Below are 41,114 nucleotides of genomic sequence, written 5' to 3'. Positions count from 1 at the left end.
CCCCGCCCCCCCGCCGCTCGAGCAGCACCCACGTCACGCACAGCACGACGGCGGCGGCGAACAGGCCGAGCGTGCGCTCGTCGGTCCACCCCCACGAGTTGCCCTGGCTGATCCCCAGCAGCAGCCCGACCAGCCAGCCGGCCAGCAGCAGCGCGCCGGCGATGTCGGGCCGGCCGCCGCGTCGCTCGCCCGCCTCGACGGTGAACCGCACGACCAGCACCATGGCCAGCCCGGCCATGCCGGCCGAGATCCAGAACACCGGGTGGTGGCTGGTGGTGTGGTCGGCGATGACGCCGGTGACCAGCATGCCCGCGCTGCCGCCGACGCCCATGGTGGCGCTGACGATGCCGATGGCCGACATCACCCGCTCGCGCGGGAAGGTGTCGCGGATGATGCCGATGGCCAGCGGGATGACCGCCGCGGCCGCGCCCTGCAGGGCCCGCCCGGCGATCAGCACGCCGAGGGAGTCGGACAGCGCGCACACCGCCGAGCCGGCCACGAGCAGGCCCATGGTGACGGTGATCATCCGCTTCTTGCCGTACATGTCGCCGAACCGCGACAACAGCGGGGTCGCGACCGCGCCGGCCAGCAGCGTCGCCGTGAACACCCACGAGACGGCGGTGACGGACGTGTCGAAGGTCTGCTGCAGCCGGGGGAGCAGCGGCAGCACCAGCGTCTGCTGGAGCGAGACCACGAGACCGGCCGCGCCCAGCGCCAGCAGCGTGAGCCCCGGGGTCGCGGTGCGGCGGGCCCCGGGGCGCTCGGCGGTGAGGGTGGCGACAGCGTCGGTCATGCGGGCTCCTGCCGTACCGGGGCGGGCGTGTCCTGGGCACGGCGGCGGCGACGTGCTCCGTCAGACTACCCGATTGGTTGCCTGCTGCAACCATATATTCCGGCGGTCAGGGCGACGCGAGCAGCCGGAATCCGATGCCGTCGACGGAGGCCGCGGTGGCCGAGAGCACGGCGACGCCGGTGTCGGCCGCGCGGTCGAGGCCGATCCACGACCGGAACCCGCCGGACGCGCCGTTGTGCCAGGTGACCTCGCGGCCGCGCAGCGTGGTGATGACCCAGCCGGCGCCGATGCGGGTGCCGCCGGCGAACCTCGCGACCGGCTCCAGCGCGGCCGCGCCGGGCGCCGTCCCGTCCAGCAGCGCCTCGAGCAGCCGGGCGAGGTCGCCGATCGACGCGCGCACCCCGCCGGCCGGGCCGAGCGCCGCGTTGGCCCACGGCTCGCGCGGCGCGCCCCGGCGGCTGCGTCCGTCCAGTGCCGTGGGCCGCAGTTCGGACGCGTCGGCCGGCACGTACAGGCCGGTCAGCTCCAGCGGGCCGGCCAGCCGCCGGTCGAGCAGGGTCGCGTACGTCGTGCCGGTTGCGGCGGCGAGGCCGTGCCCGAGCAGCTCGAAGCCGAGGTTGGAGTAGCGCGGCTTGGCGGTGCGGCGGACGCGGACCCCGCGGGCCTGCTCGAGCAGCTCGTCCAGGCTCTCGACGTACGGGTTCGTCCCGTGCCGCCACAGCTGGAGGGTGCGCCGCCACGGCTGGGCGGCGGACGGCAGCCGGGGGAGTCCGGCGCGGTGCGTGCTGAGCGCGTTCAGCCGGGCCCGGGCGACCGGCGCGCCGTCCAGTGGGAGCAGCTCGCCGAGCGTGGTGTCCGGCCGGACCTCGCCGCGCTCCAGGGCGTCGGCGTAGAGCAGGCCGGTCAGTGCCTTCGACACCGACGCGAGCTCGAAGTCCGAGCCGAGACCCGCGCCGTTGGCGGCCGTGCGGATATCGGCTGGGGTGACGACGGCGACCGCCGCGACCGGGTGCCGTGGGCCGAGTTCCTCGGCCAGCCGGAGTCCGAGCCGGGCGTCGCCGTCCACGCGTGGAATCATGCCGTCAACCTAGGTTGACGGCGCCGTGGTTGTCAACCAAGGATGACAGAACGCTACGGGACGGTGAGCAGGTAGTCGTCCGCGTCGTCGTCCCAGCGCAGCTCGATGGTGCCGGTCGTGGCGGCGGCCCGGACGAACTGCAGGAAACTGCGGAACCCGAGCGCCTGCTCGCTGAACCCGGGCCGGGCCCGGCGGAGCTGGTCCTTGAGCCCGGACAGCGCCGCCCGGCCGTGCTTCGCCGTCAGCTCCTGGACCACCGAGCGGAGCAGGTCGAACGCGTCCTGCTGTCCGTCCAGCGCCGGGAGCAGGACCTCGGGGTCGCCCTTGGTGGGGCCGTCGGCCAGCTCGACGACGTGCCGCTCGGCCAGGTGGCGCAGCAGTTCGCCGAAGGCGCGGAAGCCGTGGTCGGCCTCGTTGAAGGTCGGGTCCTTGCGCAGCAGGGTGCGCTTGAGCGTCGACGCCGTCACCGGCCCGCCGGTGCGCTGCAGGCCGGCCACGCTCTGCGCGACGACGACGGCGAGGTCGTCGAGGTCGCGTGGGGGCTCCTCGGCGGGCTCCGGCTCCTGGACCGGGGTGGGTTCGGCGGCCGGCTCCGCCGCGGGCCGGCGGCGTCGGGCGGCGCCGCGGGCCGGCCCCGGCTCCACCCCTTCGAGGTCGTCGTAGTAGAGGAACTCGTCGCACGCCGGCGGCAGCAACGCCGACGTCGAGGCCCGGATGCCGACGCCGATGACGCGCTTGTTCAGCTCGCGCAGCTTGTAGACCAGCGGGGTGAAGTCGCTGTCGCCGGTGCACACCACGAAGGTGGACACGTAGCCGCGGACGAACGCCAGCTCGATCGCGTCGACGGACAACTTGATGTCGGCGGCGTTCTTGCGGGAGGCGCCCATGCGCTGCGGCATCTCGATCAGCTCGACGTGCGAGCGGGTGAGCATGCGCCGGTCCTCGTCGAAGTAGGACCAGTCGGCGTACGCCCGCCGCACGACCACCCGGCCGCGCTCGGCCAGGGCGTCGGCGATCGGGCGCATGTCGAAGGCCAGCCCGCCGAGGTCCTCACGGGCGCCGATGGCGAGATTCTCGTAGTCGAGGAACAGGGCGATGCGATCTTCGTCGTCCACACCGGCAGGTTACGCCCTGCTGCGCTGCGGAGAAGCGGATCTGAAGACGCTGTGAAGATGCCGCTCCGTAGCGTCGGCCGCGACAGCGAACACAGGAGGAACGATGCTGAGGAAGATCACCACCAGCCTGCTCGCCGCGGGCGCGCTGGGTGCCGCCGCTCTCGCGGGCGGCGCACCCGCCGCCGCCACGACGCAGACCGCGCCGGCGCCGTCGCCGGGACCCATCACCGCGAAGGCGTGGCACCACTCCGACTACTACTCGAATGCGAGTGCGTGCTTCTTCACGATGGCGCTGATCCGTGCGGGCGGCACCTACACCATGCCGGGCACCGGGCCGTGCTACCACTCGGCTCAGGGCTACTACTTCCACTACTGGAAGTGACGCCCTAGCGAGCCGGCGCCGCGGAACGTCTCGCGGTACGAGCGCGGCGTGGTGCCGGCGTAGGTCAGGAAGTGCCGGCGCATCGACTCCGTCGACCCGAATCCCGCGTCGTAGGCGATCTGCGTCACCGTCAGCTGGGAGTCCTCGAGCAGGGCGCGGACCCGCTCGACCCGCCGCCGGGCGATCCAGGCGGCCATGCTGTCGCCGGTCTCCTCGCGGAACCGCCGCTCGAGCGTGCGAGGGCTCATGTGCGCCTGGGCCGCGACGTCGCGGAGGCTGAGCGGCTCGGCGAGGTGCTCGTCGAGCCAGGCGAGGACGGGGGTGAGCGGCCCGGACGGGCGCGGCCCCGCCTTGGCGTACTGGGCCTGGCCGCCGGCGCGGTGTGGCGGGCTGACCAGCACGCGGGAGACGTCGTTCGCGTACGACTGGCCGTGGTCCTGGCCGAGGACGTACAGGCACAGGTCGGCCGACGCGAGCATGCCGCCCGACGACAGGACCTGCCCGTCGTCGACGTACAGGGCGTGCTCGACCAGCTCGGTCTCCGGGAACGCCGCGCGGAACTCGTCGGCCAGCGCCCAGTGCGTGGTGACGCGGTGTCCGTCCAGCACACCGGCCTGCCCGAGCACGAACGCGCCGGCGCACAGCGAGACCAGGCGCGCGCCATCATGGGCGGCCCGGGCCACGGCGGCGAGGACGGCCGGATCCTGCGGCGCCCACGGCGCCTCCAGCCCGGGGACGACGACGGTGTCGGCGCCGGTGATCCAGTCGACCGGCTTGAGGTCGCTCATGGTGAACCCGAGCGACGTCGGGGTCGGGGCCAGGCCGCAGACGCCGATCTCGTACGGCGCCTCCGGTTCGTCGCGGATCTTCGCGAACACCGACGGCCGGCGGCCGAACGCCTGCACGGCCACGGCGAGGTCGAGGACGAACGTCCCGCCGAGGACGAGCATGGCCACCCGGTGTCGGCCCACTCCTACCCCCCGTGGCCGGAATCGTGGGAACTCTGGCGTTCAGCGTAGCGCCTGGCCAGCGGGTTTCCCACGATGATCGGGTGATGGAACCGGACACCATCGTGCTCGTGCACGGCTTCTGGGTGACGCCCCGGAGCTGGGAACACTGGATCACCCACTACGAGGCCAAGGGGTACACGGTCATCGCGCCGGGCTACCCGGGCTTCGAGGTCGAGGTCGAGGCGCTGCGCGCGAACCCGCAGATCATCGTCGACGTCACCGTCCCCGCGATCATCGAGAAGCTGGAGGGGATCGTCCGCGAGCTGGACCGTCCGCCGATCATCATGGGCCACTCCGCCGGCGGCGCGTTCACCCAGATCCTGCTCGACCACGGCTTCGGCGCGGCCGGCGTCGCCCTGAACTCCGCGCCGACCGAGGGCGTGCGGGTCGTGCCGTTCTCGCAGGTCAAGTCGACGTTCCCGGTGCTGAAGAGCCCGGCCAACCGGCACAAGGCCGTCGGGCTGACGGCGGAGCAGTGGCGCTACGCGTTCGCCAACACGTTCACCGAGGAGGAGTCGGCCGCGCTGTACGAGCGGTACCACGTCCCGGCCAACGGCGGCATCCTGTGGGGGAGCGTCCTGGCCAACTTCGAGCCCGGCCCGCAGGAGACCTGGGTCGATTACAAGAACGACGGCCGCGCGCCGCTGCTGTTCGTCTCCGGCGGCGAGGACCACCTCATGCCGCCGGCGATCCAGCAGTCGAACCACAAGCACTACAAGTCCGACACGGTCACCGAGATCCGCGAGTACGAGGGCTACGCGCACCTGCTGCCCGCCCAGCAGGGCTGGGAGCAGATCGCCGACGACGTCCTGGCCTGGGCCGTCGAGCACGCGCGCTGACCCTCGCCCCATGATCATCGGCGATCGACCACGCCATGATGTGGTCGATCGCCGATGATCATGGGGGAGGATGGGGCGATGGAGTACACGCGGCTGGGCGGCTCGGGCCTGAAGGTGAGCCGCATCGCGCTCGGCTGCATGAGCTTCGGCGACCCGTCCCGCGGCTACGGCGACTGGGCCCTCGACGACGACGCGGCCGAGCCGATCTTCCGGCAGGCCGTCGACCTCGGCATCACGTTCTGGGACACCGCCAACGTGTACGGCTTCGGGTCGTCCGAGGAGATCGTCGGCCGGGCCGTCCGCCGCTACACCCGCCGCGAGGACGTCGTCCTGGCCACGAAGGTGTTCTTCCCCATGCACGACGGCCCGGGCGGGTCGGGGTTGTCGCGCAAGGCGATCATGGAGCAGATCGACGCGTCGCTGCGCCGGCTCGGCACCGACTATGTGGACCTCTACCAGATCCACCGCCTCGACCCTGACACGCCGGCCGACGAGACGATGGAGGCCCTGCACGACGTCGTCAAGGCGGGCAAGGCGCGCTACCTCGGCGCGTCGTCGATGTGGGCGTGGCAGTTCGCGAAGTTGCAGTACACCGCCGACCTCGGCGGCTGGACCCGGTTCGTGTCCATGCAGAACCAGTACAACCTCATGCAGCGCGAGGACGAGCGCGAGTTGTTCGGCCTGCTCGCCGACCAGGACGTCGGCAGCATCCCGTGGAGCCCGCTGGCCAGGGGGCGGCTGGCCCGGCCGTGGAGCGAGCGGACCGTGCGCGGCGACACCGACGAACTCCTGCGCGAGCGCTACACCGAGGCCGACGACAAGCCGATCGCCGACGCCGTCCAGCAGGTGGCCGCGGCGCGCGGCGTGCCGATGGCGCAGGTGGCGCTGGCGTGGGTGCTGCGCAACCCGGTCGTCAGCGCGCCCATCGTCGGGCCGACGAAGCCGCACCACCTGCCCGACGCGGTGGCGGCCATGAGCCTCGGGCTCACCGACGACGACGTGGCCGCGCTGGAGGCGCCGTACACGCCGCGCCGGCCGACCGGCTTCGCCTGACGCGAGGGTTCCCTGAGTACAGCGTTTACTGTACTGTCCGTCGCATGACCACGGTGACGGCGTCGCACACCGACGCACTGGCGCGGCTCGGCTACGCGCTGTCCGACGGCACGAGGGCGCGCATCCTGCTGGCGCTGCGCACCGCGCCGTCCTTCCCGTCCGATCTGGCCTCCGAACTGGGCGTCTCCAAGCAGGTGATGTCGAATCAACTGGCCTGCCTGCGCGGCTGCGGGCTGGTCCAGGCCGAGCCGGAGGGCCGGCGCACGCGGTACCGGCTGGCCGACGCGCACCTGGCCCGGGCGCTGGGCGAGCTGCTGTCACTGGTGCTGGTCGTCGATCCGGGCTGCTGCGGCCCGGACGGGTGCTCGTGCCGATGAGCGCGGAGACGACGCTGACGCGGCGCGACGTGCTGCGCCGGCGGGTGCGGCTGATCGTCGCGATGACCATCGGCTACAACGTGGTCGAGGCGGTCATCGCGATCTCGGCCGGCACGGCGGCGTCGTCGGCCGCGCTGATCGGGTTCGGCCTGGACTCCGTCGTCGAGGTGGTGTCGGCCGCCGCCATCGCCTGGCAGTTCGCCGGCCGCGACCACGAGGCGCGCGAGCGGACCGCGCTGCGCGTCGTCGCCTTCTCGTTCTTCGCCCTGGCGGCGTACGTGACGTTGGAGGCGGTCCGCGCGCTGGCCGGCGCCGAGGAACCGGACCACAGCACCGTCGGCATCGTGCTCGCGGCGGTGAGCCTGGCGGTCATGCCGGCGCTGTCGTTCGCCGAACGGCGCACCGGGCGCGAGCTGGGCTCGGCCGCCGTCGTCGCCGACTCCAAGCAGACGCTGATCTGCAGCTACCTGTCGGCGGTGCTGCTGGCCGGGCTGGTGCTGAACTCCGCGCTCGGCTGGTGGTGGGCCGACCCGCTGGCCGCGCTGGTCATCGCCGGGTTCGCCGTCCGCGAAGGGGCCGAGGCATGGCGCGGCGACGCCTGCGCGACGTCGGCCGGTGCGCTGCTGCGCGACCCCGAGACCGACGGCTGCGGCCCCGACTGCGACTGCTGCTAGCCGGGCCGGACGCCCAGCACTTCGGCGGGCGGGCGGCCGGTGAGCGTGGCGACGTCGTCGGTGACGGCGGCCCAGCGGCCCAGGCGGATGGACTCCAGCATCGTCGCGTAGGCGTGCGCCCACCAGGATGTCTCGCCGCTGTCCAGCAGCGCCGCCACGTAAGCGCTCGCCGGGACGTCGACGTAGCCGGCGCCGGGCGCGTACGCCGCGACGACGTCGGCGACCGGCAACGAGGCCGGGCCCGTGAGGTCATGGTGCGTGTTCGACGGCGTCCGCACCGCCAGCGCGGCCAGGGCCCGCCCGACGTCGGCCCGCGCGACCAGCGACACCCGCGCGTCGCCGGCCGGCAGCCACACTTCGTCGCCGTGCCGGGCGCCGCGGACCAGCGCGGCGAAGAACTCCGCGAACACCGACGCGCGGGCCAGCGAGTAGCCGCAACCGGCGGCCGCCAGCAGCTCCTCGGTGTGCCCGTTGGTGACGGCGTAGCAGAACGGCGACCCGGCGTCGGCGTCCAACCCGCTCAGCGCGACGACGTGCCCGACCCCGGCGTCCACGGCCGCCCGCACGACGTTCGCGTGGTGCAGCATGACGGTGGCCGCGTGGCCGTCGCTGGACACGAACACCAGCGTGTCGACGCCGGTCAGCGCCGTCCGCAACGACGAGGGGTCGGCATAGTCCGCGACGGCGACGGTGACGCCATGCGGCGGGTCGTACGCGCCGGGCCGGCGCACCAGCGCCACCACCTCGTGCTCGGGCGCCAGCAGCGCGGCCACCTGGCCGCCCAGCCGTCCGCCGGCCCCCGTCACCGCGATCCGCACGCCGCGAGCCTACGGCGTGCCGCCCGCGGTCAGGACGCGGCGCCGAACACCGGCCGCCCGGGCGCGACCTCCTCGTCGTCGGGGACGCCGATGTTCTGGCAGGCGGTGAGCAGCCAGCGGCCGTCCTCCTTGGCCATGATCCACAGCGGCGACCCGACATCCAGCCCGTCGGGCGTCGTGTAGACCTGGCGCAGCTTCACGGCGGCGACGTCGGGGCGGATGAACAGCACGTGCTCCAGCTCGAACCGCATCGACATGCCCCTCATGCCGCCGGGGAGCACCTGCCGGGTGAACGCGGCGATCTCGTCCAGGCCGTAGAGCCGCTTCCCGCCGCCGGTGGTCCAGATGGCGTCGGTGCGGAACAGCGCCAGGAACTCGTCGGGCAACTCGTTGTTCTGCGCGTGCTCGACGACGTCGACGACGCGGCGGATGGCGTCCAGCTCGGCCTCGGCGGCCACGGCCTCGATCTCTGTTGTCATGCCTCCAAGCCTGCTACCTCAACCATAGTTGAGGTCAAGGGCGGCATCACCCGGATCGGGTGGGGCCGGGCCGGGCCGGGGGCGCGACGATCCAGACGGGGGGTGGTCCGGATGACCGAAACGGCGCTGCCGATCATGTCCAGCAAACGGCTGGGGGAGTTACTCGCGTTGTTCAAGGACGCCGATACCGTCGAGCTGAAGCTGAGCGTGCCGGACGTCGACCAACGTTCCGCCGTCACGGCGCTGGGCATGGACCCGCTGGACGCTCAGATCCGGCAGGTGGTGTTCTTCGACACGCCGGACCTCGCGCTGGACCGCGCCGGCGTGGTGGTCCGGGCCCGGCGGGTGCAACGCCGGCCCGGCGACGCGGTGGTGAAGCTGCGCCCGGTGGAGCCGAAAAAGCTGTCGCCGGCGCTGCGGCGGTCGCCGGACTTCGGGGTGGAGGTCGACGCGATGCCGGGCGGCTCGTTCGTGGCGTCCGGACGGCTCAAGGCGCCGGTCGACAACACTCACGTCAGCGACGTGCTGGCCGGGCGGCGGCCGATCCGCAAGTTGTTCACCAAGCAGCAGCGCGACCTGTTCGCGGCGCACGCGCCCGAAGGGGTGGAGCTGGACGACCTGAGCCCGCTCGGGCCGATCCCGATCATGAAGCTCAAGTTCACGCCCGGCGACTACGGCCGCCGGCTGGTCGCCGAGCTGTGGTTGTACCCGGACGGCGGCCGCATCCTCGAACTGTCCACCAAGTGCCTGCCGGGTGAGGCGCTCAACGTGGCCGCGGAGTCGCGGGCCTTCCTCGGCGAGCGCGGCATCGACCTCGGTGGCGTGCAGCAGACGAAGACCCGGACGGCGCTGACGTACTTCTCCGAGCAGCTCACGTCAGGACGGTGAGTCCTCTTCCGGGGCGGCGATGACGGCGGCCGCGGCCGCGGCGCTGACGGCGTGCCGCGCGATGTTGCGGTAGCCCTCGAGCCCGGCCTGCAGCCGCTCGATCATCCGGTCCTCGGCGACGGCGATGATGGCGGACGTGCCGGGCTCGAGGCTGTCGCCGATGGAGCGCAGGTCCGAGTCCTGGAAGCCCTTGTCGCGCACCTTGCCCCAGATGCCGCCGCCGGCCGCGCCGACCGCGGCGGACACGAGCAGGCTCGGCGGGAAGATCAGGCCGACGAGACCGCCTGCGACGGCGCCGCGCTTGGCCCACGTCTTGCCGCTGGGGTCGGTGGTCTCCTGGAACGTCACCTTGCCGTCGGCGCGGCGGACCACGACGGCGGCGTCGATGAGGTCGATGGAGCCCTCGCGGGCCATCGCGCGGAAGTCCTTCAAGGCCTGGCCGGCCTCGTCCTCGGTGCCGAACGCGGCCACGAAGACCTCGACGTTGCTGTCACTCATGATGGGGTCCCTCCCGTATGGGTCTGCTGGCAGGACTGCGCGTCGTCGAACGCCTGCCGGAGTGTGTCGTCGGCCGATGACAGGTAGCCGGCGACGGTGTCGCCGAGCGCGCTGAGCGCCTGCCCGGCCTGGGTGAGCGCGGCCTGCGCGTCGGACAGCGCGCCGGTGATGTCCTCGCCGGTGGTCGCGCCGGACAGGCTCTGGATCGCCTCGCCGGCCGAGTCCAGCCCGGCCCGGACGTCGTCGGCCTCGTCGCCGAGCTCCTGCTGCGCGTTCTCGACCGCCTGGTCGGCGCCCTCCGGGGTGTCGGCGACGGCGTCGGCGAGGTTCTGCGCGCTGGCCTGGACGGCGTCGACCCGGTCGGAGATCTCGTTGCTGAGCTGGTCCAGCGCCTCAGGCGTCAGCGAGTCGACGTTCAGGCCGTCGGTCAGGCCGCGGAGGTCGGCGGACAACTCGTTCCACGCCGAGCAGACGCCGTCGGCCCACCCCTCCTCCGGCGACTCGTCGCTGCTGCAGCCGGCCACCAGCACGATCGCGGCGGCGAGGGCGAGCACGCGGGGTCGCATCGGAGCTCACCCGGTCAGCAATCGCGCCTTGGCCGCGGCGAACTCCTCGTCGGTGAGCACGCCCTGCGCCTTGAGGTCGGCGAGCCGGGCCAGTTGGTCGGCGAGCGAGTCCTCGGCGGGCGCCTCCGGCGCCGGGGCCGGGGCCGGGGCCGGAGGGGCGGGCTGGGGCGCGGGCTGCGCCATCGCCTGCTGCTCGTACTCCTGTTGCTGCCAGCGGCCGGCCTGGCGGCGCGACACCCGGTTCGACACCGCGGTCGCCGTGCCCGCCACGACCGCGGTCCGGGCCATCCCTCGCAGCAGTCCCATCGCGTCCGCCCCCTCAGCCGATGTCGAGGCCGCGCAGCGCGCGGGCCGCCGTCTCGGCCGGGACGCGGGCCTGGTCGGTGACCTCGCCGCCGGCCGCGCGGACCGCGTTCACGAACGGGATCGCCCAGGTGTTCTCGACGACGAGGACGGCGACGGAGTTGCCCGGCGGCAGGCTCTCCGCGACCTCCTCCACGTCCTCGGCATCCAGCAGGCCGCCACCGAGCTGACCGTCCAGGTCGGCGAAGGCGGGTTCCAGGTCGGGCCCGAGCCCGGCCAGCTCGATCGAGCCGACGGTGCCGTCGGCGTCGCGATACACGAACATCAGGTCGACGATCCGGACCAGTCCGTTCACGACGAGATCGCGCATCGCCGGCACGATCTCGCCCTTGAACTGATTGCCCGGGAAGCGCAGCATCAGGATGTCGACCGGTCCCACGTCCACGGTGTCCATGCGGCCCAGCCTTCGCCGCCGCGGCGGCGACCGCCTCACCCGTCGCGGGTGAGGCGACGTCGCGGCCTCAGGGCGTGGCCGGCGGCTCCACGCCGGAGGCGGTGCGGTCCACCTTCTCCGACGCCGCCCCGGAGCGGCACCGCTGTGTGGGGCAGGGTGACACCAGCGCCAATTGTTGGCGCTGGTGTCACCTCCGCCGAACAGCAACCAGCCAGGCGCGGCGGCGCGGCCGGCCAGGTCCCGTCAGTAGGCGGCAGGCCCGGGCGGCGGCGGCTCCGGTCGGCGGCGCCGCGCGGGCCGGCTCGCGCTGCGCGCCACCGACGAGACCAGCGTGCCGATCGCGACCCCGAGCACCAGGTTCAGCCCGGCGGTCGCGACCTCCGCGTCGAGGTCGGCGTTGGACGTGAACGGCGCCACGACGCCGATCACCGTCGCGAGCCCGATCACCCAGGAGAAGAACCGCAGCGGCTGCGGCGTCGTCAGCAGCAGCACGTGCACCAGTGCGGTCGCCGCCAGCGCGGCCAGCGCCGCGCCGGCGGCGTACCAGCCGGTGCCCGCGTCGCCCCACGTGCCCTCGCCCTCCGGCGCCAGGATCGGGATGTCGAACACGCCGCGGATCAGGACGATCCCGACGACCGCGATGAGCGCGCCGATGACGGCGGTGGCGACGCCACCCGCCCACAGGCGACCGGCGTCGACGACAGGTGGTCCGGACCGGCTGGTGGGGTCGCTGGTCATACGGCATGCCTCCTCGGGCTCAGTCGGGCAGCTTGCGCATCTCCACGACCGTCAGCCCCAGGGCGTCCAGCCGGGCGAGCACGCCCCGCAGCGCGGCCCAGTCGCGCACCGGCCCATAGATCGACGTGCCGCCGGCCGGGCCGTCGGCAACATCGAATTCGGGGAACGCCGCCCGGACGGTGTCGGAGACGCGGCCGGTGACGAGGAACTCGTAGCGCATGTGAATGCGCCCCCAGGTTCTCGAGCGGGACACACCCCACCATCGCCCGGCGGAGGGGCGGCACGGCTCACCCGCACCGGGTGAGGGGCGCGCGGGTGCCGCGCAACATCACCTGAGGTGATGGGGTCAAAGCGAGGTCGAGATCGACAATTCGCCGCTACTGTGATGATCGTGGTCGTAGCTGCCCCTCACGCGGGGCGTGCGAGGATCCTGGAACAGAAACTACGGGCTCCTCGGATGCCAGCCGGCGTGGTGTCCCGCACCCGACTGCTCCGTGCCCTGGGGGTCGCGGAGGCGGAGGGTCGCGTGCTCGCGCTGGTCTCGGCCCCGGCCGGCGCGGGGAAGACCATGCTGCTGGCGCAGTGGCGGCAGCGGCTGCGATCGGCCGGCGTCCCGGTCGCCTGGCTGGCCCTCGACGAACACGACGACGACCCGTACGTGCTGTGGTCCGGGCTGCTGCGCGCCTGCGGGCGGGCCGTCCGCGGTGTCGACGCCGCCGCCGAGGTGCGGCTGGCCGCGCTGACCCCGCCGGGCGACGCCGGCAACCGCGGCTTCCTGACCGCGTTCGCCGAGGCCGTCGACGCGCTGCGGCAGCCGCTGTGGGTGCTGCTGGACGACGTCCACGTCATCGCGTCGCCGCGCGGGCTGGCCTGCCTCGCCGGGCTGATCCGCTACCGTCCGGCCGGGCTGCGGCTGGTGCTGGGCAGCCGGTTCGACCCGCCGCTGCCGGTGGCCCGGATGGTCCTGGACGGCCAGGCGACGGAGGTGCGCGCCGCCGACCTCGCGTTCGACCTCGACGAGGCCGACCTCCTGCTGCGCCGCCGGCACCTCGAGCTGGACGAGCCCGACCTCGCGCTGCTGCTGGAGCGGACCGAGGGCTGGGCGGCCGGGCTCAGCCTGGCCGCGCTGTCGCTGGCGTCGCAGGACGACGTCACCAAGTACATCGCCGGGTTCGCCGGCGACGAGCGGCCGCTGGCCGACTACCTCGTCGCGGAGGTGCTCGACGCGCTCTCCGCCGAGACCGTCGACCTGCTGCTGGCCACGGCGGTGGCCGAGACGCTCACCGCCGATCTCGCCAGCCGGCTGTCCGGCCGGGCCGACGCCGGCGCCGTCCTGGCCCGGCTGGCCCGCGACAACGCGCTGGTGGCGCGCGTGGGCCGGGCGCCGACGTCGTACCGGGTGCACGGCCTGCTGCGCAGCTTCCTGCTGGCCGAGGGCAACCGGCGCGACGTCGTGGCGCAGCGGCAGCACCACGTCGAGGCGTCGGGGTGGTTCCTGGACCACGGGCTGCCCGGGCCGGCGATGGACCACGCCGCCGACGGCGCCGACTGGCCGCGCGCCGCGGACCTCGTCGACCGGTACGGGTTGCGGCTGCTGCTGTCCGGCGACGCCACCCGGCTGTCGGCGACGGTGCGGCAGCTGCCCGACGACCTCGTCGCCGAACCGGTGACGGCGCTGGTCGCGGCGCTGGCGGCGCTGCAGGACGGCGCGCTCCCGGTGGCCCGCCGCCACATCGACCTCGTCGGGCGCGACCCGTCCCGGCACCGGTCCGCGCGGCTGCGGCTGCTGCACACCACCGCGCTCATGTACGAGGGGCGGCTGCGCGGCGACCGCGGCCCGGAGCTGGCCGAGTTGCTCGGGCTGAGCGAGGAGCAGGTGCCCGGCGAGCCGGATCTGCTGCTGCTCGCCGCGGTCAACCGGGGAATCCTCCGGATCTGGTTCCGCGAGTACGACGCGGCCGAGGAGGACCTGCGCGAGGCGCTGCGCATGGCCCGCCGCGACGGCCGCGACGCGCTGGCGCTGGAATGCCTGTCCTACCTCGCGGTCGGCGCCGCCGCGCGGGGCGACGCCGAGACCGTCACCCGGCGGGTCACCGAGGCGATCGACTTCGCCGGGCGGCGCGGCTGGTCCGGCACCGGGCGGATGACGCCGGTCTACCTCCTGGCCGCCGGTACGGCGTTCCAGCGGCTGGACCACGACGAGACCCGCCGCTACCTGGCCCTGGCCGGCGCCATCGACGCCGACGTCGAGCCCGAGGTCGAGTTGTCCACCCGGCTGCTGCGGGCCTGCCTGGCCGCGGCCGAGACGCCGAACCGGCACGAGGCGGCCCGGCTGCTGCGCCGCGCCTGGCCGTACGACGACAGCGCGCTGCCGCCGGTGGGTGCCAGCTACTTCTGCCTCACCGAGCTGCAACTGGCGCTGGCGGCGGGCGACCGGGCGGCGGTCGCCGAGGCCCTGACCCGGGCCGAGCGGCTGCTCGACGACACCGGCGACCTGCTCGTGCTGCGGGCGCTGGCGCACGCGCACGACGGGCGCAAGGCGGCGGCCCGGGCGGCGTTGCAGCCGGTGCTGGCCGGGACGGTGCCGTGTCACCTCGTCAGCAACGAGATCACCGGCTGGCTGCTGTCGGCGCACTTCGCTGCCGAACTGGACGAGCCGGCCCGCGCGCACGACGCGCTGCTGCACGCCCTGGACCTCGCCGAGCCGCGGCGGATGTTCCGGGAGTTCGTCGGGGCGTCCGGGCGGGTCCGGTCGCTGCTCATCCACGGGGAAGGGAGGTTCGGCCGGCACGAGGAGTTCGTCCACACCGCCATCGGCCTGTTCGGCGACGACGAGGGTGACGCGCAGCGGGCGACGGTGTCCGGCGAAGCGCTGACGGCGCGTGAGCTGGAACTGCTGCGCGACCTGCCGTCGCTGCTGTCGCTGGAGGAGATCGCCGGGGCGCACGTGCTGAGCGTCAACACCGTCAAGACACATCTCAAGGCGATCTACCGCAAGTTCGACGTCGGCAGCCGTCGTCAGGCCGTCGACCGGGCGAGGGAATTGGGCCTTTTGTAGGGGCCTCACCCGGGGTGGGTGAGGCGGACCCGAGCACAGCTGGGCAGGCTGTGGGCGGGCTGGGGGAACGGGGTGGAGTATGGCCATGCGCAGACGGGGGCTGCGATGAGGTTCCGGCCGGTGGAGGTGCTGATCCTGACCTTTCCCGGCGAGCGGGTCGACCCGCTCGCCGTCGAGGCGCTGCGCGGCGTCGTCGACATGGGGGACGTCACGCTATTGGACATCGTGTTCGCGGCGCGCGAGGCGAACGGCGACCTCCGGGTCGTCGAGTTCGCCGACGGCGCCGACGCGTTCGGCTTCGGCGGGGTGGAGATCGCCGAGGGCGAACTGGTCAACGACGAGGACATCGCCGTCGTCGCCGATGCGCTGCCGCCAGGACATTCGGCGGTGCTCATCGCCTACGAGAACACCTGGGTGCGCCGCGTGTCCGAGGCCGTCCGGGATGCCGGCGGCCAGGTCGCGCTGCACGTCCTGATCCCGTCGGAAGCAGCCGACGACGTGTTGAGGGGGAACTCATGACCGGACGGTTCGATCGGCCCGGATTGCTGGGTGCTGTGACCAGCGCCGCGGTCCTGGACGGGACTCCGCAGGTGATCCGGAACGCGGTGACGCACGCCACCGCCCGGCGGCCGGCGCCAGGCGCCGGGGGAGAGAGCGAAGCGGCCCCGGCCGCGGCCGCCGAGCCGGCCGGGCGGTCAGAGCCGGCCGGGGCGGCCGGGGCGACCGGGTCGAGCGGGTCAGTGGTTCCGGCGCAGCCTGGCCCGGGGGGCCGGACCACCCGGGCCGGCCGGCGGCTGGTCACGGCCCGGGGCGGCGCGGACTGACGGGCGGCTGCCATGGCTGACGAGCCGCGGACCCCGCCGACCGGCGGCCCCGCCGACGACACCGGTGGCACCGATGCGCCACGCATCGGTGACGCGCCGTCCGGCGAGCACCCCGCCGACGTGGGCGGGGACGGTCTCAGCACCGGGGAGCGGGCGGAGCTGGCGCGGCTGCGCGCCGAGGTGGACCGGCTGCGCGCCGGCGCCTCGGACGCCGGCGGCGCCGCCGGCGTCCAGGCCGTTACCGCCGGACCGCCCTCGGGCGGGCGGTGGCGGGCCTGGCTCGCACCCTTCCTGATCCTGCTCGGCTGCCTGCTGGCGATCCCCGCGACCGCCGCCGTCTGGGTGGACTCCGTCGTCACGAACACCGACCGCTACGTCGACACCGTCGGCCCGCTGGCCCGGGACCCGGACATCGAGCGGGCCGTCACCAACCGTGTCACCAACCGGCTCATGCAGGAGATCGACGTGCCGGGAGTGGTGAAGGAGGCGTCGGACCTGCTGGCGGCGCAGGGGGCCCGGCCGCGGCTGACGACGACACTGAACGATCTGGCCGGGCCGATCGACGGGGCGGTGCAGGGCTGGGTGCACGACCAGGTCGGCGCGGTCGTCGCCAGCGACCGGTTCGCCGACGCGTGGACGCAGGCCAACCGGGCCGCGCACCAGGCGCTCGTGGCCGCGCTCACCGGCAAGAACGAGAACGGCGCCGTCCAGGTCGAGAGCAACACCGTCAGCATCCAGCTGGCGCCGATCGTCGAGGACGCGAAGCAGCGGCTGGTCGACGCGGGGTTCTCGCGGGCGTCGGCGATACCGTCGACGGACATGACGCTGACGCTGTTCCAGTCCGACGACGTGGAGAAGGCGCAGGCCGGGTTCCGGCTGGTGGACCGGCTGGGCACCTGGCTGCCGGTCATCGCGCTCGCGTTGATCGCGGCCGGCGTGCTGGTGGCCCGCGGCCGGCGGCGCGCGCTGATCGGCGCCGGGATCGGGCTGGCAGCGGCGATGCTGCTGCTCGGCGCGGCGCTGACGATCGCCCGTCCGCTGTACCTGGGCGCACTGCCGCCGGAGGTGGACGACGCCGCGGCGGGCGCGCTGTTCGACCAGGTGGTGTCGCTGCTGCGGACGACGCTGCGGATGGTGCTGGCCGTCGGGCTGGTCGTGGCGCTGGTGGCGTGGCTGACCGGGCCGTCGCCGCAGGCGGTGGGGCTGCGCCGGGGAGTCGCGCGGTTGGGCGACGTCGGCTCCGGGTGGGGCTGGCGGGACTCGGCGGCGACCGCCTGGCTGCGCCAGCACAAGCGGCCCGTCCAGATCGCCGTCCTGTCCGTCGCGGTCCTGGTGTTCGTGTTCTGGAACTACCCGAACGCCGCCGTGGTGCTGGGGATCCTGCTGGTCGCGGGCGTGCTGCTGGCCGCCCTCGAGCTGGCGACGGGTCAGGCGGCGCCGTCCGGCCCTTCGGCCGCCAGCCCTTCGTAGGCGTCGACGGCGGCCTGCACCGTCGTGTGCACCCGGCCGCCGTCGCGCCAGGCCGGCCAGGCCGCCGTCCGCCGCGCCTTCGCCAGCGCCGCTTCGGGGACCCGGGCCACCCAGAGCTCGACGCCGTCCTTCGCCAACTGCTGTTCGGCCGCCGTGAACGCGTCCATCACGGTGACGGAGGTGTCCAGCGTCGCGCCGAGGTCGAGCAGCAGGACCCGCGTCCGCGGTTGGTCCGCCGTCGCCCGGCGCAGCAGCTCGGCCTGCACGGTGCGCACGTTCATCGTGTACAGAGCGCCCTCGATCCGGATCACCAGCAGCCCCGGCGCCGGCCGCTGCTCCAGCAGCACCGGGTGGTTCAGCCGCCGCAGCACCAGGTAGTAGGTGAGGAACACGCCCGCGACGACACCCGCCAGCAGGTTCGACACCAGCGCGATCGCCGCCGTGACCAGCGCGACGACCAGTTCGGCCCGGTCGATGCGGCCGATCCGGCGCAGTTCGCGGACGTCCACCAGGCCGATCACCGCGACCACGACGACGGCGGCCAGCGTGGCCTCCGGCAGGTCGCTGAGCACCGGCGCCAGGAACAGCGCCGCCGCCACCGCGACCCCGGCCGTCACCAGCGAACTGAGCTGGGTGCGGGCGCCCGCGCCGACGTTGACCATCGTCTGCGAGAACCCGCCGGCGGGTGGCGCCGTCGCGACGAACGCCCCGGCGATCGCGGCCGTCCCGTTCGCCAGCAGCTCGCGGCCGGTGACGATCGGCGGGTCCTGCGGCTCGCGGGTGCTGCGGCCGACGGCGATCGTCTCCATGAACGCCATCAGCGCGATGGCCAGCGCGTACGGCAGCATCGTCCACGCGTCGTCCAGCGGCGGGACGGCCGGCGTCGGCAGGCCGCTCGGCACCGGCGGGATCAGCTCGACGCCCCGTGCGGGCAGGTCCGCCCACGCCGTCGCCAGGATCCCGCCGGCGACCGCCAGCAGCGGGCCGGGCACCCGCGGCACCCACCGTCGCAGCGCCCACATGCCGGCCAGCGTCAGGACGGCGACGACGACGGTGGCGCGGTTCGCGTCGCCGAGGTGCGTCACGGCGTGCCCGACGCCGCGCAGGAACCCGTCCGGTCCGGCGTCGATGCCGAGCAGGTTCGGCAGCTGGTCGACGATGATGGTCAGCCCGACGCCCACCTTCAGGCCGCTGACGACGGTGTCGGAGATCGCGTCGACCACCCAGCCGATCCGCAGCAGCCAGAACAGCAGCAACGCCAGGCCGGTGAGCAGCGTCAGCGTGCTGACCGCGGCCATCGCCTCGTCGGGGTCGTCCGTCGTGCCCGCGGCCGCCAGCGCCAGCCCGGCCAGCGCCACGATGGTGGACGTCGTGCTCATGCTCAGCTTCCGGGCGCCGCCGAGCAGCGCGTACGCCGCCATCGGCACGATGCACGTGTACAGCCCGACCTGCACCGGCAGCCCGGCGACGCCGGCGTAGCCCATGGCCTGCGGGATGACGACGGCGCCGGCGACGACCCCCGCGACGATGTCGGAGCGGCTCACCCGGACAGCCCGGCGATGCCGTCGCCGATCAGCTTCGCGCCGATCACCAGCAGCACGACCGTCAGCACGGCCGCGTTGTGCCGGGCCAGCCAGGTCTTGAGATCGGCCAGCATCTCGGTGGCGCGGTCGCCGAGCGCGAACGCGAGCAGCACCGGCAGCCCCGGCCCGAGCGCCCCGATCAGCACGAACACCGCCAGCGCGACGGCCTGCCCGCCGGCGTCGACGCCCGTCTGCGCGATGGCCGCGGCGGCCGCGATGGTGAGCATGAGGTTCTTCGGGTTGGCGGCGGACAGCAGCGCGCCCAGCCCCAGCGCCTTGCCCGGCGACCACGAGTCCAGCGCCGCCATCCAGCCGGGCAGCTCCGGTTCGACGTCGCCGCGGGGCCGCTGCCGCCAGGTGCGCACGGCCAGCAGCAGGACGAGGACGCCGAGGACCAGCTTCAGCCAGCCCACCCACGTCGCCGGCTCGCCGTCGTCGGCCGGTCCGGCGGCGGCCGCGACCAGCAGTACGACGGTGCCGACGACGGTCAGTCCGAGCAGCCAGCCGGCCAGGAACGCCGGCCCGGTCACCCGCCCGCGGCTGCTGCCGAGCATCAGCACGACGGCGACGATCGGCAGCGGGCTGAGCGCGACGCCCACCCCGAGCGGCAGGACTGCCCCGATCGCCTCGCCCATGCCGCCTCCGCCCGTCGCGTCACGTCACATCGCGTTCATGGTCGCGGCGGCCGGCGACGGGCGGCGTCACCCGATCGGGGTGAGGACCCGGCCGCCGGTCCGCGCCGACGATGGGGCGCATGCCGGCGTGGATGTGGGGGTCGCTGCGCGGCTACCGGCGATCGTGGCTGCGCCGCGACCTGGTGGCCGGGCTGACGGTGTGGGCGGTGCTGATCCCGGAGTCGCTGGCCTACGCGTCGATCGCCGGCGTCTCGCCCGTGATCGGGCTGTACGCGGCGATCCCGGCGCTGCTGCTGTACCCGGTGCTGGGCAGTTCGCGGCACCTGGTGGTCGGGCCGATGTCGGCGACGGCGGCGCTGTCGGCGGGGGTGGTCGGCGGGATCGTGTCGAACGGATCTGGGGAGTTCCCCGCTTATACCGCGGGCCTGGCGCTCGCCGTCGGCACGCTGGCGGTGCTGGCCGGGCTGCTGCGGCTGGGCTTCCTGGCCAACTTCATCTCCGAGCCGGTGCTGAAGGGCTTCATCGTCGGGATGGCGCTGGTGATCATCGTCGGGCAGCTGCCGAAGCTGTTCGGCGTCGAGGGCGGCGAGGGCAACTTCTTCCAGAAACTGTGGGAGGTGCTGACGGCGCTGGGGGACACCAACGGGTGGTCGGCGCTGGTGGGCCTGGGCTGCCTCGCGCTCGTCCTGGTCCTGCGGCGGACCGCGCCGCTGGTGCCGGGGTCGCTGGCCGCGGTGGTGCTCGGCATCGTGCTGTCGGCCGTGCTCGGCCTGGAGGACCGCGGCGTCACCGTCGTCGGGCACATCGACGCGGGGCTGCCGGCGCCGGGCGTACCCGACCTCAACGCCGTGTCGGACGTCCCGCTACTGCTGTCCGGCGCGGCCGGCGTCATGCTGGTCGGCTTCGCCGAAGGGCTCGGCGCGGCGAAGACCTACGCCCGCCGCGACGGCTACCGGATCGACGCGAACCGGGAGCTGGCCGGGCTGGGCGCGGCCAACCTCGGCGCCGGCTTCTTCAACGGCATGGTGGTCAACGGCAGCCTGTCGAAGACCGCGGTCAACGCCGGCGCGGGCGCGCGGTCGCAGGTGTCCGGCTGGACGGTCGCCGCGCTGACGGTGCTGACACTGCTGATCCTGACGCCGCTGTTCGCGGAGTTGCCGGAGCCGGTGCTGGCCGCCGTCGTCATCGCGGCGGTGATCGAGCTGGTCGACATCGGCGGGCTGCGGCGGCTGTACGAGGTCAACTCCGCGGCGCTGGCCTCGATCTACGGCCGCGCCGCCCGGGCGGACTTCATCTGCGCCATCGGCGCCATGCTCGGCGTGCTGTTCTTCGACACGCTGCCCGGCCTGCTGATCGGCGTCGTCCTGTCGGTCGTGCTGCTGCTGGCGCGGACGGCGCACCCGCACGTCGCGGTGCTCGGCCGGGTCGCGGGCGGGACCGGGCAGTGGGTCGACGTCGCCCGGGATCCGGGGAGCTCCCCGGTTGACGGCGTCGTCGTGGTCCGGGTGGAGAGCGCGCTCTACTTCGCCAACGCCGACGCCGTGCAGGACCGGCTGCTGGAACTGGCCGGCGCCGACGGCGTCCGCGCGCTGGTGTTCGACGCCGCCACCGTCCCGTCCATCGACGTCACCGCGGCCGGGATGCTCCGCGACACCGCGACGGAGCTGGCCGCCCGCGGCGTGCGCCTGCTCGCCGTCGGCGACGTCGGCCAGGTGCGCGACGTGCTGCGGCGGGCCGGCGCCGCGGACGTGCTGGACCGGCTCTACCCGACGGTCGACGCGGCGGTCGCGGCGACCTCACCCGGAGAAGGTGACGCCGCCGGGGACGGCGCCGCCCGACGATGAGGCCACCGACGGCGGATGCAGACGAGGGGGACCCCATGCCCAAGCGGTTCAACGGCGTCATCAACCTGGACATCCGTGACTCCGTGCCGGACTGGGAGCCGTTCCTGGCGCCCCGGGCGCCCGAGGGCGCGCCGAACGTCCTGGTCATCCTCTATGACGACACCGGGCAGGCGGCGTGGTCGCCGTACGGCGGGCGGATCTCGATGCCGACGCTGGACCGGCTCGCCGCCGACGGCCTCACCTACAGCCAGTGGCACACGACGGCGCTGTGCGGCCCGACCCGCTCGTGCCTGCTGACCGGCCGCAACCACCACCAGAACGCGTTCGCCACCATCGCCGAGACGGCCACCGGCTTCCCCGGCAACCACACCCACATCCCGATGGAGAACGCCTTCCTGGCCCAGGTGCTCGGCGACGCCGGCTGGAACACGTTCTGGGTCGGCAAGAACCACAACGTCCCGGTGGACGAGTTCGCGATGGGCGCGTCGAAGCGGAACTGGCCGATCCGCCGCGGCTTCGACCGGTTCTACGGCTTCATCGGCGGCGAGACCAACCAGTGGTACCCGGATCTCGCCGAGGACGACCACTACGCCGAGCAGCCGTACCTCCCCGAGGACGGCTACCACCTGTCCAAGGACCTGACGGACAAGGCGATCTCGTTCGTCCGCGACAGCCGGCAGAGCGACCCGGACAAGCCCTGGTACATGTTCTTCTGCCCGGGCGCCAACCACGCGCCGCACCACGCGCCGCAGGAGTGGATCGACAAGTACCGCGGCGCGTTCGACGACGGCTACGAGGCCTACCGCGAGTGGGTGCTGCCGCGGATGAAGGAGCGCGGGATCCTGCCGCCGGACACCGATCTGACCCCGATGAACCCGATGCCGGAGGGCACCACCAGCCCGGGCGACGCCGTCCGGCCGTGGGACTCGCTCAGCGCCGACGAGAAGCGGCTGTTCTCGCGGATGGCGGAGGTGTACGCGGGCTTCTCCGAGTACACCGACCACGAGGTCGGCCGGCTGGTCGACTACCTGGAGGAGTCCGGCCAGCTGGAGAACACGCTGGTCTTCTACTGCGCGGACAACGGCGCGTCGGGGGAGGGCAGCCCGAACGGCTCGGTGAACGAGAACAAGTTCTTCAACAGCTGGCCGGACAGCATCGAGGAGAACCTGCCGATGATCGACCGGCTGGGCAGCCCGGACACCTACAACCACTACCCGACCGGCTGGGCGATGGCGTTCTCGACGCCGTACCGCATGTTCAAGCGGTACTCCTACCAGGGCGGCGTCTGCGACCCGATGGTGATCTCGTGGCCTCGGGGTATCGAGGCCCGCGGCGAGGTGCGCGGCCAGTACCACCACGCGATCGACATCGTGCCGACGGTCCTCGACTGCTGCGGTGTCGAGATGCCCGGCTCCGTGCTCGGCTACGAGCAGACGCCGCTGCCGGGGGAGTCGATGCGCTACAGCTTCGACGACGCGAGCGCGCCGACGACCCGGCGCACGCAGTACTACGAGATGCTCGGCACCCGCGGGCTGTGGCACGACGGCTGGAAGGTCGTCGCGGTGCACGGGCCGCTGCCGTCGGACGTCGGGCACTTCGGCGACGACCAGTGGCAGCTGTTCCACACCGACGTCGACCGCGCCGAGGCGCACGACCTCACCGCCGAGCACCCGGAGAAGGTGCGCGAGCTGGTCGACCTCTGGTTCGAGGAGGCCGGCAAGTACGACGTGCTGCCGCTCAACGACGTCGGCGTGCTCGAATACATGAAGTACGAGTTCCAGGCGCCGGCGCCGGCCGGCGGCACGTACACCTACTACCCGGGCACGGCCGAGGTGCCGGAGCGGTCGGCGGCCAACACGCACGGCGTCTCGTACCGGATCCTCGCCGAGGTGGAGCTGTCGCCGTCGGCCGAGGGCGTGATCCTGGCGCAGGGGTCGCGCTTCGGCGGCCACGCGCTGTTCGTCAAGGACGGCCGGCTGCACTACGTCTACAACTTCCTCGGCCTCGCGCCGGAGCAGGAGCTGACGTCCGGGCCGCTGCCCGGCGGCCGGCACGTCGTCGGCGTCGAGTTCGTCAAGGAGCGCACCGGCGAGCACGGGGAGTCGCACGGCACCGCGCGGCTCTACGTCGACGAGGCCGAGGTGGCCACGGGCCCGCTGCGCACCCAGTCCGGGCACTACTCGCTGTGCGGCGAGGGCCTGTGTGTGGGCTACGACGGCGGCGACGCCGTCACCCGGCAGTACCCGCCGCGATTCCCGTTCGCCGGCGGCCGGATCGTGAAGGTCGAGGTCAACGTGGCCGACGACCGTTACCTGGACCTCGAGCGGCAGTTGCACGCCGCCCTGGCCCGCGACTAGATGACGCACCGAGAGTGAGGAGAACCGCCATGGCCACGTTCACCGTCTGGAAGTTCGACAACCCCAGCGCCGCCGACCGCGCCGTCACGCTGCTGGAGTCGTTGCAGAAGCAGGAGCTGATCCAGGTCCACGACGCCGCCACGGTGTCGTGGGAGCCGGACAAGAAGAAGCCGAAGACGCGGCAGCTGTCCAGCATGAAAAGGATCGGCGCGCTCGGCGGCGCGTTCTGGGGGCTGCTGTTCGGCCTGCTGTTCTTCGTGCCGCTGCTGGGCGTCGCGGTCGGCGCGGCCGCGGGCGCGATCGGCGGGTCGCTCAGCGACGTCGGCATCGACGACGACTTCATCCGGCAGACCCGCGATAAGGTCACTCCTGGGACGTCCGCACTGTTCGTCCTCACCAGCGACGCCGTCCAGGACAAGGTTCTGCAGGCGTTCGAGGAGTCCGGCATGAACCCGGAACTGGTCCAGTCCAACCTGACGACGGAGCAGGAGGAGAAACTCCGCGATGCCTTCGCCGAGTGACCCGGCGCCGTGTTGCGCGGCCGGTCGCGAGACGCATCAACTGCTGGCGGTGCCGTCGGTGACGGCGCCGCCAGCGGCTGCGCGGCCCGCCGGCGGCGCCATGGCGACGCTGCCCGGCGGCGCGTTCCTCATGGGCACCGACGCCGGCGACGGCTACCCGGCCGACGGCGAGGGCCCGGTCCGCGAGGTGACGGTGGCGCCGTTCCGCATCGACGTCACCACGGTGACGAACGCGGCGTTCGCTGAGTTCGTCGAGGCCACCGGGTGGGTGACGCTGGCCGAGCGGTTCGGCACGTCGTTCGTCTTCGCCGGGCTGCTGCCCGACGACCACCCGCCGACCCGCGGCGTCGCGGCGGCGCCGTGGTGGCGTGAGGTGTACGGCGCCGACTGGCGGCACCCGGAGGGCCCGGCGTCGAAGCTGGACGACCGCCTCGACCACCCCGTCGTGCACGTCACCTGGCGCGACGCCCGCGCCTACGCACGCTGGGCGGGCAAGCGGCTGCCCACCGAGGAGGAGTGGGAGTACGCGGCCCGCGGCGGCCTCGTGCAGCACCACTACCCGTGGGGCGATGAGCGCGAGCCCGGCGGCGAGCACCGGATGAACGTCTGGCAGGGCACCTTCCCCGCGACGAACACCGCCGCCGACGGCTACGTCGGCACCGCGCCCGCCGACGCGTTCCCGCCCAACGGCTACGGCCTGCACAACATGACCGGCAACGTGTGGGAATGGTGCGCGAACTGGTTCGACCAGCGCAGCCCCACCCGGGCCGGCGCCAAGGCGATGCGCGGCGGCTCCTACCTGTGCCACGACAGCTACTGCTTCCGCTACCGCGTCGACGCGCGCAGCTCCAACACGCCCGACAGCTCGGCCGGCAACATCGGCTTCCGCTGCGTCGCGGACGTCTGAGTCCCGGCTGGGACGCGGCGACCCGCACCGGACATCCCTCTACGTCAACGTTCCGCGTAGAGAGGGAGACCGTGCCGGCCACGACCCGAGCGCCCGACCCCGCCGACTATCACCTGACCTCGCGCCGCCAGCGGTTCGAGGCCCTGTTCACCGCCCATTCCTCGACGGTGCTCGCGTACGCGCTGCGCCGGGTGGAGGTCGCCGCCGACGCGGCCGACGTCATCGCCGAGACGTTCGTGGTCGCCTGGCGGCGCATCGACGACGTCCCGTCCGGCGACGAGGCCAGGCGAGGGTGTGTCTCCCGGGTCCATGGCCTACTGCGCGACGCCCAGGCGGCGCCTCGCGGCGTTCTCGTCAGTCGTCATAGAACCCCGCTATGACTCCTTCCTCGGCCTTGCGAGGCATCCACCTGGACGCCGCTCGCTACGGCCGAGACCCGGGAGACACACCCTGGCTGTACGGCGTCGCCCGGCGCGTCCTCGCCAACCACCACCGCGGCGACCGCCGCCGCGACGCGCTGGCCGCACGGCTGCGCGACCACCTCGCCACCCGGGCCCGTACCGACCGGCCGGGCGACGATCCGCAGGCCGAACTCGTCCGGGCCGCCATGCGCCGGCTCGACCCGGCCGACCGCGAGGTCATCGAGCTGACCAGCTGGGAGGGCCTGACGCCGGCCGAGGCGGCCGCGGTGCTGACGGTGCCGCCGTCGACGCTGCGCAGCCGGCTGCAGCGAGCCCGCCGGCGGCTGCGGGCCGAGCTCGAGACGCTCGGCTGGACCGCGCCGCACCCCCACGACGACCAGGAGGAATCGTGACCGACCCCATGACCGCGCTGGTCCGCCGGGCCGCGCAGCACAGCGACGAGGAGATCGTCACACTGACCGGCAGCGCCGCCGAGGCGGAGCTGATGACGCGGATCCTGGCCGCTCCCGAGCCGCTGCTTCCGGCGGCCCGCCCGCCGGCTCGGCGGCCGGCTCGGCGGCCGCGCCGCCGGGTCCGCCGGCTGGCCGCGCTGGGCGCCGTCGCCGCGGCCGCCGCCGTCGGCGTCACCGCCCTGGTCAGCACGCAGGGCGGCGACGACGCGCCGCAGGCATGGGCGGCCGAGGCGATCGCCATGGCCGACCAGACGCCGCGGCTGCTCGTCGACGCGCCGGGCTGGCGGGTCGAGAGCGCCGACGAGCTGGACCCCGGCGACGGATACATGTGGTTCACCGACGGCACCAGCGAGGTGCGGCTGTCGTGGAGCGTCTCGGCCGATCCGGCGGCCGCGATCGCCAGCCGCGCGGGCGCGGCGGACGCCGTCACCGAGGCCGTCGTCGCCGGCCACCAGGCGACCGTGTTCTCGTACGGCGACGGCGAATGGAGCGCCGTCTGGCAGCAGGGCGACGCCTTCGCGGAGCTGTTGACCTGGCGGTCGCCGATGGACGACGCCGCCTTCGCGGAGCTGCTGGGCGCCGTGACCCGGGTCGACGCGGAGGACTGGCTGTCCGCGCTGCCCGGCGACGTCATCCGGTCCGAGGACATCGTCGCGACCGCGGAGCAGCTGCTCGGCGGCGCGGCACTGCCGGGCGGCCTGGAGATCGCGCCGTCGGGCGGCGTCACCACCCGGCACGCGCTGGCCTACACCGTCGAGTCCGAGGCCCGGTGCGCCTGGATCGAGAGCTGGATCCGGGCCACCGACGCCGGTGACGCGGCCGCGGCGGAGGCCGCCACGACCGCGCTCGCCGGTGTGCCGGACTGGCCGGTGCAGTCGGAGATCCACGGGCACGACGACCCCGCCGCGTGGACCGGCCTGCGCAGCATCGTCGACGACGGCGTGCTGCCCGGCGGCCGCGATCTCGTCGTCTCCGGCGACACCGAGGTCGAGGGCTGGCAGGCCGAGTTCGGCTGCTACCGGCCGGTCCTGCTGCGCTGAGCTACCTGGAACTGAGGATGCCGGACCGTGCGATCGCCCAGATCACGAAGATGTCGATCGCGATGATCAGCAGCGACCAGAACGGGTAGTACGGGATGAAGAAGAAGTTGGCGATCGCGCTCAGTCCGGCGAGCCCGATCGCGACCCCGCCGGCCACGGCGCTGCCGGTGAACAGGAAGAACCCGGCCAGGGCGATGACGATGCCGAGGATCAGGTGCACCCAGCCCCATGCGGTGGTGTCCAGGTCGAAGGTGTAGTTGGGCAGCACGACGAAGAAATTGTCGTCGATGATCGCCGCCAGGCCCTCGAGCGCCTGGAAGACGCCGATGAGGACCATCATCGTGGCCGCGAAGATGACGCCGCCGGTCGCCCAGCCGGACGGCTCGGACTTGGGCGCCTCGGTCGGCGAGGTGCGGAAATCGGTCATGACTCCTCCTGCGAGGTGACGCGGGGAGGTCCCCGGTTTCCCACTTTTCCGGCGGTGCGGCGGTAGCGGCATCACCCACCGGGGGTGATCCCGCCGGATACTCCGTAGAGTGGCCGATATGTCCGGTGACGAGCCCGCCGAGGAAACCGCGCCCGAGCCGTCCCGGATCCAGCCGCGCCGCCGCGGCGCCATCCCCGCCGCGCTCTCGTCGCTGGCCGAGGGGTTCGTGCGCGACTCCATGATCATCGGGACGGCGACGCTCGCATTGCTGGTCGCGGTCGGCGGGCTGATGTCGGGCTCGGCCGGACCCGCTGTCACGGGCGTCGCCGGCGGCGTTGGCGGGGCTGTGCTGCTGGTGGCGACCGTCGCCCGGCACTGGCCGGTCGGCCGGCAGTGGTTGGCCATCGCCGTCGTGCTCGCCGTGCAGATCGGGCTGATCGCCGTCTGGACCGGGTGACGCCGGCCGCGCTAGGGGAGTGAGTCCGGCTGCGGCCGCCCGGTGCCGGGTGTGCCGGGTGCGCCGGGCGTGGCGGTGGGTGTAGTGCTCGCCTCGTGGTGCGGCGGTTGGCGGGGTCTGCCGCGTTGGCCGCTTGGCGCTAGTTGGCCGCCTTGCGGTAGTGGGCCGTCCCCTGCTGCCCATTTTCTTAGCCGCGGCACCGCGCCTCAAGCGGAGCCAGAGGGCGCTTCGCGCGGGCGAAGCACCGCTTGACCCGCGGCACCGCGGCCAAGTACGGGCAGCTATCAGGGGGACGGGGGAAGTGCGGGCAGAGCCCGCCCGGGTGCACCGTTCACCCGTCCTCGACTCCCGGAGACGTCCCAGGGCGTCGACGTCACTCGCGTGGTGGGCACGTCACCCGCCGTAGCACCGGATGACGGTCGTCGGCGGCGGTTGTGCGGTGCTGGCGCGGGTGAGGTGATCCCGGCGCGGGTGAAGTGAGGTGTGCCCAGACTCCCCCCGTCCCCCTGATAGGTGCCCGTTCTTGGCCGCGGGACCGCGGGTCAAGCGGTCACCCGTCGCGCGAAGCGCCATCAGGGTCCGCTTGAGGCGCGGTCACGCGGCTGAGAGAATGGGCGCCAGGGGGACGGCCAACGCGGCAGACCCCCGGCGCACGGTCGGCAGATCCGGGCGAACGGCCGGCCAGCCAACGAGAAGCCCGGCCCAATCGAGCGGACCAGGCCGACCGAGCGGACCGGGCCGACCGGCGCGATCCCCAACTCACGGTGTGAGATCGCTGCGCCGGGTGGGGCGGATCACTGTTGCTCTGGCAACAGCGACGCCACCCAGCACGCACAGTGATCCCACCCAGTGACGCGCCGCCACGCGACGCCCGCTCAAACTCGGTCCGAGTGTCGGGGTTTCGGAGACTCAAGCGAAGCTGGGGGAGTCCGGCTGCGGCCGCCCGGTGACGGGTGTGCTGGAGGTCTTCCGCGCCTGGCGGGGAACAGCTGCGAGCCAGCGCCGGTTCTCATCGGTGCGTACGTCGTCACGGGCCACAGTGACCAGCCGCCCGACGCTGGGGCGTACCAACGCACCGAGCCGCCGGCATCGGACTGTGATCGTGCGCCGCTTGACTGCCGTTGCCCGCTGCGTCGCCGTGCGCCGGGGCCGCACGTTGACGGTGCAGTCTGGGCATGGTCCGGTTCGGTCGACTAGTCGTGGACGGTCAGCTCGACGGTGACGGTGTCGCCGTCGTCGACGCCCTCGGCGGTGCGGACCGCCTTCTTCACCGGCAGCACGTAGCAGCCGCTGGTGGAGTCGGGGAAGATCGACGTGGACCAGGAGGAGCCGCCGAGCCGCACGCCGACCTTCAGCGAGCCGAAGCCACGCCGCGGCGGGCGGGGGACGGCGCGGATCTCGGCCGAGACGTCGGGCGGTACGGTGACGAAGAACCACGACATCTCGCCGCCGTACTCCCACAGGCCGGCGGCGAAGGTGAATTCCAACACCGCGCCAGTGTCGCAGCCGGCGCCGACAACGGACTCGGCTCGGGACCGGCAACCCCCGATGCCGGCCCCGAGCCGTCCCCCGCGAGTGTGGCTGTGATCCACCCCACCCCCACAGTGCACCGCGTTGTCGCGTCCAGCGGGAGCGGCCGAAGGTCCGGTGCCCATGGGACCAAGGTCCCGCCACGCCGGGACCCTCGGCCTGCCGCATCCTCGACATCGTCGCTGCTCGATGCGAAACTTGGCGCGGGCGGTAGGGGGTCGATCGTGTACGAGTCGGAACAACTTCTCCCCAAAGTGCCGCTCGATCGCCTGATGGCGGAGGTGCAGGCGCGACTGCAGGCCGTGGTGGCGGCCCGCGACGGTGTGCACGCCCTGCTCGAGGCCGTGGTGTCGATCGGGCGCGAGCTGGAACTCGAGGCGGCGCTGCGGCGCATCGTCGAGGTCGCGACCGACCTCGTCGACTGCCGCTACGGCGCGCTCGGCGTCATCGGCGACGACGGCCAGCTGGCGCAGTTCATCCCGGTCGGCCTGTCCGGGGACGAGATCGCGCACATCGCCGAGTGGCCGCACGGCCGCGGCCTGCTCGGCCTGCTGATCAAGGAGCCGCGGTCGCTGCGCCTGGGTGAGATCTCCGAGCATCCCGAGTCGTACGGGTTCCCCGAGGGACACCCGCCGATGCACGGCTTCCTCGGCGTCCCGATCCGGGTCCGCGACGCCGTGTTCGGGAACCTGTACCTGACGGAGAAGAACGGCGGCCGCGACTTCGACGAGCAGGACGAGACCGCCGTGACGGCGCTGGCCACGGCCGCGGGCATCGCCATCGAGAACGCCCGCCTGTACGACGCCAGCCGCCGCCGCGAGACCTGGCTCGACGCGTCCGCCGAGGTCACCCAGGCGTTGCTGTCGGGCAGTTCGGTCGACGACGCGTTGCGGCTGATCGCCTCGCACGCGCGGACGATGTCGTCGTCGCGCACCGCGGTGGTCATCGCGCCCGACGACGCCGCTGCCGGACTGATGCGGGTGCTGACGGCCGACGGCGACGGCGCCGACGCACTGGGCGGGCTGCGGTTCTCCGCCGAGGGGACGCTGTCCGAGTCGGTGCTGAGCTCCGGCGAGGCGCGCGTCGTCGTCGAGATCCGCCGCGGCGTCGAGCCGGCGCCGCTGCTGGACCGGCTGCCGGCCGGTCCCGTACTGCTGGTGCCGCTGGGCGCGCCGCCGCAGGTCCGCGGCGTGCTGGTGCTGGCGCGACAGCGCGGCGAGCACCCGTTCGCCGGGCCGACGGTGCGTATGCTGCAGGCGTTCGCCAGCCAAGCCGCCGTCGGGCTGGAGCTGGCCGACGCGCGCAAGGACGCCGAACGGCACGGGCTGGTCGACGACCGCGAGCGCATCGCCCGCGACCTGCACGACGTCGTCGTCCAGCGGCTGTTCGCCAGCGCGATGAGCCTCACCGCGGCGGCCCGGCTGATCGACCGGCCCGACGTCGCCGCCCGGGTGGAGCGCACCGTCGACGACCTCGACGCGACGATCCGGCAGATCCGCTCGACGATTTTCGCGCTGCAGTCGGCCAAGGAGGACGTCACCGACACCCTGCGCGGCCGGCTGGTCGCCGTCGTCCAGTCGGCGGGGGAGCAGCTCGGGTTCGCGCCCGGCCTGCAGCTGATCGGCGAGCTCGACAACGCCGTCTCCGACGAGATCGCCGACCAGCTGGTGCCGGTGCTGCAGGAGTCGTTGTCCAACGTCGTCAGGCACGCCAAGGCGTCCCGCGCCGGCGCCGTCGTCGAGCTGTCCGGCGGCCGCGTCCGGGTCACCGTCACCGACAACGGGGTCGGGCTGCCGGACCAGCCGCGCCGCAGCGGGCTGGCCAACCTTGCCGAGCGGGCCGCTCGCCTGGGCGGGACGTTCACCGCCGGGCCGGGCCCGGACGGCGGCACCGAGGTGCGCTGGGACGTCCCCGCCGGCGGCGCTCAGTCGTCGGTGTCGGCCTGACGCTGCCGCCCGCTCCACGCCCAGACCAGCTCGACCAGCACGATCCCGACCGCCGCGCAGATCAGCCCGATGACGGTGTAGCCGGTGTTGCTGGGGTCGAGCAGGAACAGGTCCTGGGTGAACGGCAGCAGGAACATCAGCGCCGACGACGACGCCATGACGACGACGAGCGCGATCTTCCACGGCGCGTACGGGCGGGCGACGATGGCCAGCACCCAGAGCGCGATGATCGTCAGCGTGATCAGTGCCGTGGTGGTGGACTGGGTGCGCTCGGCCTCGCTCGCGTCGGCGCCCTGGTAGGTGAGCAGGTAGGCGACGAAGCAGGCCGCCCCGATGACGATGCCGGCCGGCACCGATGTGCGCATGACCCGGCCGACGAAGCCGGGCCGGGCCCGCTCGGTGTTCGGCGCCAGCGACAGCACGAAGGCCGGCAGGCCGATGGTGAACCAGCCGGTGATGGTGACGTGGCGCGGGAAGAACGGGTACGGCAGCGGGTCGAAGCCGACCAGCCCGGGCACGCCCACCAGGAACGCCAGCAGCACCGAGTACACCGTCTTGGTGAGGAACAGCGTGGCGACCCGCTCGATGTTGCCGATGACGCGGCGGCCCTCGGCCACGACGTGCGGCAGCGTGGCGAACTTGTTGTCGAGCAGCACGATCTGCGCGACGGACCGGGTGGCCGGGCTGCCGGCGCCCATCGCGACGCCGATGTCGGCGTCCTTGAGCGCGAGCACGTCGTTGACGCCGTCGCCGGTCATCGCGACGGTGTGCCCGCGCGACTGCAGCGCCCCGACCATGGCCCGCTTCTGGTCGGGCGTGACGCGGCCGAAGACGGCGTTGTCGGCGAGCACGTCGGCGAGCGCGTCGCGCTGCTCGGGCAGCGTGCGGGCGTCGACGGTGTGTGCGGCGCCGGGCAGCCCGAGCGACCCGGCGACGGCGCCCACTGAGGCCGCGTTGTCGCCGGAGATCACCTTGACGGTGACGTTCTGCTCGGCGAAGTAGGCCAGCGTGTCCTTGGCGTCGGGGCGGACCTTCTGCTCCAGCACCAGCAGCGCCGCCGGGGTGACGGCGCCGGGCGCGCCGCCGGCGTCGACCGGCTGTTCGGAGCGGCCGAGCAGCAGCACCCGCAGTCCCTGCGAGCCGGTCCGCTCGGCGTCGTCGCGGACGGCGTCGCCGGCGGGCAGCAGCACGTCGGGCGCGCCGAGCACCCAGTTCCCGTCGCCGTCGAAGCTCGCGCCGCTCCACTTGCGCGCCGACGAGAACGGCGCCACCCCGGTGACCTGCCAGCCGGGGTCGTCGGGGTGCGCCTCGGCGATGGCCTGCAGGCTGGCGTTCGGGCGCGGGTCGGCGGCGGCCAGCGCGCCCAGCGCCGTCCGCGTGGTGGCGGGGTCGCCGTCGAGGTCGCGGATCTCGGCCAGCCGCATGGCGTTCTCCGTCAGCGTGCCGGTCTTGTCGGCGCACACGACGTCGACCCGGGCCAGCCCCTCGATCGCCGGCAGCTCGTTGACCAGGCACTGCCGCCGGCCCAGCCGGACCACGCCGACCGCGAACGCGATGGACAGCATGAGCACCAGGCCCTCGGGCACCATCGGCACCAGCGCCGCGACCATGCCACGCAGCGCGTCGGGCAGATCCTGGTCGCCGGACAACTGGTTGTAGATGGACAGCGCGCCGGCCGGGATCAGCAGGTAGGTGATGAACCGCAGGATGGTGTTGACGCCGTTGCGCAGGTCGGAGTTGACCAGCGTGAACCGGCTCGCCTCCTCGGACAGCCGGGCCGCGTACGCCTCGCGGCCCACCTTCGTGGCCCGGTAGGCGCCGTTGCCGGCCACCACGAAACTGCCCGACATCACCGGGTCGCCGGTGTGCTTCACGACCGGGTCGGACTCGCCGGTCAGCAGCGACTCGTCGACCTCCAGCGCGTCGGCCGCCACCACCTCGCCGTCGACGACGACCTGGTCGCCGGCGCCCATCTCGATGACGTCGTCGGCGACCACCTCGTTCGGGGCCAGCTCGACGGCGACGCCGTCGCGGCGCACCCGCGGCCGGGCCTGCCCGACGATGGTGAGGCGGTCGAGGGTGCGCTTGGCGCGCAGCTCCTGGACGATGCCCACGACGCTGTTCGCGACGATCATGCCGCCGAACAGGCCGTCGAGCAGCGAGCCGGTGCCGAGCACGATGAGGAACAGCACCAGGAGGATCGCGTTGATGCGGGTGAAGACGTTGGCGCGGACGATCTCCCAGGTGCCGCGGCTGGCCCGCGCCGGGACGTCGTTGGTGCGGCCGGCGGCGATGCGGGCCGCCACCTCCGCGGTCGAGAGCCCGCGCCCCACGTCGGCCGGCATGGTCGTCGGGTCGGAGCTCATGGGACGACCTTAGCGGCGGCGTCAGCTGCTGGGATGGTCTTTCGCCTCGGCCTTGAGCTGCGCCGACAGCGCCGCCGCCTGGGTGCGGCGGCTCATGTCGAGTTTGGCCAGCAGGTTGGAGACGTAGTTCTTGATGGTCTTCTCGGCGAGGAACATCCGCTCGCCGATCTGGCGGTTCGTCAGGCCCTCGCCGATGAGGTCGAGGATGCGCCGCTCCTGGTCGGTGAGCGCGGCCAGCGGGTCGGCCCGGGTGGCGCGGTCGCGCAGCCGGGCCAGCATGCGGGCGGTGCTCTCGGGATCGAGCAGCGACTTGCCCTCGGCCAGCGCCCGGACCGCACCGATGAGGTCGGTGCCGTGGACCTGCTTGAGGACGTATCCGGCGGCGCCGGCCATGACGGCGTCGAACAGGGCGTCGTCGTCGGCGAACGAGGTGAACATGAGGCATTGCAGGTGGGGGAGGCGTGAGCGCATCTCGCGGCAGACGGTGACGCCGTCGCCGTCGGGAAGGCGGACGTCGAGGATGGCGACGTCGGGCTCGAGGGCGGGGATGCGGGCCATGGCCTGTTCGGCGGTGCCGGCCTCGCCGACGACCTCGATGTCGGGCTCGGTCTCGAGCAGGGCGGACACGCCGCGCCGGACCACCTCGTGGTCGTCGAGGAGGAACACGCGGACGACACGATCGGTGCTCACGTGCACGACGGTACTCCAGCCAGCGGGGGTCGGCATGGGACCTTCGTCCCTTCCGGCGCGGGCCGGTTCGTAGGAGCGTGGGGCGCGTGCTTCCCTCGATCACGTCCAGCCCGGACCCGCTGGACCGGCAAACGTGTTACGCGCTGCTCGCTCGCGCCCCGATCGGCCGCCTGGTCTTCACCGAGGGCGCGCTGCCGGCGATCGAGCCGGTCCGCTTCCACCTGGACGGCGAGGACGTGATCGTCGAGGTCGGTTCGTCGCCCGTGCTGCCGCCGGCCGACCGCCTCGGCGTCGTCGCGTTCCAGGCCGACGAGTACGACGAGGTCAGCCACACCGGCTGGTGCGTCGTCACGATCGGGCAATCCGCGGCCGACGAACGCGGCCTGCGGATCCGGCCGAAGATCGTCCGTGGCCGGCGCATCGGCCCGCTGCTCGCCCCGGTGCCCCAGGACACCGCCGTCGGCTGAGCCGTCGCCCGCCCGCCGTTGACCTGCCGTGAAGACGTGGTGAAGCCGGGCTGAAGCAGGCTGCTCCTACCGTCGGTCCCGAGCCGGTGCGGTGCCGGCGCGGAGGGACGGATGGCCGGCTGGCGCGAGGTGTTCGCCGTCGCCGAGTTCCGCGTGCTCTGGCTGGCCCAGACCCAGTCGCGCGTCGGCGACCAGCTGGCTCGGGTGGCGCTGGCGCTGTTGGTGTACGAGCGGACCGCCTCGGCCGGGCTGACGGCGCTGATCTACGCGCTCACCCTGCTGCCGCCGCTGTTCACGGCGCCGCTGCTGGCCGGGCTGGCGGACCGGTACCCGCGCCGGACGGTGCTGGTGTCCGTCGACGTCGCGCGGGCGATGTTCGCCGGGCTGATGGCGATCCCCGGGATGCCGCTGCCGCTGCTCGCGGCACTCGTGGTCGCGATGACGTGCCTGCAACCGCTGTTCGCCGCCGGCCGGACCGCGACCCTGCCGGCCGTGCTGACCGGCGACCGGTTCGCCGTCGGGATGGGCATCATGACGGCGACCGATGGGCTGGCCCAGATCGCTGGTTTCACCGTCGGCGGCCTGATGGTCGTGTGGGCGGGCGGGCCGCACGTCGCGCTGGCCGCCAACGCCGTCACGTTCCTGCTGTCGGCGGCGCTGCTGCGGTGGGGGCTGCGGCCGCACCGGCCCAGCGGGGACTCCGCGCGGCGGCCGTCCGGATTCGCGCTGGCCGGCGTTCGTCTGGTGGTCCGTGACCGGAGGCTGCTCGGGCTGGTGTCGCTGATCTGGCTGTTCGGCCTCTTCCTGGGTCCGGAGGCCCTCGCGGCGCCGTACGCGGACCAGATCGGCGCCGGCGCCGCCGCCGTCGGGTTGCTGATGGCGGCCGACGTGGTGGGCTCGGTGGTCGGCGCCGCGCTGGTGACCCGGGTGGGGCGGGCCTGGCGGGACCGGCTGATGGTGCCGCTCGCCGTCGCGACCGGGGTGCCGCTGGTGGCGACGGTCGCCGGCCCGCCGCTGCCGGTGACGGTGGTGTTGTGGGCGCTCTCCGGGCTGCTCGCGACCTACATGGTGCTGGCGCAGGTGGCGTTCACCGAGGAACTGGCCGACGAGATGCGCGGGCGCGCCATCGGCTTCGCGTCGGCCGGCCTGCAGTCGGCGCAGGGCGCCGGCGTCCTGCTGGCCGGCGGGCTGGCGGAACTGCTGCCGCCGTCGGTGGCCGTCGCCGCGTGCGCGGCCGCCGGTTCGCTGGGTGCGGTGCTGGTCTGGGCGGCGCTGCTGCGCGGCCGCGACCACATCGGCCCGGCCGTCCGTCGAGCGGAGGAGAGGAGGAGGCATGCGCAACCGTGACTGGAACCGCAGCTGGGACTGGGAGCACTGACCCAGCCGCTAGGGGCGCCTCGGGTGGACGACCGCCCGGGGCGCCCTCATCCGTGTGTCGAGCGGCGGAGAGGAGGAGGCATGCGCGACCGTGACTGGAACCGCAGCTGGGACTGGGAGCACTGACCCAGCCGCAAAGGCGCGCCTCGGGTGGGTCACCGCCCGAGGCGCCCTCACCCGTCGTGGGCCAGGTCGGTGAACGGGATCGGGCAGTCCGGGCTGCCGGCGCAGTCGCGCAGGTCGTGGCAGCCGGCGTCGAGCGCGGCTCTCAGGGTGTCGCGGATGGCGGCGAGGTCGGCGATCCGGCCCTCGATCTCGGCGATCTTCGCGGTGGCGCGCTCGCGCAGGTCGGCGTCGGAGTGGGCGTGGCCGCGGCCGGTGTCGGCCAGTTCGGCGATCTCGTCCAGCGTGAAGCCGAGCCGCTGCGCCGCCTTGATGACGCGGACGGTGGTGACGGCGCCGTCCGGGTAGGTGCGGTGGCCGCCGAGGGTGCGCTCCGGCGCGGCCAGCAGCCCGCGACGCTCGTAGTAGCGCAGCGTCTGCAGGTTGACGCCGGCCGCCGTGGCCAGTTCGCCGCTGCGCAGCGTCATCGGGCCAGCCGCTCCAGGCCGTCCAGCACCATCGCCTGCGCCGGCGGCACGTCGACCGTCAGCGCGCCGTCGTCGCCGACGTCGAAGGTGAAGAACGAGCAGCAGGCCGACTCGCGTCCGGCGAGGTCACGGGCGGTCGCGAGGACGCCGGGGTCGTCGTCGAGGGTGAGCCGCAGCCGGGTCGGGGAGACCCGGACCGGGCGGGTGGCGGAGCGGGCGAACAGGTCGGCGAACTCGGCCAGCCGCAGCGGGCGGTCGGCCGTGGGCAGCGTGCACGATGACGGAAGGAACGAGGCGTCGAGGTCCATGCTTCGACGGTAAACCCGTACCCGGGTACCGGATGCAAGCCGCGCATGGCGGTGACGATGCGCGGCTGGTCGCGGGCGGCCTGGTCGCGGTCGGCGTGCGCAGAACGATCAGGTGACACAACGGCCCTCGATCGTGCCGGAACGTCACCTGATCATCGGTCGTCCACATGGTGGAGACGATCAGGTGACGAACCCGCCCGAATGGGCGCGCCTTCGTCACCTGATCGTCGACGGGAAGTTGATCAGGTGACGTCGTCGAGGTGGGCGGGTGTGGTCATGACGCGCGCGCCGTCGAGCACCCGCGGCGCGTCGCCGGTAGCCGATCAGCTCGCGCACCGGCCAGACCACGGGATGGCCGGCGCGCCCAGCGTCAGGTCCCGATACTCCACGGTCGTGTGGGACCGGCCGCGGCCGAACGGGTGCAGCGGCGCGGGTCGAGGTCGGGGATGCCGTCGGTGCCCTGGTCCAGGGGCGCCGCCCTTCTCACCCGGGAAGAACGCCTGGACGACGGCCGCGCAGCGGGGTGCGAGATCGCTGAGCGCGTACGGCCGCCCGGACACCACCACCAGCACCACCGGCGTCCCGGTGTCCAGCACGGCCGTGGCCAGCTCGGACTGGACGCCCGGCAGGTCGAGGTCGGACGCGTCGCAGCCCTCGCCGGACGTGCCGCGGCGGAACAGCCCGGCGAGGTCACCGACGATCACGATCGCGGCGTCGGACTCCGCCGCCAGAGCCACCGCCCCCGCGAACCCGGAACCCGTCGTCGCCGGTGATCGCGGCGCCGGCCTCGTGCGGCACCGGCGCGTCGCCGCCGTGCTGGCCAGCACGTGGTTCGGGAACGAGTAGCAGCCCAGGAACGTGCGCGCCTCGACGCGGTCGTCCCGACGACGGCCACGCGGAGGGCCGTGGGCCTGAGCGGCAGCGTGCCGTCGTTTGCCGGCAGCACGACCGACCGCTCGGCCAACCTCCGGGCCTGCGCGCGGTTGGTCGGGGGAGTCGCCAACGCAGCTACAACCGCGCCGCTGGGCTGACCCGGCCCGTTCCACGTCGAGCGAAGATCTCCCCCTGGCTCGAGCGTCGCCGCGGCGAATTCAATGACACCAGGCCACAACCGTGACCTCCGACGAGAGAAGGCGACGTGTGCGGCATCACGGGATGGGTGTCATACGACTCGGACCTGCGATCCAGGAGGCACGTCATCGACGACATGGTCGCCACCATGGAGCGCCGCGGGCCGGACGACTCCGGCGTCTGGCTGCGCCGCAACGTCGCGCTCGGTCATCGCCGACTCGCGGTGATCGATCTTGACGGCGGCAAGCAGCCCATGACGATCCGCACACCGAACGGCACCGTGGCGCTCACCTACAGCGGTGAGGTCTACAACTACCAGGAACTGCGCCGGGAACTGATCGGCAAGGGGCACCGGTTCCGGACGCAGAGCGACACGGAAGTCGTCCTGAACGCCTATGCCGAGTGGGGCGACACGCTCGTCGACCACCTCAACGGGATGTTCGCCTTCGCGCTCTGGGACGACCGTGACTCCCGCCTACTGCTGATCCGCGATCGTCTCGGCGTGAAGCCGCTCTACTACTATCCGACCGCCGACGGCGTCCTCTTCGGGTCGGAGCCCAAGGCGATTCTCGCCCATCCGTTCGTCAAGAAGGTCGTCGACCTCGAAGGTCTTCGCGGCCTCATGTCGCACGCTCTGTTCACCAAGCCGCCGGGATGGTCGCTGTGGAAGGGCATGAGCGAGGTCCTGCCGGGGACGGTCGTGTCCGTCGACGCCGACGGCATCAGGAGCCGCACCTACTGGCAGCTGCAGCCTTCGGAGCATCGTGACGACCGTCAGTCGACCATCGAACACGTGCGGGAACTCCTGGACGACATCGTCCAGCGGCAACTCGTCGCCGACGTCCCGCGGTGCGTACTGCTCTCCGGCGGGCTCGACTCCAGCACGATCACGGGCCTCGCCGCCCGGCAACTCGACAATGACGGCTCTTCACTGCGGACGTTCTCCGTCGACTTCGCCGGCCACGAGCAGAACTTCACTCGGGAACCAGGCTGGGAGGAGCCGGACTCCCGGTTCGTCCGTGACATGGTCGCCTACCGGCAGCTGAGGCACGAGGTGGTGATGCTGGATGCGGAGACGCTGAAGGATCCGGCCGTGCGCAGGGCCCGCATCGCGGCCCGCGACCTGCCGAGCGGTTTCGGTGATTTCGACACCTCCCTCTATCTCCTGTTCGACGCCATTAAGTCCAACTCGACTGTCGCTCTGTCCGGAGAAACAGCCGACGAAGTGTTCGGCGGCTACCCGTGGATGCACGACGAGGCCGCGCAGCGAGACTCGACCTTCCCCTGGATCTCCTTCATCAGGGCGCGGACCGATGACCCGCTTCCGTGGGTGTCGGGGGAACTACGGCGCACGATGGATCTCAACCACTACATCGACGATCTCTATCGAAGCGCCGCAGCCGAGATCGACTACCTCGACGACGTCGGCGAATCGGAGCGGCGCATGCGCACCGTCTTCTATTTGAGCATCGCTCGATTCGTTCGCTACCTGCTCGATCGGAAAGACCGCCTGTCGATGGCCGTAGGCCTCGAGGTAAGGGTGCCGTTCTGCGACCATCGGCTTGTCGAGTACGTCTACAACGTGCCGTGGTCGCTGAAGACCTTCGACGGCCAGGAGAAGAGCCTGCTCCGGGCAGCGAGCGGAGACGTCGTTCCCCGTTCGATCCGCAACCGGAAGAAGGCGGGCTACCCCTTGACGCAGGACGCGGACTATCTACGAAATATCCAGGAACAGGCGCAGGAAGTGCTCGGCGTGCCGTCGAGTCCCGTGTTCGAGCTGATCGACCGGTCCTGGCTGGAGCACGCCGCGAAGGTGGACGCCGAGAGTACGCCTCGGAGCACGAGGTCCGGCATCGAGGCCGCATTGGACCTGCATCACTGGTTCGATCTCTACAAGCCGCGCCTCGAGCTTTGACACTGGGGCTCGCGGCTCGTCTGCTCAGCACGTCGTCACCGATGTCGCCCCGGGCCACTACGCCGGTAGGGCGGTGACACCGCTGACTCCATAGCGCCAAACCGTCCTGGTGGCGGCCACCCCGGCGCCCGTGATTCAATAGGCGAAACGGTTGTTTCGTGTGAATCGGCGGGGAGGTCGGCATGTTCATGGTGCCCGAGACTGCGGAGATCCAGCGGGTTGCCCGGTCGCTGGGCTTCGAGGTGGCCGGGCACGAGGTCGCGACGTATCAGCGGTTCTTGGCCGACTGGCTGAAGGGCGTCGACGAGTTCATGAACGCGCGGCTGCAGGATCCGCCGCCGCCGGTGGCGGCGGTGCGGCGGGATGTGCCGTACAAGCCCTCCGCGGCGGGGGAACCGCTGAACGCGTGGCTGCGCAAGTGCTCGTTCGGCGGCGGCGGCGATGGGGGGGGGCGGCTGGGCGGGCGGACGGTCTCGGTGAAGGACACCATCGCGGTCGCGGGCATCGCGTCGACGCTGGGATCGTTCGGCGGTGACCGGCTGATGCCCGACTTCGACTCGACGGTGGCGCGGCGTGCGCTGGAGGCGGGCGCGACCCTCATCGGCACGAACGCGGTCGTCGGCGGGTTCGGCGAGGTGGGCGATGACCGGCGGCCGAAGAACCCGCACGACCCGTCCCGGCTGGCCGGCGGGACCTCGTCGGGCGGCGCGGTGGCGGTCGCGGCGGGAGAGGTCGACATCGCCTACGGCGGCGACCAGGGCGGCTCCGTGCGCATCCCGGCCGCCTGGTCCG

General features: G+C 73.1%; 43 protein-coding genes. 22 read left to right on the top strand and 21 right to left on the bottom strand.

The features are described 5' to 3' along the window. The 3 genes from ACW62_RS35040 to ACW62_RS03135 all read right to left on the bottom strand — a co-directional run. Window positions 1-793 (bottom strand): MFS transporter (locus tag ACW62_RS35040; RefSeq protein ID WP_205629111.1); only part of this gene is annotated, 793 nt, incomplete at its 3' end. A 106-nt stretch (window positions 794-899) separates the two neighbouring features. Then, window positions 900-1,871 (bottom strand): serine hydrolase domain-containing protein, encoded by a 972-nt coding sequence (locus tag ACW62_RS03140; protein WP_053202641.1) that lies wholly within the window; start codon window positions 1,869-1,871, stop codon window positions 900-902. Between the two features lie 53 nt (window positions 1,872-1,924). Continuing rightward, window positions 1,925-2,986, bottom strand: a complete 1,062-nt coding sequence (locus ACW62_RS03135; RefSeq protein WP_053202640.1) for a PIN domain-containing protein — start codon at window positions 2,984-2,986, stop codon at window positions 1,925-1,927. A 103-nt stretch (window positions 2,987-3,089) separates the two neighbouring features. On the opposite strand from ACW62_RS03135, the gene ACW62_RS03130 reads away from it, so the two are divergent. Then, a complete protein-coding gene (locus tag ACW62_RS03130) occupies window positions 3,090-3,368 on the top strand; it encodes a hypothetical protein (protein WP_053202639.1) in 279 nt (92 codons plus the stop codon). On the opposite strand, the gene ACW62_RS03125 is transcribed toward ACW62_RS03130, so the two are convergent. Continuing rightward, on the bottom strand, window positions 3,356-4,318 hold the full coding sequence (locus tag ACW62_RS03125; protein ID WP_240477244.1) for a GlxA family transcriptional regulator: 963 nt from the start codon (window positions 4,316-4,318) through the stop codon (window positions 3,356-3,358). The two genes, ACW62_RS03130 and ACW62_RS03125, sit on opposite strands and share 13 nt — an antisense overlap. Before the next feature lie 104 nt (window positions 4,319-4,422). Here ACW62_RS03125 and ACW62_RS03120 point away from each other — a divergent pair, with 104 nt between their 5' ends. From ACW62_RS03120 to ACW62_RS03105, 4 genes are all read left to right on the top strand, one after another. Beyond that, entirely contained in the window at window positions 4,423-5,217 is a 795-nt protein-coding gene (locus ACW62_RS03120; protein WP_053202637.1) for an alpha/beta hydrolase, read from the top strand. A 78-nt stretch (window positions 5,218-5,295) separates the two neighbouring features. Further along, complete coding sequence (locus ACW62_RS03115; RefSeq protein WP_053202636.1) at window positions 5,296-6,270, top strand: aldo/keto reductase; 975 nt, start codon at window positions 5,296-5,298, stop codon at window positions 6,268-6,270. Window positions 6,271-6,314: 44 nt separating this feature from the next. Then, entirely contained in the window at window positions 6,315-6,647 is a 333-nt protein-coding gene (locus tag ACW62_RS03110) for an ArsR/SmtB family transcription factor (RefSeq protein WP_053202635.1), read from the top strand. Next, window positions 6,644-7,321 (top strand): cation efflux transmembrane domain-containing protein, encoded by a 678-nt coding sequence (locus ACW62_RS03105; protein ID WP_053203099.1) that lies wholly within the window; start codon window positions 6,644-6,646, stop codon window positions 7,319-7,321. The genes ACW62_RS03110 and ACW62_RS03105 overlap by 4 nt, the downstream gene beginning before the upstream one ends. Here the strand turns inward: ACW62_RS03105 and ACW62_RS03100 are convergent. Continuing rightward, a complete protein-coding gene (locus tag ACW62_RS03100; protein WP_053202634.1) occupies window positions 7,318-8,139 on the bottom strand; it encodes an NAD(P)H-binding protein in 822 nt (273 codons plus the stop codon). The two genes, ACW62_RS03105 and ACW62_RS03100, sit on opposite strands and share 4 nt — an antisense overlap. Before the next feature lie 29 nt (window positions 8,140-8,168). Continuing rightward, window positions 8,169-8,618, bottom strand: a complete 450-nt coding sequence (locus tag ACW62_RS03095; RefSeq protein WP_053202633.1) for an SgcJ/EcaC family oxidoreductase — start codon at window positions 8,616-8,618, stop codon at window positions 8,169-8,171. A 111-nt stretch (window positions 8,619-8,729) separates the two neighbouring features. Between ACW62_RS03095 and ACW62_RS03090 the strand changes: the two genes are divergently transcribed. Then, the gene (locus ACW62_RS03090; protein WP_157574344.1) at window positions 8,730-9,506 is read left to right on the top strand and encodes an adenylate cyclase; all 777 of its coding nucleotides are present in this window, start codon (window positions 8,730-8,732) and stop codon (window positions 9,504-9,506) included. Here ACW62_RS03090 and ACW62_RS03085 read toward each other — a convergent pair. From ACW62_RS03085 to ACW62_RS03060, 6 genes are all read right to left on the bottom strand, one after another. Next, the gene (locus ACW62_RS03085) at window positions 9,495-10,004 is read right to left on the bottom strand and encodes a DUF1269 domain-containing protein (protein WP_053202631.1); all 510 of its coding nucleotides are present in this window, start codon (window positions 10,002-10,004) and stop codon (window positions 9,495-9,497) included. The genes ACW62_RS03090 and ACW62_RS03085 overlap by 12 nt on opposite strands. After that, window positions 10,001-10,570, bottom strand: coding sequence for an Mce/MlaD family protein (locus ACW62_RS03080; protein ID WP_157574342.1), 570 nt, complete (start codon window positions 10,568-10,570; stop codon window positions 10,001-10,003). The genes ACW62_RS03085 and ACW62_RS03080 overlap by 4 nt, the downstream gene beginning before the upstream one ends. Before the next feature lie 6 nt (window positions 10,571-10,576). After that, on the bottom strand, window positions 10,577-10,876 hold the full coding sequence (locus ACW62_RS03075) for an SHOCT domain-containing protein (RefSeq protein ID WP_053202629.1): 300 nt from the start codon (window positions 10,874-10,876) through the stop codon (window positions 10,577-10,579). 13 nt (window positions 10,877-10,889) lie between these two features. Continuing rightward, window positions 10,890-11,327, bottom strand: a complete 438-nt coding sequence (locus ACW62_RS03070; RefSeq protein ID WP_053202628.1) for a DUF6325 family protein — start codon at window positions 11,325-11,327, stop codon at window positions 10,890-10,892. A gap of 243 nt (window positions 11,328-11,570) precedes the next feature. After that, a complete protein-coding gene (locus ACW62_RS03065; RefSeq protein ID WP_053202627.1) occupies window positions 11,571-12,065 on the bottom strand; it encodes a DUF6069 family protein in 495 nt (164 codons plus the stop codon). Window positions 12,066-12,084: 19 nt separating this feature from the next. Then, window positions 12,085-12,285 (bottom strand): hypothetical protein, encoded by a 201-nt coding sequence (locus tag ACW62_RS03060; RefSeq protein ID WP_053202626.1) that lies wholly within the window; start codon window positions 12,283-12,285, stop codon window positions 12,085-12,087. Between the two features lie 306 nt (window positions 12,286-12,591). On the opposite strand from ACW62_RS03060, the gene ACW62_RS03055 reads away from it, so the two are divergent. From ACW62_RS03055 to ACW62_RS03040, 3 genes are all read left to right on the top strand, one after another. Continuing rightward, complete coding sequence (locus ACW62_RS03055; protein ID WP_240477224.1) at window positions 12,592-15,123, top strand: winged helix-turn-helix domain-containing protein; 2,532 nt, start codon at window positions 12,592-12,594, stop codon at window positions 15,121-15,123. Window positions 15,124-15,243: 120 nt separating this feature from the next. Further along, window positions 15,244-15,642: a DUF6325 family protein gene (locus tag ACW62_RS03050; protein ID WP_053202624.1), complete on the top strand. Its 399-nt coding sequence runs from the start codon at window positions 15,244-15,246 to the stop codon at window positions 15,640-15,642. A 317-nt stretch (window positions 15,643-15,959) separates the two neighbouring features. After that, window positions 15,960-17,417: a hypothetical protein gene (locus ACW62_RS03040; protein WP_053202622.1), complete on the top strand. Its 1,458-nt coding sequence runs from the start codon at window positions 15,960-15,962 to the stop codon at window positions 17,415-17,417. Here ACW62_RS03040 and ACW62_RS03035 read toward each other — a convergent pair. Beyond that, window positions 17,375-18,961, bottom strand: a complete 1,587-nt coding sequence (locus tag ACW62_RS03035; RefSeq protein ID WP_053202621.1) for a SulP family inorganic anion transporter — start codon at window positions 18,959-18,961, stop codon at window positions 17,375-17,377. The genes ACW62_RS03040 and ACW62_RS03035 overlap by 43 nt on opposite strands. Further along, entirely contained in the window at window positions 18,958-19,635 is a 678-nt protein-coding gene (locus tag ACW62_RS03030) for a GAP family protein (RefSeq protein WP_053202620.1), read from the bottom strand. Before ACW62_RS03030 ends, ACW62_RS03035 begins: the two co-directional genes overlap by 4 nt. A gap of 119 nt (window positions 19,636-19,754) precedes the next feature. On the opposite strand from ACW62_RS03030, the gene ACW62_RS03025 reads away from it, so the two are divergent. The 7 genes from ACW62_RS03025 to ACW62_RS02995 all read left to right on the top strand — a co-directional run bounded on the left by ACW62_RS03025 (window position 19,755) and on the right by ACW62_RS02995 (window position 27,178). Next, entirely contained in the window at window positions 19,755-21,479 is a 1,725-nt protein-coding gene (locus ACW62_RS03025; RefSeq protein ID WP_240477223.1) for a SulP family inorganic anion transporter, read from the top strand. A gap of 35 nt (window positions 21,480-21,514) precedes the next feature. Next, entirely contained in the window at window positions 21,515-23,836 is a 2,322-nt protein-coding gene (locus ACW62_RS03020) for an arylsulfatase (protein WP_053202619.1), read from the top strand. Window positions 23,837-23,865: 29 nt separating this feature from the next. Next, window positions 23,866-24,357: a DUF1269 domain-containing protein gene (locus ACW62_RS03015; RefSeq protein ID WP_053202618.1), complete on the top strand. Its 492-nt coding sequence runs from the start codon at window positions 23,866-23,868 to the stop codon at window positions 24,355-24,357. Continuing rightward, the gene (locus tag ACW62_RS03010; protein WP_083459133.1) at window positions 24,341-25,264 is read left to right on the top strand and encodes a formylglycine-generating enzyme family protein; all 924 of its coding nucleotides are present in this window, start codon (window positions 24,341-24,343) and stop codon (window positions 25,262-25,264) included. The genes ACW62_RS03015 and ACW62_RS03010 overlap by 17 nt, the downstream gene beginning before the upstream one ends. A 71-nt stretch (window positions 25,265-25,335) precedes the next feature. Then, window positions 25,336-25,644, top strand: a complete 309-nt coding sequence (locus tag ACW62_RS03005) for a sigma factor (protein WP_053202617.1) — start codon at window positions 25,336-25,338, stop codon at window positions 25,642-25,644. Next, window positions 25,641-26,078 carry an RNA polymerase sigma factor gene (locus tag ACW62_RS03000; protein WP_083459132.1) on the top strand — a complete coding sequence of 146 codons (438 nt, stop codon included), beginning with the start codon at window positions 25,641-25,643 and terminating at the stop codon, window positions 26,076-26,078. Before ACW62_RS03005 ends, ACW62_RS03000 begins: the two co-directional genes overlap by 4 nt. Continuing rightward, window positions 26,075-27,178 carry a hypothetical protein gene (locus ACW62_RS02995; protein ID WP_053202615.1) on the top strand — a complete coding sequence of 368 codons (1,104 nt, stop codon included), beginning with the start codon at window positions 26,075-26,077 and terminating at the stop codon, window positions 27,176-27,178. Before ACW62_RS03000 ends, ACW62_RS02995 begins: the two co-directional genes overlap by 4 nt. 1 nt (window position 27,179) lies before the next feature. On the opposite strand, the gene ACW62_RS02990 is transcribed toward ACW62_RS02995, so the two are convergent. After that, complete coding sequence (locus tag ACW62_RS02990; protein ID WP_053202614.1) at window positions 27,180-27,605, bottom strand: DUF7144 family membrane protein; 426 nt, start codon at window positions 27,603-27,605, stop codon at window positions 27,180-27,182. 118 nt (window positions 27,606-27,723) lie between these two features. On the opposite strand from ACW62_RS02990, the gene ACW62_RS02985 reads away from it, so the two are divergent. After that, window positions 27,724-28,062 carry a hypothetical protein gene (locus ACW62_RS02985; RefSeq protein ID WP_053202613.1) on the top strand — a complete coding sequence of 113 codons (339 nt, stop codon included), beginning with the start codon at window positions 27,724-27,726 and terminating at the stop codon, window positions 28,060-28,062. A 1,193-nt stretch (window positions 28,063-29,255) separates the two neighbouring features. On the opposite strand, the gene ACW62_RS35035 is transcribed toward ACW62_RS02985, so the two are convergent. Next, window positions 29,256-29,549, bottom strand: coding sequence for a DUF1905 domain-containing protein (locus tag ACW62_RS35035; RefSeq protein WP_420843546.1), 294 nt, complete (start codon window positions 29,547-29,549; stop codon window positions 29,256-29,258). Between the two features lie 315 nt (window positions 29,550-29,864). Here ACW62_RS35035 and ACW62_RS02975 point away from each other — a divergent pair, with 315 nt between their 5' ends. Further along, window positions 29,865-31,538 (top strand): sensor histidine kinase, encoded by a 1,674-nt coding sequence (locus tag ACW62_RS02975; protein ID WP_083459264.1) that lies wholly within the window; start codon window positions 29,865-29,867, stop codon window positions 31,536-31,538. Here the strand turns inward: ACW62_RS02975 and ACW62_RS02970 are convergent. Beyond that, window positions 31,517-33,904: an HAD-IC family P-type ATPase gene (locus tag ACW62_RS02970; RefSeq protein WP_157574338.1), complete on the bottom strand. Its 2,388-nt coding sequence runs from the start codon at window positions 33,902-33,904 to the stop codon at window positions 31,517-31,519. The genes ACW62_RS02975 and ACW62_RS02970 overlap by 22 nt on opposite strands. A 21-nt stretch (window positions 33,905-33,925) precedes the next feature. Then, a complete protein-coding gene (locus ACW62_RS02965; protein WP_240477222.1) occupies window positions 33,926-34,594 on the bottom strand; it encodes a response regulator in 669 nt (222 codons plus the stop codon). 86 nt (window positions 34,595-34,680) lie between these two features. Here ACW62_RS02965 and ACW62_RS02960 point away from each other — a divergent pair, with 86 nt between their 5' ends. Together ACW62_RS02960 and ACW62_RS02955 are read left to right on the top strand one after the other, a co-directional pair. Then, the gene (locus ACW62_RS02960; protein WP_053202611.1) at window positions 34,681-35,061 is read left to right on the top strand and encodes a pyridoxamine 5'-phosphate oxidase family protein; all 381 of its coding nucleotides are present in this window, start codon (window positions 34,681-34,683) and stop codon (window positions 35,059-35,061) included. Window positions 35,062-35,172: 111 nt separating this feature from the next. Further along, entirely contained in the window at window positions 35,173-36,408 is a 1,236-nt protein-coding gene (locus ACW62_RS02955; protein WP_053202610.1) for an MFS transporter, read from the top strand. 203 nt (window positions 36,409-36,611) lie between these two features. Here ACW62_RS02955 and ACW62_RS02950 read toward each other — a convergent pair whose 3' ends face one another. From ACW62_RS02950 to ACW62_RS35030, 3 genes are all read right to left on the bottom strand, one after another. Beyond that, window positions 36,612-37,028, bottom strand: a complete 417-nt coding sequence (locus tag ACW62_RS02950; protein ID WP_053202609.1) for a MerR family DNA-binding protein — start codon at window positions 37,026-37,028, stop codon at window positions 36,612-36,614. After that, a complete protein-coding gene (locus tag ACW62_RS02945; protein ID WP_053202608.1) occupies window positions 37,025-37,336 on the bottom strand; it encodes a hypothetical protein in 312 nt (103 codons plus the stop codon). Before ACW62_RS02945 ends, ACW62_RS02950 begins: the two co-directional genes overlap by 4 nt. Window positions 37,337-37,659: 323 nt before the next feature. Beyond that, on the bottom strand, window positions 37,660-38,073 hold the full coding sequence (locus ACW62_RS35030) for a glycoside hydrolase family 3 protein (RefSeq protein WP_053202607.1): 414 nt from the start codon (window positions 38,071-38,073) through the stop codon (window positions 37,660-37,662). A gap of 401 nt (window positions 38,074-38,474) precedes the next feature. Between ACW62_RS35030 and asnB the strand changes: the two genes are divergently transcribed. Both asnB and ACW62_RS02930 read left to right on the top strand, forming a co-directional pair. Continuing rightward, a complete protein-coding gene (asnB, locus tag ACW62_RS02935; RefSeq protein ID WP_053202606.1) occupies window positions 38,475-40,322 on the top strand; it encodes an asparagine synthase (glutamine-hydrolyzing) in 1,848 nt (615 codons plus the stop codon). A 182-nt stretch (window positions 40,323-40,504) separates the two neighbouring features. Further along, window positions 40,505-41,114: amidase family protein (locus tag ACW62_RS02930; RefSeq protein ID WP_240477221.1), on the top strand; the 610-nt coding region annotated here is incomplete at its 3' end.

It is taken from the genome of Jiangella muralis, assembly GCF_001270745.1.
In the GTDB taxonomy this organism is placed as follows: Bacteria; Actinomycetota; Actinomycetes; order Jiangellales; family Jiangellaceae; genus Jiangella; species Jiangella muralis.
Note: the sequence above shows the minus strand (reverse complement) of the source record. Positions and strands in the feature narration are given on the sequence as shown.

Coding starts and splice junctions, on each gene's coding strand:
- ACW62_RS03140 (WP_053202641.1), bottom strand. CDS start 1,871: ATGATTCCACGCGTGGACGGCGACGCCCGGCTCGGACTCCGGCTGGCC.
- ACW62_RS03130 (WP_053202639.1), top strand. CDS start 3,090: ATGCTGAGGAAGATCACCACCAGCCTGCTCGCCGCGGGCGCGCTGGGT.
- ACW62_RS03125 (WP_240477244.1), bottom strand. CDS start 4,318: ATGCTCGTCCTCGGCGGGACGTTCGTCCTCGACCTCGCCGTGGCCGTG.
- ACW62_RS03120 (WP_053202637.1), top strand. CDS start 4,423: ATGGAACCGGACACCATCGTGCTCGTGCACGGCTTCTGGGTGACGCCC.
- ACW62_RS03115 (WP_053202636.1), top strand. CDS start 5,296: ATGGAGTACACGCGGCTGGGCGGCTCGGGCCTGAAGGTGAGCCGCATC.
- ACW62_RS03110 (WP_053202635.1), top strand. CDS start 6,315: ATGACCACGGTGACGGCGTCGCACACCGACGCACTGGCGCGGCTCGGC.
- ACW62_RS03105 (WP_053203099.1), top strand. CDS start 6,644: ATGAGCGCGGAGACGACGCTGACGCGGCGCGACGTGCTGCGCCGGCGG.
- ACW62_RS03095 (WP_053202633.1), bottom strand. CDS start 8,618: ATGACAACAGAGATCGAGGCCGTGGCCGCCGAGGCCGAGCTGGACGCC.
- ACW62_RS03090 (WP_157574344.1), top strand. CDS start 8,730: ATGACCGAAACGGCGCTGCCGATCATGTCCAGCAAACGGCTGGGGGAG.
- ACW62_RS03085 (WP_053202631.1), bottom strand. CDS start 10,004: ATGAGTGACAGCAACGTCGAGGTCTTCGTGGCCGCGTTCGGCACCGAG.
- ACW62_RS03080 (WP_157574342.1), bottom strand. CDS start 10,570: ATGCGACCCCGCGTGCTCGCCCTCGCCGCCGCGATCGTGCTGGTGGCC.
- ACW62_RS03075 (WP_053202629.1), bottom strand. CDS start 10,876: ATGGGACTGCTGCGAGGGATGGCCCGGACCGCGGTCGTGGCGGGCACG.
- ACW62_RS03070 (WP_053202628.1), bottom strand. CDS start 11,327: ATGGACACCGTGGACGTGGGACCGGTCGACATCCTGATGCTGCGCTTC.
- ACW62_RS03065 (WP_053202627.1), bottom strand. CDS start 12,065: ATGACCAGCGACCCCACCAGCCGGTCCGGACCACCTGTCGTCGACGCC.
- ACW62_RS03060 (WP_053202626.1), bottom strand. CDS start 12,285: ATGCGCTACGAGTTCCTCGTCACCGGCCGCGTCTCCGACACCGTCCGG.
- ACW62_RS03040 (WP_053202622.1), top strand. CDS start 15,960: ATGGCTGACGAGCCGCGGACCCCGCCGACCGGCGGCCCCGCCGACGAC.
- ACW62_RS03030 (WP_053202620.1), bottom strand. CDS start 19,635: ATGGGCGAGGCGATCGGGGCAGTCCTGCCGCTCGGGGTGGGCGTCGCG.
- ACW62_RS03025 (WP_240477223.1), top strand. CDS start 19,755: ATGCCGGCGTGGATGTGGGGGTCGCTGCGCGGCTACCGGCGATCGTGG.
- ACW62_RS03020 (WP_053202619.1), top strand. CDS start 21,515: ATGCCCAAGCGGTTCAACGGCGTCATCAACCTGGACATCCGTGACTCC.
- ACW62_RS03015 (WP_053202618.1), top strand. CDS start 23,866: ATGGCCACGTTCACCGTCTGGAAGTTCGACAACCCCAGCGCCGCCGAC.
- ACW62_RS03010 (WP_083459133.1), top strand. CDS start 24,341: ATGCCTTCGCCGAGTGACCCGGCGCCGTGTTGCGCGGCCGGTCGCGAG.
- ACW62_RS03000 (WP_083459132.1), top strand. CDS start 25,641: ATGACTCCTTCCTCGGCCTTGCGAGGCATCCACCTGGACGCCGCTCGC.
- ACW62_RS02990 (WP_053202614.1), bottom strand. CDS start 27,605: ATGACCGATTTCCGCACCTCGCCGACCGAGGCGCCCAAGTCCGAGCCG.
- ACW62_RS02985 (WP_053202613.1), top strand. CDS start 27,724: ATGTCCGGTGACGAGCCCGCCGAGGAAACCGCGCCCGAGCCGTCCCGG.
- ACW62_RS02975 (WP_083459264.1), top strand. CDS start 29,865: ATGGCGGAGGTGCAGGCGCGACTGCAGGCCGTGGTGGCGGCCCGCGAC.
- ACW62_RS02970 (WP_157574338.1), bottom strand. CDS start 33,904: ATGAGCTCCGACCCGACGACCATGCCGGCCGACGTGGGGCGCGGGCTC.
- ACW62_RS02955 (WP_053202610.1), top strand. CDS start 35,173: ATGGCCGGCTGGCGCGAGGTGTTCGCCGTCGCCGAGTTCCGCGTGCTC.
- ACW62_RS02950 (WP_053202609.1), bottom strand. CDS start 37,028: ATGACGCTGCGCAGCGGCGAACTGGCCACGGCGGCCGGCGTCAACCTG.
- ACW62_RS02945 (WP_053202608.1), bottom strand. CDS start 37,336: ATGGACCTCGACGCCTCGTTCCTTCCGTCATCGTGCACGCTGCCCACG.